Raw genomic sequence first — 57,671 nt, 5'->3', positions numbered from 1 at the left:
TCCTAGCGACGTGGAGTTCAAACGAGTTTCTCCTAATCTTTTGAAAGTCCGGATGGTGTCACTAGGGATTGGTGCCGTCGTAACTATTCTGCCGGCAGCGGCATTATCGGTGCTTTTGAGCCGGTGGATTTGGATCGCGGTCGCGGCGCTCGCGGCCTTGTTCGTATGGTTGTTTTGGCTAGTGCCGCGCCAGGTGCGGGCAATCGGGTACGCGGAAGGCCCGTCGGACCTGCTGATCCGCAAAGGAATCATGTTTCGGAACCTAACAATTATCCCCTACGGCCGGTTGCAGTACGTAGATGTTTCTGAGGGGCCGATCGCCCGATACTTCAAGATCGCGGAAGTGGAACTACACACCGCATCTGCCAGTACTGACGCGTCAATCCCAGGACTACCGTCGGGCGAGGCCGCACGGTTGCGCAACGAACTTGCTGCTCGCGGTGAAGCTGAGATGGCGGGGCTGTAAATGGCGAAGCGCAAAAAACGCGAATCAATAGTCGGCTCGGGGGTAGACGAAGCCGCGTGGCGTAAGCTTCACCCCATTACTCCGCTGGCGCAGTCTTGGGCGGTGTTCACGGCTCTGTTTGGGTTCTTGCTCTATCGGAACTACGACCTCTATGAGGACATCGCTAACTCCGGCTTCGTGCAGCACTCCAGCGTACTCAAGATTGTCATGGTGGTGCTTGGCGCGCTGCTGTTAATTGCGCTGATAGTGGGTGTGTACTGCTATTTCAGTTGGCGTCACATGGGGTATGCGGTTACAGAAAACGCGGTTTATTACCGTAACGGCATCTTGGCGCGCAACCAGCGGCACGCCCGCTTGTCGCGGATTCAAACCGTGAATATTACCCACTCATTGGTGGGGCGCCTGTTTGGGTTGGGCAAGATTGACATTGAGGTTGCAGGTGGGGCGGATTCAAACCTGTCTTTTGGCCTGCTGAAAACCCGTGATCTGGAAGCGGTTAGGCGCGAAATCTTACTGCGCCGAGCAGGCACTAAAAGTACAGACGCGTCCGCCACGCGCGCTGAGGGCGTCACCCAAAGTGCTGAGGGCGTCGACGCGCCAGCAGGCGTGACCAATAGTGCGACAGCTGGCCCTCAAGCGGAGAATAGGGTAGCCAATGGCCCTCAAGCGGAAAATGAGGCAGACGCGGTCGGAATTGATTCGTGGGAAGAAGATGGCAGCCCCATAATCGAGGTGCCGTGGCTGCGACTGCTCGGATCGTTGTTTGTGAACTTCGGGATGATATTCGTTCTGGTTATTGGAATCGCGTTGCTATCGAGTGCAGTCGTATTTTGGGCGGTGTTTGACTCGGCGGCTTCCGGGCTAGTTGGGATCGTCTTCGGCGGGATCGCTATGATTGGCGTGCCACTGCGAAGCTTCACGCAAAACTTCAACTTCCGCGCATTCGTAACTGCCGACGGTATCCGCATTCGCGCGGGTCTTACCTCCACCCGTGCGCAAACAATCGCTCCGGCACGCATACACGGTTTAGAAATTGAGCAACCGTTCTTGTGGCGAATCTTCGGCTGGTACAAAGTCAGTATCGTTCAAGCCGGATTCCAAGGTAGTAGCGAAGGAGGATCAGAAGATCGTGACGTGCTCCTTCCCGTGGGGTCCCTGTCTGACATGCTGCGTGCCGTATGGATGGTGTACCCGGACCTGGGGATAGATGACCCGATGGAACTGGTACGTTCGGGAATTGAAGACCGCGGGCCAAGCGCAATCTACGAAGTCTGCCCGCCCCGCGCGCGGATCTTCGACTGGATCGCATACGACCGCAACGCGATTGCGTTAACCGACCGGGTGGTGGCTCTGCGCCTGGGGCGGGTCACGCGCAAGCTCGTTATGTTTGCCTACCCGCGGATCCAATCGGTGAAGTTGTACACCGGGCCGTGGCGCACTAAGCGGCGGCTGCGGAGCCTGGACTTCCACCTGGTTTCACTAACCGGCAACACATCCCTGGCGCATGTTGACGAACGAGTTGCTGCAAACGTTGCCGCAACTGTGGCTACGCGGGCCCGCGTGGCCCGGCGGGTTGAGGAACCTGAGGCGTGGCGTAAACGCGTTGAATCTGGGCGCGATATTCCCGCTGAGAACCTATTTACCGACGGGCCCGAGGTTGTAGAGAAACAGATGAAGCTCGGGCAAGAAACGCAGGCGCGCCATGCCAGCTAGATTCCGCATTGGAGTGGTGGGGGCGGGCCGAGTTGGCCCCACACTCGGGTTGGCACTGCAGCGGGCAGGGCATTCAGTAGTGGCAGTAACCCGATCAAGATCTGAAGAGAGCAACGACCGGGTGGCGGCGCTGCTGCCCGACGCGCAGATAGCGGACGCAGACCAAGTGGTGGAGGCTAGTGACCTGGTGATTGTGGCGGTGCCCGACGATCAGATCGTACCCGTCGTGGATGGCCTGGCGAAACTTCAGGTCTGGCGCGCCAACCAGATTGTGGTGCACCCGTGTGGCGCCCACGGAGTGGCGGCACTATCGGGCGCGTCTGCCGCCGGGGCGATTCCAATTGCTCTGCATCCGGCCATGACTTTCACGGGAACCTCCCTGGATGTGGACCGCTTGGTGAACTGCCCCGTTGCTGTGACCGCACCCGCGGTTGGAATCGCGATCGGCCAGGCCCTCGTGATGGAAATGGGAGCGACCCCCTACGTGGTGGAAGAAGAAGACCGGGCGGTGTACCACGCGGCGCTAGCGCACGGGGCGAACTACCTGGTGACGATTGTGTCCCAAGCAGTAACAGCGCTTAGCAAAGCGGGAATAGATGAACCCGCCGAGTATATTCAACCACTGCTAAACGCAGCGTTAGAACGCGCTCTGTCGGAAGGGGCGGCTGGGCTGACGGGGCCGGTGGTGCGCGGTGACACGGGAACCATCAGCACGCACATGGACGCGCTGCGCAACGCGGGGTTGGAAAGCGTGGCACGCACCTACATGGACATGGCTGAAGCGACCGCGCAGCAAGCCAACGAAGTGGGGTTAATCGACGACGCCACTGCGGAAGCGATCCACGCCGAACTGCTCTACCGCCGGTAGGCCAGCCGAACCCCCGGTGGTAGTTCGACCACGAGACTGGGCGGGGTGGTAGTCCCGCCGCGCGCCCGTCGGTAAGCCCGCAGTGCGCCGCGCTGCTAACAGTTGAACTCATTATTTCGAGCTTGCAACCACCTCGTGCACGTTTGTGCGTTCTAGTTGAGAATACTTTCGAATTTGGTAACGTTGCTGTAACCTAAATTGGTGACTGGAGGTATAGCCTCGGGATGAGTACCCTGCGGGTAGTGCCTCAAACGCTTGACACAGCCGTCAACACACGGCTGGTTCTAAGCACAGCCGTAGCAAAACAACAGGAGGTTCAGAATGCGAGAGCAAAACACATTCCTCACGGCTCACTCCCGTGCCCAGGCGTTGAAAGAGATGACGGACGAAGAGGGCGTGGACATCCTCGTGATCGGTGGAGGTGTAACCGGGGCGGGAATCGCGCTCGACGCCGCTTCGCGCGGGCTACGCACAGCCGTTGTAGAAGCGGGGGACTGGGCCAGCGGCACCTCCGCGTGGTCCTCAAAACTAGTTCACGGCGGACTGCGATACCTGTACAACCTCGATTTCGCACTGGTTGCGGAAGCGCTGAAGGAACGTGGCCTGCTTCTTACTAAAACCGCACCTCACCTGGTGAAAGCCCAACCGTTCTTGTGGCCACTGAAAACCCCCGTGGTGGAACGCGCGTACTCCGCAGTAGGGGTCGGCATGTACGACGCGATGGCACAGTGGGCACATCGCGGCTCCGTGCCCGTGCAAAAGCACTACTCGCGCAGCGGCGCAATGAAACTGTTCCCCGGCATTAAGCCTTCAGCGCTGACTGGCGCGATCCGGTTCTACGACGCGCGCGTGGATGACGCCCGTTTGGTGGTTGACTTGGTTCGGACCGCGTCTGGCTTTGGGGCGCTCGCGGCTCCCCGCACCCAGGTGGTTGGGCTCACCAAGACAGCTAGTGGAGCTGTGAACGGCGCGCGAATCGTGGATCTAGAGTCGGGCAAGGAAATGCATGTGAATGCCCGCCACGTGATTAACGCAACCGGGGTGTGGACCGAAGAAACAGAGAAGCTTGGTGGCACCGACGGTGGCTTGAAGGTGCTGGCGTCGAAGGGGATTCACATTGTGGTGCCGCGCGAGCGCATTAACGCGCAGACCGGGATTTTCTTGCGCACCGAAAAGTCTGTGTTGTTCATTATTCCGTGGCAGCGTTACTGGGTGATTGGCACTACGGATACGCCGTATGAGCAGGATATTTCGCGCCCGGTGGCCACTAAAGCAGATGTGGACTACGTGTTGGACCATGCGAATGAGATTCTTGCAGACCCGTTGACGCGCGAGGACATTATTGGTGTTTACGCGGGGTTGCGGCCACTGTTGCAGCCTGGGGTGAAGGGGGATAAGACGCAGTCGACTAAGGTGTCTCGCGAGCACACGGTGACGGCTGCGGCCCCGAATTTGACGGTGATTGCGGGCGGTAAGCTCACCACGTACCGGCCGATGGCTCAGGACGCGGTTGATTTCGCGCTTGGAGAGGCAGAAGCGAAACGCCGGCCTTCGATTACCGAAAACGTGCCTTTGGTGGGTGCGGAAGGGTTCTTTGCCACGGCCCGGCGTGCACCTGCGATTGCAAGTAAATACGGGTGGACTGCCGCGCGTGTGGAGTCTTTGCTGGATCGTTATGGTGCTGAGATTGACCGGGTTTTGGATTTGCTTGAGGAGAATCCGGATTTGGCTCAGCCTTTGAAGGAAGCACCGCAGTTCTTGCGTGCTGAGGTTGTGGCCGCCGTCCGTTTTGAAGGTGCGTTGCATCTTGAGGACGTGCTGGTCCGCAGGGTGCGTCTGGACTTGGAGCAGCGTGACCGTGGGGTGGCTGCTGCGCCGGAGGTAGCGGATTTGATGCGTAAAGAGTTGGGTTGGGATGAGCAGACGGCGAAGCGGGAGCTGGATTCTTACCGTCAGCGCACCGCAGATCTGGCCAAGGCGGAAACATTGCCTACCGATGAGCAGGCAGCGTCTGTGGTAACTGCTAATCCAGAGATCGTGCCGCGCCGCACGCTCGCGTAAATACGAACTAGGCGTTGCCATAGGCCCCGGGGTATGTTGCAGCGCGCTGATTCTTCGGCCCAGCTGTGCTTCCGTTTGTTGGAGTGCGGCTGGGCCTGCGGGCTTATTAGACTGCGGCCCTTTCCGCGGCTATATCCTCTCTTGCTAAGAAAGTGCCCCACCTGTTTGATGGTTTTCGTTGTTAGCACGCGGGCGCGGTAAGATTTACCGCGAAGGAGGGGTCGTGGTAAACGAACCGAAGGTTGTTAAAACCCGTGAGGAACTCAAACGTGCGTTGACAAGCATGTCTGGGCAGCGGGGATTAGTTATGACAATGGGGGCTCTGCATGAGGGGCACTTGTCACTGGTGAAGGCAGCGGCGCAGCGCGCCGACCACGTGGTGGTGAGCATTTTTGTGAACCCCACACAGTTTGCGCCCGGCGAGGATTTTGAGGCTTACCCACGGGACCTCCAAAAAGACTTGAACGCCCTAGCGCAGGTGGGGGCGGACCTGGTGTTTGCCCCATCGGCAGAAGAAATGTATCCGCATGGCGAAGCACAGGTGCGGATCGATCCGGGGCCCACGGCTCGGGTGCTGGAAGGGAAAACGCGGCCCACGCATTTTGCGGGTGTGTGCCTGGTGGTTAACAAAGTGTTTAACCTGGTGCGCCCCGACGTGGCTGTGTTTGGGCAAAAAGACGCCCAGCAGCTGGCGATTGTGCGGCAAATGGTACGTGACCTAGACATGGGGATTGAGATTGTTGGGGCTCCGATTGTGCGCAGCAGCGACGGCCTTGCGCTCTCTTCGCGCAACGCGTACCTGTCGGAATCCGAGCGCGCACAGGCCCTCGGGTTGTCAAAAGCACTGCAAACGGGAGCGCAGGCAGCGCAAACCGGTGCGGACGCGGACGAGATCACACGCAAAACCATGGAGGCGTTGAACCAGCCGGGCATTGACGTGGATTACGTGGCGCTCGTTGACCCCACCACGTTCCAACCCATCACGCATGGCACGGGGGTGCTAGCGGTGGCAGCGAAAGTGGGGACTACGCGGCTGATTGACAATTTGATTCTTGAGGTGAAATGAATGGCAGAGGTTTATCGGACTCTGATGAGTGGCAAAATCCACCGGGCCACAGTAACGAGCGCGGACCTGCACTACGTGGGCTCAATAACTATTGACTCGGACCTGCTGGAGGCCGCCGGCATCGTTGAGGGCGAGAAGGTGGACGTTGTGTCCGTCACCTCGGGAGCGCGCTTGTCTACGTACGCGATTGCGGGCCAGCCCGGCAGCGGTGGAATCCAGGTGAATGGGGCGGCAGCTCACCTCATAAATAAAGGGGAAGTCGTTATAATAATTGCGTATGCGCAAGTCCCACAATCTCAGCTGGAAGGGTGGCGTGGCCGCGTCGTACTTGTAGACGAACAAAACCGGCAGATACATGTGGGGGACGACCCAGCCTCGGTCCCCGCCGGGTTAGAAAACGCCACCGGAGGCGAAGGTCCGCTGCAAAGTCCATTGCGGTAGAGCAGGCGGACACGAGTATTGCATTAGGTAACATTAGAGCGTGAGTAAAATGAAAGACTTTCTAGAAAACGCGCCTGAACAGGTGCGGGTGCGGGCAAACAAAAGGCAGGAAATGTTAGATGCGGGCGTGGATCCGTATCCGGTTGAACTCCCGGTGACAACCACGATCGCGCAGGTGCGTGAGACTTACGAGTCTTTGGGGGAAGAAGAGGAATCCCAGGACGTTGTGGGTTTGGTTGGCCGCGTGATGGCGGTGCGTGGTTCCGGTAAGTTGCAGTTCGTGGTGCTCCAGGATGGGGCGGGGAACCAGTTGCAGGCAATGCTTTCGGCGAAGGCTGTGGGCGCGGATTCTTTGAAGTCTTTCAAATCGCTGGTGGATTTGGGTGATCACCTGTTTGTGCGGGGCCGTCCGATCCGTTCTAAACGCGGGGAACTGTCGGTGTTCGCGGAGGCCACGGAAGACGACGCTGCATGGCGGATTGCGTCGAAGGCACTGCGGCCACTTCCGAAGGCGTTTGTAACTGAAGATGGTACGGCGATGACCCTGTCGGAGGATCAGCGGGTACGCCGGCGTTACTTAGATATGATTGTGCGCCCTGCAGCGCGGGATATGGTGCGGGTGCGTGCGAACGTGGTGTATTCGCTGCGGGAGTATTTCCACGACGCGGGGTTCATTGAGATTGAAACCCCGATGTTGCAGACGATTCATGGGGGTGCGGCAGCCCGGCCGTTCACGACGCACATGAATGCGTATGACACGGATTTGTTTTTGCGTATTGCCCCGGAGTTGTTTTTGAAACGCGCTGTTGTGGGCGGGGTTGACAAGGTTTTTGAGATTAACCGTAACTTCCGTAACGAGGGAGCGGATTCTTCGCATTCCCCGGAGTTCACGATGCTGGAGGCCTACGAGGCGTACGGTACGTACGATTCGATGGCGCGGCGCACGCGGGAGTTTATTCAGAAGGCAGCTCGGGATGCGATGGGTTCGGAGCAGGTGACGTTGCCGGACGGTTCCGTGTATGACCTGTCGGGTTCTTGGCGTGAAATTTCTATGTTTGAGGCAACTGCGCAGGCTTTGGGTCGGGAGTTCTCGGTGGATACGCCGCGCGAGGAACTGCTGCAGATTGCCGGTGAGTTCGGACTTGATATTCCGGATCACTATGTGAACGGGAAGATCGCGGAGGAGATTTTTGAGGCCGCGTTGGGTGATGACTTGTATGAGCCCACGTTTGTGCGTGATTACCCGGTGGATTCTTCGCCGCTGGTGCGGCAGCATCGTTCAAAGCCCGGTGTGGTGGAGAAGTGGGATCTGTATATTCGTGGGTTCGAGTTGGCAACCGCGTATTCGGAACTGGTGGACCCGGTGGTGCAGAGGGAGCGGTTGGTGGAGCAGTCGCTCGCGGCCGCGCAGGGTGATGAGGAAGCCATGAGTTTGGATGAGGATTTCTTGGAAGCCATGGAGCAGGGCATGCCCCCCACGGGTGGGATGGGCATGGGCCTGGACCGCCTGCTGATGGCGTTCACCGGCCAAGGTATCCGCGAGACCATCACGTTCCCACTGGTGAAGAAACTGTCGTAACCAGTTTGCTGTAGCTTGGTTTTTTGCGGCCGGTTTTTGGGATGGCTGTTTTAAGGCTGACCGGTGCCGGCTGCTGATGAGGCCGCTTCGCGTTTGTGCGAGCGGCCTCTTTCGCTGCCGGGTTGCCCGCCTGGCCTTTCCACTTGTGTGAGCACGCCACCGCTGTTCCTTTCCACTTGAATTCAAGTGGTCTTGTTCCCTGCTTTGCCCTACGCAGACCTTTATCTACTTGAGGTTCCCCCCGTGCTGTGACGGCGGTTACGCGTTAGTCTTGTAGAAATGTGATGCGTAACTAAAGGAGTGGTTTTAGTGGATTTGGGTTTGAGCGGGAAAGTGGCGTTCGTTGCGGCGTCTACGTCGGGTTTGGGGCGTGCGAGCGCGTTGAAGTTAGCGGCTGAGGGTGCGCGCGTGTTCGTAACGGGGCGTACTGAAGGGCGCGTGCAAACCGTGGTGGAGCAGGTGTTGAAGGCCGGTGGGGTGGCTGATGGCGCGGTTATGGACGTTGAGGATTTAGCGTCTGTGGAGCATGCGGCAGCTACGTGTGAGGCCGCGTTCGGGCCGATTGATGTGCTGGTGCTGAATGGCCCGGGGCCGCGGCCGGGGAAACCTACGACGGTGCGGCCTGTGGATGTGGACGAGGCAATGAATCGCCTGGTGAAGCCGCATATAGCGCTGATTAATCGCTGTTTACCGCATATGCAGAAGCAGGGTTGGGGGCGGATTATTGCGGTTGGTTCAGTGGCGGTGCAAACCCCTTCTGAGCAGTTGGTGTTGTCTTCGATGGGGCGGATGGCGCTGGCGGGGTATTTGAAAGCTTTGTCGCTTGAGGTTGGCGCTAGTGGCGTGACTGTGAACGTGGTGCATCCGGGGCGGATTTTGACGCCGCGGATAGATCAGTTGGATGCAGACGCGGCGCAGCGCGAGGGTGTTTCCCCTCAGGAAGTGCGGGAACGTTTTGAAAACAGTATTCCAGTGAAGCGTTTGGGGGATCCGGAGGAACTGGCTGCGGCCGTGGTGTTCTATGCCTCGAAAGCAGCTGGCTACATAACGGGCACTGGGTTGCGAGTGGATGGTGGAAGCACACCTGTGCTGTAGGGAGTTGGTTTAAACGGTTCTGTGTGCAATCGGCAGGCGGTGCACCTGACGTGTCTGGTGGAGTCGACGGTGGCCTAGCCTGTGGTCTGTAAAAGCGTGCGTGGTTTGCATGCTTGTGGGGCCTGCGCGCCTGCGGGGCGAGGGTAGCCGACTGTTCGATACGATAGAGGTATAGCAGTTTTTGTAAGGCTAGTTCGCTGTGTGCGTGGAAGGATATTGCGTTGGAGCCGTTAGTTATTGGGATTGATTCGTCTACGTCTGCCACGAAGGCTGTGGTGATTGATGCGGGTGGCCACGTGTTGGCTACGGGGCGGTCGCGCATTGAGTTTTTCACGCCTCATATGCATCAGTATGAGCATGATCCGCGTCAGTGGTGGTCTTCTACGCAGGAGGCGGTTGCGCAGGCGGTGGCGCAGTTGTCGGCGCAGGATCGGGCGCGGGTGAAGGCGATGGGGATTACGCATCAGCGAGAGACGTTTGTGGCGTTGGATGAGCGTGGGGAGGCGATTCGTCCGGCGATTTTGTGGTTGGATTCGCGTGCTGGTGAGCAGATCAACCGGTTGGGTTCGGATGCGGTGCATGAGCTGTCGGGGAAGCCGGCGGATACGACGTCGGCGTTGTATAAGATGGCGTGGTTGAAGGAGCATGAACCGCAGGTGTTTGAACGTGCACACCTGGTGGTGGATGTGCATGCGTATGTGGCGCATGGGTTGACGGGCCGGTGGGTGTCGTCGACGGGTAGTGCGGATACGTTGAATTTGTTTGATATTGCGGCGCAGACGTGGTCGCCAACCCTGTTGGATATGGCTGGTGTGCGGGCCGAGCAGATGCCTCAGTTGGCGAAGCCCGGTGAGGTTGTGGGGCCACTGTTACCCGAACTTGCTGCCCAGTGGGGCCTTGAGAACGTGGTGATGGTCGCGGGTCTGGGTGATGGGCAGGCGGCTGGTTTGGGGACTGCGGCGACGGAGCCGGGCGTGGCGTATGTGAATATTGGGACGTCGATTGTGGCGGGTGTGCATGCGGATGAGTACCGGTTCTCTAAGCAATATCGCGCGTTAGTGGCGGGGATACCGGGTTGGTTCGTGTTGGAGTCGGTGCAGAACTCCGGTTCGGTGCTTGGCAACTGGTTCCGCCGGGAGTTCAACGATCCTGCGTTGGAGGGCGCACCTGACCCCAAGTTGGAGGCCGCTGCCGCCCAGGTACCAGCGGGGTGTGAAGGCTTGTTGTCACTGCCGTATTGGAATGCGGTGCAGGCACCATATTGGGATCCGTTTGCGCGGGGCGCGGTTGTTGGTTATGGGTCTGGGCACACGCGGGCGCATGCGTACCGTTCTTTGTTAGAGGGCATGGCGTTTGAGTTGGCGTTAAATCTTGAGGGGCTAGCCCGTGGTGGGGCGACGTCGGTGCGTGAGCTGCGCGCCGTGGGTGGTGGCTCTCGGTCTGCGTTGTGGCGTCAGATTATTTGTGATGTTACTGGTGTTGAGATTGTGCGTTCAGAAGTTGAGGAGGCATCTGCGCAGGGGGCGGCGGCGCTCGCGTTCGTGGGGATTGGCTATTACGACGATGCGGCACATGCGGCTTCAGCGATGGCGCACTTAGGGGAGCGGACAACACCGGATGCGAAAACCCACGACCGGTACCGCAAATGGATGGGAGTGCACCGCAAGATCTTCCCAGCCCTGCAAGGCATATTCCACGACATCCAAGACGTAGCCGTGGAACTGGGGGAGTTATGAGTGTTAAATCAGGTGCATCATAGACTTGATTACAGACACGAATGCTGCCTAGTTTGCTACATTTGGTCAATCTAATCCACGGATCTTTTTCATTTCTTTCTTTTCTGTAGTGTGGTTTACACACGATGAAGTGAAAAAGAACCGGGAGGATTCGAATATGTCAAGCATGCTAGCCGTCGTTATGCATGGAGTAGGAGATATCCGACTTGAAGAACAGCCGATACCAGATATAGGCCCCAATGATGCGTTATTAAGAGTCGCAGCTTGCGGTGTTTGTGGTTCTGATCTTGATCGAATGTACAAGAAAGGTCCACATAAGCTTCCTCTGATTTGCGGACACGAGTTTTCAGCAATTGTTGAAAAAGTGGGGGAAGATGTTAACTCCGTGCGACCAGGTGACCACGTTACCGTGCCTCCCATGATTCCTTGCTTTGAATGTACGCCGTGCGCTAAGGGTGAGTATTCTTTGTGCGAGAATTATGACTACTATGGCTCCCGACGAAACGGTGCCTATGCAGAGTATGTAGCGGGTCCAGCAACTGCGCTTTTGAGAGTCCCCAAGAAGCTCGATGTTCGTGCCGCTGCAATGGTTGACCCTGCAGCAATTGCCCTGCACGCCATTATGAAAACCAATTTAACAGTAGGTACTAAAGTCGCGGTCTTTGGCGGCGGGGGGCCAATAGGATTGTTCGCGATTCAATGGGCCAAGTTAATGGGCGCCAGTACTATTACCGCTTTTGAAGTGACGGACGAGAAAGCAAAGTTAGCTAAATCTGCAGGAGCTACGGATGTAGTAACCGCGATAGGTTCTGTTACGGAGGCAGTTGAAGAGCGCTTTGATGTGGTTGTTGAAACGTCGGGTGCGAAAAATGTTCCTAGTGAAGCAATTTCAGTATTGGCCAGGAAAGGTGAGGTTGTTCTTGTCGGTATTCCCAATACCGATATTGTTATTGAAGATGAATCTTGGGCACATCTAATGCGTTTTGAGGGATCTGTCATAGGGTCGTGGAACTCATTTGCTGCGCCATTTCCAGGAAAAGCGTGGGCCACAACGGTTGAGAAAATGATTTCTGGTGACCTTAAGTGGGAGTTCATGGTGACGCATGAGCTCGGGCTTGATGGAGTTGCTGAAACTATTCGAAAGATGAGCTCGCGAGAGATTCACTCGGCAAAAGTGCTGATCGAACCATCTAAAACTACTAGATAAGTGAAATCTCTTAGCGCGCGGCGACACGCAGAAATAATAGAGGTATGTGAACGGACATTTGTAAGGAACCAGACTCAGTCCCACATAGCGGATGCTATGGAAGTGTCTAGATGGAAAGTCAGGAGGCTATTAGCTGAAGGATTGGAACTTGGATTCGTCATTTTTACAATCCAAGATCCGTTCACGCGCAATTCCGTTTTAGAAAAGAGGCTCGAAGAAGAATTTGGGCTTGAAGAATCCATAGTGGTAGCAGATCTAGGCGAGGCCAAAGCGACCGAGATATGTGTGTGTAAGCATGTTGCTGGCTTACTAGAAAGGAGTGGTTTATCCCGAGTTGATATCGGAGTTTCCTGGGGGCGCACTCTGAGTATAGTTGCAGACGAGTTGCATCACGGCTGGGCTACTAATTCACGGATCGTTCAACTAAATGGTGGTGTTGCCTTCATAAATACCAAGGTATCTCAGAACGATGTCCTGATGAGCTTTGCTATGAAGGCTCAGGCAACTGCTATCACACTTCCAGCACCTGCAATTGTAAGTTCGGAACAGCTCGCAGAGGCATTGTCTAGTGACAAGACTATTTCGCAAACACTAGAGAAAGCACGCGATGTTGACGTGGCAATCTTCTCGTTGGGAGCATTGCGAAACAATTCGGTCTTAGTAGAGTCCGGATGTTTGGATCATCAATATGTTAGTAGACTTCGAGGCCGAGGAGCAGTTGGTGATCTACTAGGTCATTTTGTGAACGGCGCTGGAGAAGTGGTGGATGATGCTCTTGAAAAACGCACAATAGGTCTTAAACTTCGAGAGCTGCTCTCAGTACCAATGCGCGTGGCTGTGGCTACGGCATCTGGGAAAGCCCTAATCGCACTAGCAGCATTGAGGGGCGGATATGTTACTCATTTAGTGACATCCGAGAATGTAGCGAAACAGATCCTAGCTGAAACTAAGCTACGGAAACCAACCTAGATTATAGACATGATTAACGATGAGGTTAAATATGAATGACTCGCTTTTATTAGGCATAGATGTAGGCACCGGTGGTGTACGTGTAGCGGTAATTACACCTGATGGTGAATTGGTGAGTAGCGCAGCTACTGAGGTGAGGACTTACACGCCGCGGCCGGCTCATGCGGAGCAAAACCCTGAGGATTGGTGGCGTGGGCTCAAGCTCTCATTAGAGAAGGTACTATGCGACATAGATCGTGAGCGCATCGTTGGTATTGCAGTAGACGCAACTTCGGCGACGTTAGTTGCTTGTGATAATAAAGGTAAGCCGCTTCGCCCGGCGCTACTATGGATGGACGTGCGGTCAGCTAAACAATCGGAAATGATAACGAACACAGGCGATCCCGCACTAAAGTATTCTGGGCAGCAAATAGTATCTGCAGAGTGGGGCGTACCTAAGTTGATGTGGCTTAAGCAGAACGAGCCACAAACCTACAATGATGCGGAGGTTTTTGTAGATTGTGTTGATTGGATGAACTACAAGCTGACTGGCTTGTGGAGAATGTCAATCTGCTCGGCTACATGTAAGTTCTTTTATGACTCAAACTGGTCCGGGTGGCCAACAAATCTTTATGCGGCGGGCGGCATCGTAGACGCGTTAGGTAAGCTTCCATCTACAGTTATGAAAATGGGTGAGGTGATAGGTGGGCTAAGTTCAATTGCCGCCAAACAACTTGGACTACCCGCTGGTATACCTGTCGCGATGGGTGGAATTGACGCGCATGTTGGCGCCGTGGGGGTAGGTGTGGTTGAACCTGGGTCATTAGCGTTGATAACTGGCTCGTCACATGTAATGCTAGGACAGTCAGATAGCGCTATCTATTCTAAAGGGCTCTGGGGATCATACTATGACGCTATAATTCCAGGTCAATACACGGTGGAAGCAGGACAGATTTCGAGCGGATCAATAAACCAGTGGTTTACTAGAAACTTCACTCTCTCCGCGCACAAGAAAGCACAGAATCAAGAAACAAATATATACCGTATCTTGGATGAAGTGGCAAGGAAAATACCGATTGGATCAGATGGCCTAGTCGTACTAGACCATTTTCAAGGTAATAGGTCGCCTTTTTCTAATCCATATTCGAGAGGTGCAATTACAGGATTAACTCTTGGACACGGTGAAGGGCACATATACCGAGCAGTTCTTGAAGGTGTTTGTTACGGTACCAAAACAATTTTCGACCGGATGCGTGAAAAAGGACTTGACCCGGTTAAAGTTATGGTCTCGGGTGGACCTACAAAGTCCGAGTTCTGGATGCAAATGCATGCGGATGTAACTGGCGTTCCAATGTCTATACCTTCTAATCCGGAAGGACCTTTACTAGGGAGTGCAATACTAGCTGCGGTTGGAGCATCTTTGTACGGAGATATCAGAGAAGCCGCGAGCTCCATGGTGAGTATCGACAGGACAATTGAACCCAGCATGGAGGCGCATGAAGAGTATAAGTTCTTTCACGAACGTTACATGGAGATTTACAAAGCTCTCGCCCCAGTGAGTGAAAGTATAGCTCGAAAGGTATCTGCCTGAAAGTTTCGTCTGCGAAATTAAACTTTGCTGTTGATGGGCGTTACGGAGGAACGAACCGTTAAATGCATGGGCAAAAGCGTGCGTGAATGGGTAGACACCTCCGTAGGCTCGAGTGCATCAAATGCGGCTTTTGCCATGCTTTCCGTCGGTTGGTGAATAGATGTCAGGCGTGGCCTAAGCCAACTGCACAAATCTATGTCGTCGCAGCTAACGATGGAAAGATCATCTGGAATTGCGAGGCTGAATTGCTCTGCATTGCTTAGTATTCCTATCGCAACAATATCGGATGCAACAAAGGCTGCGGTTGGGCGTGGAACTCGCCGTGTCAACTCGGGGAGAACGGCAGCCCCGAAAGTCTCGTTAAACGGACCGCGAAAAACTAACGACTCATTAACTGCAATATTGTGAAAATCCATCGCTTGCCTAAATCCCATCTCGCGAGCCTTCGCTGTTGGAAGTTCACTCTTGCCCCCAATAAAAGCAATTTCCCGGTGTCCTTGGGTAACTAGGTGATTCACTCCTTGATAAGCCCCGTTCTGGTTATCACATGTAACAAGAGAGCCCTTGTTCTTGTTGGGGCACACAATTTCCTCATCTACCATTACCCATGGTTTCGTAATTGAGCGAAAATTGTAAAGTCCTTCAAGCCTATTCGCACCAATGATCATAAATGCATCTATTTGCGGATTCTTGCTTAACGAGTCGATCATTTCGAGCTCAGTGGTAGATAATCCACCAGAAATCCCGACAGAAACGTTAATATTTCGTTTTCGTCCTTCGATTGCAATTGCGTCTATCAACATTGCGTAGAACGGATTCTTGAGCTCTGGAACCAGAACGGATATATGGCTTATTGGTACGCCTTTATTGGAAGTACCGTTCCATCCAACAGACGCCATCGCTTTCTGTATCTTCGTTTCTGTTTCGGGTGTCACGCGCAATTGTCCTCGAACATAGCGCGATACCGTCGACTTTGAAAGCCCCGCGGCTTTTGCCACGGCGGTTAGAGAAGGTGCCAAGAGGTTTCCATTCTGATGTCGGTAGATGTTTGATTATTTCTAAGAATTATTGTACATTATCAGTGACAGCAGTTGCGCAACGTTGCGCAAGAAAGGAGAAGTCAATGGCGAAAGTACTGCTTGCAGGAGAATCCTGGGTTAGCGATATTGTGGATCACAAGGGCTTTGATCCGTTCCCTCATACGCAAGTGCATGTGGGGTGTGAGAAGCTCCTGGAAGTGTTGCGCAACGGAGGGCACTCGGTTGATCATCTTAAATCTCATGACGTATCTGAATTCTTTCCTTACAGTGTGAGTGAGCTTGACCGATACGATGTTCTAATTCTGTCGGATATAGGTGCCAATAGTTTGCTTCTATCTCCAAAAGTGTTCGAGTTAGGGGAGCGAGTGCCCAATCGGCTTCACGTTATTTCTGAGTGGGTCCGGAGTGGGGGTGGGCTGATGATGGCTGGGGGGTACTTAAGCTTTCAAGGTTTTCAGGCCAAGGCAAACTACGCTGGTACGGAGGTCGAGGATGTTCTTCCAGTTAATATTTCCAAGTGGGATGATCGGGTGGAAGCGCCTCAAGGCATTCGGGGGCAAAACGCTGAAATAGACCACCCTATTATTGAAGGCCTTGACAATACGTGGCCGTATTTGTTGGGCTACCAAAAACTAGAAGCCAAGGACGATGCGATCGTTTTGGCGAGTGTAGATCGAGATCCACTTCTTCTCGCGTGGCAAGTGGGAAAGGGTAGGAGTGTCGCATTCGCCTCGGACATATCACCGCATTGGGCGCCAGTTGAGTTCATGAACTGGTCAGGGTACGGAACGCTCTTTAATAACACCATTAATTGGCTTGCCGGTGCAGAGGGGTGAGCTATTATGCATAAGCGAGAAGAATCTTTAAGGAATACACTAAACGAGCAAACAGACACTAAAACGGTTGTTGCATCGGCTACTGCTGGACTCTTTGTTTTATTCACAATCTTAGCGGGAATGCTGGGACCTGTTCAATCAGCTGTTAATGGTCAGCTAGGCAAGGTCATTGGTGATGGACACCTGGCTGCATGTATCTCTTTCTTTTCGGGCTTGGTAGTAATGTTCATCATTGTTCTACCTCAGAAGAAGCTTCGGACTGCATTATTCCATCTGCCCTCGCAACTAAAAGCAGGTGTGCTTCCGTGGCCCTATTTTTTTGCTGGTTGTTGCGGTGCTGTAATTGTGCTTTCTGAAGGTGTTTCAGTTGGCGCGTTAGGTGTAGCCACATTCCAAACTTCGTTGATATCGGGAATGGTGATTTCAGGTATCCTATGTGATCGATTTGGTATAGGTGTTGAATTCAAACAAGCTTTGAGTTTGCCAAGAATATGTGGTGCGGTACTTGCTATTGTCGCAACGATACTTGTGGTGTCACCAGTTTTCACTGCGCCACACGTACTTGTTCTTGCAATCTTACCGTTCACGGGCGGCCTACTAGCAGGCTGGCAGCCCGCAGGTAACTCTAAGATCGGCTTGCTCGCTGACTCAATGCTTGTGTCAATCACGTGGAACTTTATTGTGGGATTTACTGCACTAACAGTTGCCTTTCTAGTAAGGCTAAGCGTAGGTAATGCAACCTTCGCTTTGCCAACTAGATGGTGGATGTTCTTAGGTGGCCCATTGGGGCTTCTATCCATTGCGCTTATGGCATTACTTGTTAGGAAGCTTGGGCTATTGCTATTGGCTTTGGCTTCGACGGCAGGCCAGCTCATTGGATCAGTATTAATTGATCTTGCTGTACCACAGCTAGGACACACTGTCTATGGTCTAACAGTCGTGGGGACGGTTGTTGCTCTTATTGCTTCTGGTATTGCAATGATTCCATCAAAGAAGATTGGGAAAGGAACTAATTACGAAACAGCTGAGTAGTGGTCAGTTGCAGACAGTCAAGGGAGTGATCGATGCGGAAGAAATGGGATTAACTCTACCGCATGAGCATCTATTCAACGATCTGTCTTCGGTTGTCGACGATCCGTTTTATAAGCTCTCAAACGGATTGGTCGGGAAAAGTGTTTCCCCCGAGCTGATGTGGGGATTGCGGCAGGATCCTTATTGTTGTGCGGATAACCTTTCTGACAAGCCTGTTTCTGCTGTCGTTAAGGAAGTTTTGCAGTTCGCGCAACTTGGTGGCAAGACAATTGTTGATGCTACTGGCACTGAAGCTATAGGACGGAATCCCGAGCGTTTAGTAGCCGTGGCTACGGAGACGAATTTAAATATCGTGATGTCTACTGGGCCATATCTGGAAAAGTTCGAAGGTGGAAATATTGTAGATAGCGACCCAGATATACTTGCAGAACGCATGACACGAGAGATCCGTGTAGGGGTAGGCAACACTGGCGTAAAGGCAGGAATGATTGGTGAAATTGGCGTGTCACCCGAGTTTACGGATGCAGAACACACCTCTCTGCGTGGTGCAGCGTTAGCACAAGCGGATAACCCTACGATAGCTCTGAATATTCACATGCCAGGGTGGCAGCGGCGAGGAGATGAGGTTCTAGACATTGCAATAAATGAATGTGGTGCGATGCCTGAGAAAATCTCACTAGCCCATTCGGATCCATCTGGACAGGATGTTGAGTATCAACACAGGATGCTGGAACGTGGCGTATGGCTCGAATTCGACATGATCGGACTAGATATCACGTTCCCTAAAGAAGGTGTATCGCCTTCAGTTAACGAGACTGCTGAGGCAGTAGCTAATCTGATCAAAGCAGGTTTCGAGAAGCAAATTCTACTCTCGCACGATCTTTTCTTAAAGCAGATGTGGACACAGAACGGAGGTAATGGATTTGCATTTGTCCCCGGGGTGTTTATTGATTTACTTCGCACTTTAGGAATAACTGATGAACAGTGCCACACACTCTTGGTGGATAATCCTGCGAGAGTGCTAACAGCATGATTGAGCGACAATTCTTTGAGGCTTAGCAAATCGGGAGCCTTGGAGATTTGAGCAACAGGCCGACTGATGCCGAGTAGGAAATGCAAAGACAGCTGGCCTGTTGCTTACACATAAGCACTTAGATCTACTCCCACCCTCAGAAAACATAGTCAATATAAGGAGAGTACCTTGCCAGATGCGAAAGTTGTAGTGCTTGGATCTGCAAATCAGGATGTAATTGTAAGTACAGAAGTAATTCCTCAACCAGGTGAGACTGTACTAGGAAATGCCCAGTTTTACGCTGCGGGAGGGAAAGGGCTTAATCAAGCCTGTGCGGCCGCTTCCACTGGCGTGCCAGTAAGCTTTTTAGGTGCAGTGGGCGACGATGAAGCTGGGGAACTTCTCATTGATACCCTACATGAAGTGGGGGTAAACACAGATAATTTAGTCACATGCTCGGAAAGTGCTACTGGTGCGGCGCACATAGTTGTGGACACGAAGGGTAATAATCAGATCGTTGTAGTCCAAGCTGCTAACCTGCATGTGACACCAGACTATGTTGAAGAAAATGCGGCATATATTAACGACAGTGAAGTTTTAGTACTTCAAGGTGAAATTCCAGTTGAAACGAACATCCGTGCTATTGAAATTGCTGACAAGAATGCGAAGCGCGTGATTATGAATCTTGCGCCCGTAATAGATATACCAGAGAGAGTTCTAAAGCTCTGTAACCCACTTGTTGTTAACGAGCATGAAGCCGCATTTCTTTTGGGAACTGAGGCTCCAAGAGATGGTGGAGGAGGCCGACTTATTGCAGAACGACTTTTAGATTATGCACGAACGGCTATAGTAACATTAGGGTCTGAAGGGTGTGTTGTAGCTTCCGAGGAAGGGGTAGTAAGTATACCAGCAAGTCCTGCTACTAACGTAGTTGATACTACGGGTTCGGGTGATGCATTTGTCGGTGTCTTAGCTGCAGAGTTAGCGATGGGACGAGATTTAGTTACTTCAGCGAAGCAAGCAAACGAGATGGCGGGGCGAACTGTAGAACATCATGGTGCATCGGCTTCTTACGGGGTTATTGCTGACGCGTACATGACTGAAATTCCTTAGGGTAATGGGGAGCTCTTTCTTGCATAATTACTGGCTTATTTCGTTGCGCCGCGAAGATCTAAGCCATGCACATGGTGATCCGATTGATGCTAAAGAGCGGCAGGAGAAGATTAGCTTTTTGAACCCGAAATCATGAGTTATAGGGGCTGAGTACGTCTGGTACTCAGCCCCCGTTTTATTTAGCTGTTAAACAGGAGTGTCCTGTTTAGTTGCCTGGTTTTTAGTGTGCGCGGCGACGTGCAGCAGCTACACCTACACCACCAAGCGTCAGAGCGGTTAGGCCTAGCAGGGCGGCCGCGCTGGAGTCCGCACCAGTTGATGCAAGAGCTTTCGGAGCAGCGGTGGTTGCTTTCGCAACTTTCACAACTTTCTGCTCACCAGCAGTGTTAACCACTGCTTCAGCTTTCTTGCCTTCCTCAGCCTTGGGGGACTCCTGCTTACCCTCTTCAGTCTTCGGGGTCTCCTGCTTGCCTTCTTCCTTCATGGAAGCAATCAGGTCAGCCAGCTTCTCGTGATCAATGAGGTCATCAATCGTCTTGCCCGGCTTCAAAGCCTCTTTAAGGCCTTCCCAGTTAATGAAGTCATCGAGGGTCTTACCAGGCTTGTTCACGTCAATGAAGTCGTCGAGAGTCTTACCTGGCTTGGTGACATCAATGAAGTCATCCAGGGTCTTACCTGGCTTGGTGACATCAATGAAGTCATCCAGGGTCTTACCTGGCTTGGTGACATCAATGAAGTCATCCAGGGTTTTGCCCGGCTTGGTGACATCAATGAAATCATCGAGGGTCTTACCCGGCTTGGTGACATCAATGAAATCATCGAGGGTCTTACCCGGCTTCAAAATGTCTTTGATGCCTTCCCAGTTAATGAAATCATCAAGCGTCAAGCTTGGTTTCTCCGAGTCGCTCAGGATCGGCTTGTTACCAGCCGGGTCCTCATCCTTCAGCGCCGGAGGAATACCCATCGGATCTTCCTCTTCAGACTCACTGGTGATCGGCTTGTTGCCAGCCGGGTCCTCATCCTTTAGCGCCGGAGGAATACCCATCGGTTTCTCCGAGTCACTCAAGATCGGCTTGTTACCAGCCGGGTCCTCATCCTTCAGCGCTGGAGGAATACCCATAGGAGAATCACTTGAGTCTCCAGGCTTCTCAGAATCCGCTTGCGCTAGAAGCTTTTCAAGCGCGGACTTCGCTTCCGCCACCTTGCTTTCAGCGGCCTTCAGCTGCTTAGAGGCTTCGGACGCCTTAGACTCAGAAGCTTCTACAGCTGCATCAAGCTTATTAAGCTCCTTCGTCAACTTCTCAAGTTTCGACTCAAGCTCCGCCTTCTTCTGTGCAACTTCAGCATCAACGTTCGCGAGTTCCTCATTTACCTTAATGAACTCTGCAGGCTTTGCATCGTAAGCCTTCTTGGCTGCTTCCGCTGCGTCCTGAGCTTCCTTCGCCGGCCCGTAAGCCTTCTCGAAGTCAGCCTTAGCCTTGTTGTACTGCTCGGTGGCCTCAATAAATGCTTCCTGGCTAACGCGCAACGCGTCATTCTTAGCAGCATTCTCAGCTTCAGCGGCTTCTAGAACTTCATCGAGCTTATTGAGGCTCTTGCTGAGCTCATCAAGTTTCTGCTGCAACTCCGCTTTTCTTGAGGCAGCATCCGCATCGATGTTTGCAAGCTTCTCATTTACCTTAATGAACTCTACAGGCTTCGCGTCGTAAGCCTTCTGCGCTGCCTCCGCTGCATCCTGAGCATCCTTCGCTGGCCCGTAAGCCGCCGCGAACTTAGCTTCAGCTTCCTTGTAAAGCTTGGTCACCTCGGCTAAAGACTGTTGCGCATACTTCAGCTTCGCAGCTTTATTCTTGTTAGCAGTTTGGGCTTCCTCAGCCTTTGCTTCTAATTCTTTGAGTTCAGTCTGGAGACCACTTAGCTTTGCAGTAAGCTCAGATTTCGTCTGCTCAGCTTTATTATCTACACCGTTCAAATCAGTCTCGAGTGTAGTGATCTCACTGCTCTTAGCTTCTAGAGCACTTTGCGCAGCTTCGTCAGCATCTTGAGCGATTTTGGCCGGACCATACACTTTATCGAACTCAGCAGTTGCCACATCAAGCGCTGCTTTCTTAGGTTTCCACTTATCAGTTGCTGCTTTCAAAGCTAGTTGTTTCTCAGCCAATGCTTGCATCTTGGTCTGATCGTTTTGATCCTTGTTAAAAGCAACATAGGCCGCTTCGAACTCTGTATTAGCTTTTTTGTACTCTGGATCTACCTGGTTGAAGGTTTCAGTTGCGTGTACAAGAATCAACTGCTTCTGGAGTAGTGCGTTGTTCTTTTCTTTATGCTCTGTAGCAGCCTTTGTGGCCGCTTGCTGCAAGCGTTCTTTCTCGTTTGAAAGAGAGCCAAGCTTCGCATTCAACTCCACCTTCTTCTTAGCCGCGTCCGAGTCAACGTGACTAAGCTTGTCGTTCACGTCAATGAACGAAGCAGCCTTCGTTTCGTATGCTTTTTGAGCCTGATCTGCCGCGTCCTTAGCTTCCTTAGCTGCAGTCTCAGCAGTCGCAAGGGAAGCTTTCGACGAATTCAACTTCTCAGTCGCCGCAGCAAAAGCCTCCTGGCTTACCCGCAACGCGTCATTCTTTTCAGCGTGCTCAGCCTGAGCTTTCTTATTAGCCTCCGCCAGGTTGTTCAGCTCGTCAGTGAGCTTCTCAAGAGTCACCTTAAGCTCAGCCTTCTGCTTCGCAGCCGCTTCATCCACACCTTGGAACTCATCGTTAACCTCAATAAACGCCTTAGCCGCAACCGCTTTATCGCCCTGCGCCTTCTCCAAAGCATCCTGCGCCTTCTTAGCCGGCTCATAAGCCGCATCAAAAGCCGTCTTCGCCTTCTCGAACTTAGCAGTAGCCGCGACAAACTCCTCCTGGCTTACCCGCAACGACTCATTCTTCGTCTTATTATCAGCCTGAGCCTGCTTATTCGCAGCGGCCAACTTATTCAACTCCGCAGTCAGCTCATCCAACTTCGCTTCCAACTCAGCTTTACGCTTCGCAGCCTGCGCCTGCACACTCTGAAGCTCATCATTGGTCTTAATGAACTCCGCAGCCTTAGACTCACGCGCAGTCTTATCAGCCGCAGCCGCCTCAACCGCCTTCTTATTCGCAGCTTCCGCTTTCTCATACGCTGCCTGCGCGTTTTTCAACGCAGTTTTCGCCTTCTCAATCTGCTTCTGCAGCTGCGCCGATTCCCTCGCCTTATCCTGCGAATCCTGCGTCGCGCCAGCAAGACCCACCTCAGGGCCATTCACCATGCTGCCAGAAGCATCCGCGTCCAAAGTAGCCTCCGCAGCATGTGCAATAGCCGGGGTGGTTAAACCCGCAAGTAGCAAAGCAGCCACCGCACCCGACACCGGTTTACGAGCCTTCATTCTTTAACTCCTATTCAGTAAACATAACTATTCCACCTGCCAACACATAGATGGACGCCATGTGAACAAAAAGATAGCTAGAATTGTAAAGCAATTTAGGAGGTACGAATTAACGACTTAGGTCTGTAAACATTAAGGGGAGGTATGAAGGTAAACAAAACCGGGGTTCAACCTACCACTGAAATTGCAGGTAAACCCCGGTTCTAACGGTTTCGCATGCTAGCTCAGTAGCATGCCTTCGCCACGAAAATGTTACATATACCACTTCCGGTCAGGCTCTGTGGACTCAAACAACAACCGGCCCCGTCGGTACGACGCCACCACCGGCGCGTGGAACGCCAACGCCTCCCGCCACGACCTCGCGCCCAACACAATGAAGTTCGCATCATTACCTTCCGCGATCCCATAGCCCTCAAGGTTCAAAGTACGGGCCCCATTATGCGTAATGAACCGGTACGAACCATCAATCTGCGCCGCACCCATCATCTGCGTCACATACAACCCAAACAACGTCACGTCCCGCAACGAGCCCGTCCCCAGCGGATTCCACGGATCCACAATGTCATCTTGCCCAAATGACACATTCAAACCAGCCTCCGTAAGCTCCGGCACGCGCGTCACCCCACGCCGCTTCGGATACGAATCCAACCGGCCCTGCAAATGCGTATTCACCATCGGATTCGACACAAAATTAATCCCACTGAGCTGCAATAACCGCAACAACTTCACAAAATACGCGTTATTGTACGAATGCATCGCCGTCGCGTGTGACGCCGTTACCCGCGCGCCCACACCCGCCTCATACGCCCGGGTAGCCAACGTTTCCAAACCGCGCGACGCCTCATCGTCAATTTCGTCGCAATGCACATCCATCAACAAACCGAACTCCTGCGCCAACTCAAACGCAAAGTTCAACGACGAAACCGAATACTCCCGCGTGAACTCAAAATGCGGAATCGCGCCAATCGCATCCACCCCCATTTGAGCCGCCTCACGCATCAAAGCACGCCCATTGGGGAACGAATCAATTCCCTCCTGAGGGAACGCCACCAACTGCAACGTCACCTGGTCACGCAACTGTTCACGCAACTCCAGCAACGCCCGCAACGCCGTCAAATTCGGATCCGTCACATCCACGTGCGAACGCACAAACTGAACCCCAAACCGTACCTGCTGACGGATCGCCCGCAGCGCCCGCTCCTTCACATCCTCAGCCGTCAAACGCTGCTTACGTTTCGACCAAATCTCAATGCCTTCAAACAACGTGCCCGACTCGTTCGGATGCGGATCGCCCTCCGTCATCGTCGCATCCAAATGCACGTGCGACTCCACAATCGGGGGCAACACCAAACGGCCCCCACAATCGCGAACCTCCACACCTTCAGCAACGGTCGCACCTTCATCAACGGAAGTGTTGCCGCTGGGGGAGTCATCCGCCGCGGTAATGCGCGCAATCTTGCCGTCGCGCACCAAAATATTCGACAGGTGCGCGTCGTTTTCAATCCGAACGTTCTTAAGCAGTGTGGACATTACGACCCTTCCTTACCTTCTCCACCGCGTGGCCAACCGCGTACACCAACACCGCGGCAACTACCGCGTTAATAGACGCAATCCCAACCGGGACCGTCCACCCAACAACTGCGCCAACAACCACGCCAGCAACACAGGACCAAGCCACCGGACGCGCCGACCCCGCCGAATGCGTGTTTGCAACAAAACCGCGCCGATCCGCCTCTTCAACCCGGCGCACTACCTGCATGTACCGCTTATGGTTCGCAATAAAATCCGCAACCAGTATCGCCCCAATCGGGGGCAGGGTTGCGTTCAAAAAACTGAGCCAACCCACAAAGTTGTCGTACAACCACAGGGCGCTGAGTGTGCCCAACGCACCAGCAATCAGCACCATCGGACGGGTCGGGCGCTTCGTGATATTCGCATACCCCAAACCCGTGGTGTAAAGCGCGTTATTATTCGTCGTCCAAATATTGGCACCCAGCACAAACAACGCTGGAATCGCTAGCCCCTGGGCGATCATCACATAGAAAATGTCGTCTTTCCCCGTGAACGCCCCGCCCACAGCACCGAACGAGAACATCAAAGTGTTACCCAGCAAGAACGCCACCACCGTGGTCACCACCGCCGACTTTGCCGTAGCCGCGAAGCGGGTGAAGTTCGGGGTCGCACTCCCTCCGGAAACAAACGAACCCACAACCATGCCCACACCCGTGATAACCGGCATCCCCGTGGAATGCGAGAAAATATTCGCAAGGCCACCACCCGTGTTTGTCGCCGTCACCATCGAATAAGTTCCCAAAATCGCAATGAGGGGTACGGAAACGAAAGACACAATCTCAATGGCTTTAATCCCATAAAACGCCGACGCCGTCATGAAAGCACCGGCGATCAACACGATCGGCCACGGAGAAATCCCCAGCAGCTCACCGGTGGGAATCGCGAACATCGCTACCCCCACACCGAACCAACCCATCTGCGTAAACGCAATCAAAAAGGAGGGGACAAAAGAGCCGTAGCGGCCAAACGAGTGGCGCGCCAACTCATCCACACCCATCCCCGTTTTCGCACCCACGTAAGCCAACGACCCCGTGAACACCGCCAGGATCAACCCGCCCACAATAACTGCGGCAGCGAAACCACCCAGGTCTAAGCCGTTCCCCAGCTTCGCACCCACCGACATGGACGCAGAGAAAAACGTGAATCCGAGCATAACAAAACCGACGGCCCAAAAGGAACGTCGGCTAGAAATAGGAACAGCGGAAAAAGAGAAATCCTCATCTGTTTTTCGCACTGGCACATCCGGTGTTGGAGGCGACGAATGCGTCGATTGCTTTGTAACTGTTGGCGCAGAAGCCATTAACCGTTCCCCTCTCTTCTAGAGCCACCCGATTTTGGCTCAAATTGCCACTAGCTTATTGCTACAACCATGTTCGCCACAAGTTTCTCAAGCGTGAAGTTGCGCACGAATAGCTGCGCAAAACAGTTCGCACTGCAACCGCTTAACTGATTTTCACGGCACTTTCCATAGCCAATCGCCACCGAAGTCACTGCACCACTTTCCATCGCTACGCGTCACATCCGCTGAAGTGGTTTTCATGACACTGAACCGGGGTAAAAGCCGGTGCGTAAGGGCCTGCAAGGAACCTCACAGCACAAGCACGCGTTTTCCTTAATATGATGGGGATGATAGCGAAATGTCCGCAAAGCGCGGTTCGCCAAGGAGGATTCAATGAACGTTGCAGAGCAGTTAGTTGCTCAGCTAGTGGACGCGGGTGTGAAGAGGATCTACGGAATCGTCGGAGATTCTCTCAACCCGGTTGTGGACGCCGTACGTAAAACTGGTGGTTCCAAAAAAGGTGGAATCGACTGGATCCACGTGCGTCACGAAGAAGCCGCTGCGTTCGCCGCGAGCGCGGACGCGCAGCTAACGGGTGAACTAGCCGTCTGCGCTGGTTCATGCGGGCCGGGGAACCTACACCTTATTAACGGCCTATTCGACGCGTGGCGTTCAAGCGCCCCCGTGCTGGCTATCGCGTCGCATATCCCAAGCGTGCAAATCGGTAGCCACTACTTCCAAGAAACACATCCGGACCGGTTGTTTACCGAATGCTCCGACTACTGCGAAATGGTGTCGACCCCAGACCAGGCTCCCCGCGTGTTCGCAGACGCGATCCGCACAGCCCAGTCCCTCAAATCCGTTTCCGTAGTTACCCTGCCTGGCGACGTGTCGCATGAAGAAGCGACCGCCCCCACTCCGCGTTACATCCCAGCGCGCCGCCCCCGGATGGTGCCCGCAGAAGAAGACGTGGCGCAGCTAGCGAAAATGCTCAACAAGGCCAACAAGGTTGCCATTTTTGCTGGGATTGGGGTTACTGGGGCGCACAGTGAGGTACTTGAGCTAGCGGCGCGTCTAAATGCGCCCGTGGGCCACTCGCTGCGCGGTAAAGACGCAATCCAATACGACAACCCGTTTGACGTGGGAATGACTGGTCTGCTGGGCTACGGTGCGGCCGCCGAGGGAATGAAAGACGCGGACCTGCTGCTCATGCTTGGCACCGACTTCCCCTACGACCAGTTCCTCCCCAACGTTCCCACCGTGCAGGTGGACGTGCGTGGGCACGCGATCGGTCGGCGCACCCAAATAACTCTGCCGATCCAAGCGGACGTGGCCGAACTATGCCGGGCCGTGCTGCCCCTCGTGGAGCAAAAGAACGACCGGTTCCTTAAATCCACACTCAAACGTCACCGCAAACTCATGACTTCCACGGTGAACGCGTACACGAAGAACGTGGAGAACATGAAACCGATCCACCCCGAGTTCGTTGCGCACGTGCTGAATGAACTGGCGGACAAAGATGCGGTATTCACCGCGGACACCGGCATGTGCAACGTGTGGACCGCGCGTTACATCGACCCGCTGGGCACGCGGCGGCTAATCGGCTCGTTCCTACACGGGTCCATGGCGAACGCACTCCCGCAAGCGGTGGGGGCAGCGACCGCTTACCCGGGGCGGCAAGTGATCTCCGTGTCTGGCGACGGAGGCCTGTCCATGCTGCTTGGCGAGCTCATGACGGCCCGCTGCCACGACCTGCCCATCACCGTGGTTGTGTTCAACAACGCAACGCTCGGCATGGTGAAACTCGAGATGCTGGTAGACGGTCTGCCAGATTTTGGCACCGACGTGCACGACGTGAACTACGCCGACATCGCCAAAGCCGCTGGATTCTGGTCCAAACGCGTTGTCGACCCTAAAGAAGTGCGTTCCACCTTGCAAGAAGCCCTTTCGCACAACGGGCCGGCACTGGTGGAAGTCCTCACCGATCCGAACGCGCTTTCGCTGCCCCCCAAAATCACCGGTGAGCAGCTGATCGGCTTCGCCACCGCCATGTCAAAAATGGTGATGTCCGGCGGAATGGGGGAGGCCATTTCGATGGCTACCTCCAACATGAGGAACATCCCTCGGCCGTAGAATAATCCAAACCCCACCGGCAGCGCAGACCACTGCCGCGTGAGGGTTACCTAAGTCGCCACAGGGCGGGTGTGCTTCGACGCACCCGCCCTTTTTGGCGCGTTGAGGGGCTTGCTTTTGCCCGGGCCTTTCTAAATGTTGGCCCGGTTTTGCCGGGCTTTTCTGGATGCTTGTAACCTGGTTGTTCTTCGCAGCGCAACCCTGTGTTAGGCGCGGCCGTGTGAGAATTCCTACAAGAAGATCAGTAAGGGCGACAAATATATATAGAGAGATAAGGTAGAAATATGTCGAGGGATTGAAACTTTGGGTAACCTAAGTTAGGCTAGTGAACGTGATTATCAATAACAGTACAAAGCGCATCGCAGGCGCTCTTGCGACACTGCTGCTAGTCGCAGGCTTGGCTGGCTGCCAAGATAAAGCAACCAGTGCAGCAAAAAACGACGCATCAGCAAACGGGGATACGCAAACCGTAAAAGCCGTTGCGTCCACCACCCAGGTGTGCGACTACATCACGCAGTTAGCAACCGATAACTCCAAAGACGCACAACTATCGTTCAATCGCATGGGATCTGACGGTAAAAAAGAGCACTTCGGAGCGGAGGGGGAGAACGCTAAGAGTACGCTGGACCTCACGTGTCTACTTGCTCCTAACGCATCTGCCCACGAACACGAAATGACGCCCGAACAATCGAAAGCGCTCGCGGATGCAGACCTGTTCTTCGTCTCCGGCGTAGACCTGGAACACTTCCTCGACCAAGCCGTGCAATCCACCGGGTTTAAAGGCACGATGGTCATCACAGCTGGGGTAGCGGGCGCGGCGGACATCGACGACCTCAAAGGACAGCAAGAAAAAGAATCTAAACTGCCCTACAAAGTAGACCGCGGAATCGACAAAGTGGACGTGGCGAAGTGGCCGTTCCCGCCCGAAGAGGGGGAGAGTGAACCGGAGTTCCGGTTCGACCCGCACGTGTGGACTTCCCCGCACAACGCAATGGTGCAGGTAAAGAACATTGGGCACGCACTAGAGGTCGCATCCCCGAAGAATAAGGACCTGTTCAAAAAACACGTGGACAAATACCTAGAACGCCTGCAGGAACTTGACGAGTGGGCGAAAGAATCACTCGACAGCGTGCCGGAAAAACAGCGGGTACTGTTCACCTCCCATGACGCGTTCGGGTACTTCTCAAACGAGTTCAATGTGAAGTTTGAGGGGGCTGCCCTGTCGGACTTCAACTCCCAGCAAGATGCCACCGCAGATAAGATTAAAGAAACTGCAAAGCAAGTTAAGGACGCGGGTGCGGTAGCGGTTTTCGCGGAAAACTCCAACAACCCCAAGTCCGTGCAAAAAGTTGCGGAAGTAGCCGGAGTAAAAGCCGTGATTGGGGACGAAGCCCTGTACGGTGACTCCCTGGGGGAACCCGGATCCGATGGGGAAACCTACATCGGTTCCATCCTCCACAACGTGACCAACCTAGTTACCGCGTGGGACGGCAAAGTAGCGCAGGTGCCCGAAAGTCTCTCCCAATGGGCGCCGAAAAAATAAGAAGGTCGCCTAAAGCGGCTTAAGAGCTGCTCATAAAACAGGCAGTAAAAAGCGCCTCAAGAATAACTAAATATTGACTTGGCAACGCAATGCGTTCGTAACGCGTGCATTTGGAACTTGTAGCTGAACCACCGAACAGTACTGCTACTGAAAGTGGAACCGCCTTAAACCTCTCCACAGTCCAAATGTGCACTGGTACTGCGCATTACCGCATTTACGCCCCATTTTGCGCGAAGATCTAACTCGCCGTAGCGAGCTAACTTACGCGGAAACAGCTGTTTAGGGGAGAGGCAAAATGCGGACCACCAGAAGAACACAGATGCAAACGAGGGAGAGCGAACACTTGCACGACGCACAGCACACCAACAACGCCATCGAAATAACGGATGCGGCCTTTGCCTACACCCGAGCCCCCGTGGTCACGGGTGTTAACGCGCAGTTGCAACCCGGACAAGCGATGGCGCTGATTGGCCCAAACGGATCGGGGAAAACCACTTGGCTGCGCGCCGTCCTCGGGATGGTGCGTGTCGCGGAAGGTCACGTGCAGGTCCTGGGACACCAACCCGGCCACGCGCCCCGCGGTTCCATCGGATACGTCCCCCAAGTCAGTGACCTCGACCAAACCTTCCCCGTAACCGTACGCGACGTAGTGCAAATGGGCCTGTATCCAAAAATGAGGTTCTGGCAACACGTAAGCCAAAGCGGACGTGAACGCGTGCGCACCGCACTAAAAGAAGTGGACCTGCTGCATCGCGCCGACGACAAGTTCGGTAACCTATCGGGCGGCCAACAACAACGCGTGCTCGTCGCCCGTTGCCTGGCCTCAAGCCCACAATTACTACTGTTGGACGAACCTTTTAACGGACTTGACCAACCCAACCGCGACGCCCTACTGCGCATAATCACCAGCATAAAAGCCAGTGGGGTGGCGGTCGCGGTTTCCACCCACGACCTGGTGTTAGCGCGCGAAGTGTGCGAACTAATCTGCCTGCTCGGCAACGGACACCAAGTTGCATTCGGTAGCCGCGACGACATCTTCGGCTCCCAGCTACTCGCCCAAGCCTACGGCGGACACGACGAATACTACGCCCACCAGGAGGTGCAGTAATGGAAACTATGTCCAATCTTTATGAACAACTACGAATCCTCTGCACCTACATTCCCGGCCTGGATCTGCTGGCTAGCGAACCATTCTTGTTCCGCCCCCTACTGATGCTCGTGGTACTCGGAACCGTGGGTGGCATAATCGGGGTCGTAATCAACCTGCGGTGCGCCGAGTTTAACGCCGAAGCCATGGTCCACTCCGTGTTCCCCGGAATCGTTGCCGGCGCAGTGTACGGCGGAATCGACTCCATCATCCCCGTGGCGTCCGCAGTCGCTGTCCTCGCCGCCCTCGCGTTAACCTACTTCAGCCGACAGAACGTTGGGCGGACCAGTGAGGCAGGAACCGCGGTAGTGCTCACCTCATTCTTCTCATTCGGGATTGTCTTGTCGCTCAAGAAAGGGGACATGTCGGGCCAGCTGGAAGCACTCATGTTCGGCCGGCTCCTGGAAGTTACGGACTATCGCTTAACCCAAGCGCTCGTCGTGTGCCTCGCGGCGGGCATACTTGTGGTTTTCGCGTGGCGCGGTCAGATTTACTGCGCATTCGACCGAGTTGGGGCCGCAGCCAGCGGGATTTCACTGCTGCGTGCGGACCTAGTACTAAATGTCGCGATCGCAGCGGTCGTGGCAGCCGCATCGTCGGCCGTGGGAAGCCTGCTCGTCATCGGTTACCTGGTGGTTCCCGGCGCGGCCGCGCGCCTACTGGCCGGCCGCGTGCGCTCCATGCTGGCCGTATCCATCGCGGTGGGGATCGGCGGCGGCTACCTGGGCATGCTCATGATGCTGATCCCCGCGCCCCGCCCCGTCTCTCCACAAGCATCCGTCGCCCTGTCCGTAATCGCCCTGTACTTCGTTGCCCTCGCAGCTCGCACTGCGCTGCGAACTGGCCGCAAACAATCAGCTTCCGCTCGCACAGAATTCGTAAAGGCACACTAAATGACCTGGGATATCCTCTTTTTACCCGTAGTTGAAGTGATCCTCATGGGCGCCGCCACCGGTATCGTGGGTGCGCTCGCGGTGGCGCACTCGCGGATTTTCTTCTCCGAATCCCTCACTCACGCCACTTTTCCTGGGGCGATTATCGGGGTAGTGGTAGCAGCTTGGATTGCCCACTCCGTGTTCGCAACGCGCGCCAGTTACGGCACGCTGTCGATCATGTTGTTCGTCGGCGCAATCCTCATCTGTATCCCTACAATCTGGTTAATGCGCTACCTGGCGCGCGTACCCGGCCAGTCTTCGCAGGCCAGTGCCGGCATCATCCTCACGTTCGGGTTCGCGCTCGGCTATTTTCTGAACAAGTGGTTCGCCCCTTTGCCTCTGAAAATAGATTCGTTCCTAACCGGTTCCCTGCTGCACGTGAACACGGTGGACGTGGGCGCGTTGGCTGTGAACCTGCTGCTTCTGCTGGTGGTCGTGGGGTTTGGGGGCCGTTACCTGACGTTCTACAGTTTCGACCCCGTTGCCTACCGTGCAGCCGGTTTTCATGAGGCACTAGCTGAAGCAGTGATCCTAGCGGCCATCTGCTTGACGACCGTAACTGTAATCCCCGCGGTTGGTACAATCCTGCCGATCGCGCTGATCGCCGCGCCCGCCGCATGCCTGTACCCCCATGTGAGGTCTATGCGCACGCTGCTATGGACCACCCCGTTGCTCGGGATCGGTATCGGCCTCGTGGGCATGGCGGCCGCCGTGCACTGGAACCTGTCTGCTGGTGGCACCATCGCGTGCCTCGCGGGCATCGTGTACCTCGTGGTTACACTCGCGCGGGACCTCATGAAGAAACTGCACAAACCCACGCAAAAACACGTTTTTGCATAAATGGGCGGAAAACGCGAAGCGGGCTCTGACCACTAGTTAAAGTAGCTCAAAGCCCGCAAGCGCAGCCGCAGTTGTTTGGTTTAAAACCGTGCTGAAGCTATTTCTTCGGTGGCCGCACCGCGCCCTCAAACAGGTCATCGTGCAGACCGTACGCCCAGTGAATCAAACTCACCGGATGCACCAGGTTCGCCCCCGACCCCTTCGCAATATGCCACCGGCACGTCTCCGTTTCACACGCCGCAATCTTTGGATTCGTACGGCGAATCAGATCGAACAGGGGAGCGCCCACTTTCGCTGCAATCTCGTACTTATCCGACTTGAGGGCGTAAGTTCCAGCCATACCGCAGCACGGCTCACCGGACTCCACCACCTCAACGCCCGGAATCAACTCCATCAGAGGAACCGCCGGCATCCCCATGCCCTGGCTCTTCACCTGACACGGCTGGTGGTACGGAACCTTCATGTTCAACTCACGGAAGTCAGTGGGTAACTCACCTTTCAAATACAGGTCCCACAAGAACTCGCTGGTCTCCATGATGCGCGTACTCACATCATCCAACCGCGGGTCATCCACCCCCATGATCTCGCGCGCCTCATGCTTCAACATGCCCGTGCAAGAACCAGAAGAAGAAATGATCGTCAGATCCTTACCGGAACTAATCAGATCATCACACAGCTTCAACACTTTCTTCTGCGCGCCGTCAAACAAACCATTCGACTGTTCAGCCAGCCCACAGCACCCCTGCTTTGGTACCAGCACCTCGTAACCCAAGTGCTCCAAAACCTCAATGGAATGCTTCGACGTTTCCACCTCAAAATACCCACCGGCACAACCGTGGAAAAACACTAACGTACCGCGCGTAGCTGGCTTACTCGTGCGCTTACGTTTCTTCAACCACGAACGCAACGTCTGCCCGTGGGCCGTCGGCATGGGGGCGTTCTCATCAATCCCCATCACCTTGTCAATCACCTTACGCAGCGGCTTAATTCCCAACGCCGCGTTCGCAATCGGCGCCACCGGTGCCATCGCCTGCCCCATCAGTGTCGTCTGCGTAATCAAACGGTCCCGCAGCGGCGCCCCATGCTGCGCCTTCATCACCGCCCGGGCCTGCGCGTTAATCTCCGCGATCTTCACACCCTGAGGGCACACGGTGGTGCAAATCCCACAGCCCGAACACAAATCCAAAGACACGTCCACAGACTTGCCTTCGCGCAAACGCTCCGCCTGCGGACCCACGTACTTGGGCCCGGGGAACAGGGGAGTTACCCGCGCAACCGGGCACTGAGTCTCACAAATCGTGCACTTCACGCAGTTATCCAGCGAGGCGCGTGCCACGGACTCGCGGGCCATCTCAATCGGATTCATAACTACTTCTCCTCCTCAGTAGCGGCCGTACCAATCGCATCTGTCGCGCGGATCATGGAGCCCAGCGCAATGCCCTCACCGGACTTCTCCTGCCAACGCATCGCCCCGGCAATCATGCCACCCACAACATGCACGTTCGAATAAACTACGTTGCCATCCTCATCCAGCGGATGCATCGCCTCATCCACAGCCACGCCCGCAGAGAATAGTGCTTGCTGATCTCCCCAGTAATCACCGTGAATCAAATCCGGGATCTCCCGCGCCGTCACCGGCAAACCCAGGGCGCGTTCCGAAATCGTTCCATACGAATCCATCATCAAACCACCGGACTCAAAACCACCTGCAGCTAACACAACCGCGTCCGCGGCAACCTCCTTCGCAGCCCCCGCAACCTGAACGGTCACGTGCGTAACCCGGTCAGCTTCCGCAGACACGCCCGTCACCTCAGCCGACAGCATCAAGAACACGCGCTTGTCCTTCACCAGCTGTGTCAGCTGCTGATTCAGCCGCATCCCCGGAACCGACGGGGGTGGCAGCGGGATCTCAAACACGGGCGCACCCACCAGCTGTTCAAACTGCTGCCACACCCCAGAGCCATGCACCCCCAACACAGCGGGCACCCCCACGGACTCACCCTCATGCAAAAAGGCCTTCACTTTATCCGCCAGCCCCTGCAGGACCTGCGGATCCTCCAGGGCACGCGCATAATTCAGGGCGGAAGTGTCAATCTCGTTCTCCCGCACCTCGTAATCTACCCACACGGGACGGGCCTGAACTCGGCCACCCCCAGGCAGATCCGTCCGGTTTAAATTCCCCGCACACAACTGTGGGTAGAAATCCTTCAACTGCCGCAAACCCACAATCATGAACCGGGCGCCGTCCTTACACTCACCAGCGGCCATCGACGGAGGCACCAGGTTCGTGGGACGAACCCCACCGATCGCCGTGGGGTAGCACTTGTTTACATGCGGGTCACCAACCAGGTACTCCTCACCCAAAAGGCGCGCCAAGTACTCCACGCCTGCTTTCGTGGCGTCGGAACCAATCACCTCATACGGATGCGGCCCATGCAAACCCGGTTTCCAACCGTACGTGTCAATCGCGCCCAGCGGGTCATCCACCCGGCTGCCCTCCAGGTACCCCAGCACATCCACCGTGCCTTGGGACAACTGCAGGCCACCAATACCTTTAGATGCGAGCACTACCTCATGCCCAGCTTCGCGAAGACGCAAAGCGGCCGTCAAACCCGCAATCCCAGCACCAACAACAACTACTCGACTCATCGCACATCCTGCGCTTTCACAGTTTTCGGATCCACCTCGGGCACGTTCTCAATGTCTAAAATGCCCTGGTAAATCCAGTCGTCCAACGCGGTCTGGCGCACTTGACGCCCATACAGTATCGGCCACAACCCGATCCACCTATTCTTGAGGAACAGGCGCAGCAAACTCGTCACATCTTCCGCACTGCCGTGGCCGGCCTCCTGGGTAATGCCCGCAGCGCGGGTAGAGCAGAAACCACCTTGGCACGGCCCCATTCCCAGCCGCAGTTGCCGGCGCAGATCGTCAAACGTCGCGTCCGGCTGGCGTTCCAACAGTTCTTCGAACATGCGGCGGTTCATCATTTCGCATTCGCAAATGATCTGCGAATCAAACCGGTCGTGCTCCCGCTCCTCCAACCGGTGCGTCACCTGGTAGGTGTCACCCACCTCGGTGCCCGGCATCGCTTCTTTATCAGTTGTGCAGACCTTGTCGTCACCCAACTGATCAACCATCACGTCCACAATGTTCTTCGCCATCAACCGGTAGGTGGTGAGCTTACCGCCCGCGATTGTGAGCAGACCCGCGATGTCGTCGCGGTGCTTGTGGTCAATAATCGACATGCCGCGCGACATGTGGCGTGTGTCGTCCGCAGCCACGCGCGTGTCCTTCACCAAGGGCCGCGCCCCCGCCCAGGCGTGTACCGCCCGCGCGCTGCGGAACCCGGGGATCATCGCTTCGCCCGCGTCAAGCATTTGCTGCACTTCCGTGCGGGGGATCTCCAGGTGATCCGGGTCGTCAACAGCTACGTCCGTGGTGCCGATAATGCACACGGTGTGCACGGGCACGATGATGTCGCCATCAGCTGGGTAAATACAGCGGTTAACCACGGAGTTCACCAACCGGTGGTTCATCGCGATCATGATGCCGCGGCCTGGAACCACGTTCACGTCGTGCGCCCCCGCCATAGCGGCGATCTGCCCCGACCACGGGCCCCCAGCGTTAATGACGAACCGGCAGTCGATCCGCACGTCCTGCCCGGTTTTTGTTCCGTGTGCCTGCACGGCAACTACCTGGCCGTTTTCTACAATAATGTCTTCTACCCGGTGGTACGTCATCACCTGGCCACCGTATTTTTGTGCGGACCGCACCGCGCCCCACACCATGGCCCAACCGTCCACGGTCTTATCGTGCACCGCGAACGCCCGTTTCGTTTTCGGATCCAACCGGGGTTCGCGCCGCAACGCCTCTTCGATGGAAATCTCTTCGGCCCACACCCCGGTTTCTTTTGCTCCCTTTAGGAACTTGTCGCCAAACGCCGGGTCGTCGTACTGGGTAACTACGAACAGGCCCCCGGTGTCTTCCACTGCGTCCGGGTGGATGCGCGTGATGATCTCGTTTTCTTCTGCACATTCCGTGGCCGACCGGGGGTCGGAAACCACGTAGCGGCCACCGGAGTGCAACAACCCGTGGTAGCGCCCAGTGGTGCCCTGAGCCATGTCGGCGCGTTCAAGCAGTATCGCGCGGTAGCCACGCATCGCGAGGTCACGGAGTACGCCCGCACCGGTGGCGCCACCTCCGATGACCACGACATCGGTTTCAAGCTTCTTCATTACGACTCCTTGTAGTTCAGAAGCAGTGCATCTATGTGGGAGAGCGCATAGGACGATACTGAATGACAACATCGTCTGCACGAATGTTCACTTACATTTCCACCCTATTAGTTGGGTTTTTCTTTAGGAGCCAGGGGTAACAGATTCCCGCAGCGTTTCACTTGGAGTGCACGTACGTGCAGTTTCCTGAGGGGTCAATCCCGTGTTTGTGCAGATCATGGGCGTTAGGCCCGCGATGGGGTGGGGCAGGGGAGGGCATTTTGGTTTCTCACACTTTGAGTGAAAAATCTACCCAAATGCTTTATTTAGGCAACGCGTCGCTTATGTAAACGCGGGCACGCGCCCGCTCGACGCTATGCATACGCCTATACACAGCTGTGGCGCGGACCGCTTTGGCCCGCGCCATCACTTGTTTGCGCGTAACTTCCGTTTTATCAGCAGCTACGCCTGGCTAACTGATTGTCGGTGTTTTTTATTTTTCTGAGTCACGCACGTCGTCATCAACCCAGTCGAACGTGCGGGTAACGGCTTTCTTCCACAGCCGGTAGGTGCGCTCACGCGGCTCCTCATCCATATCCGGGGTCCAGCGTTTACCCTCATTCCAGTTGTCGATCACGTCCTGTTCCCCATCCCAGAACCCGACGGCAATCCCAGCTGCGTACGCCGCACCCAGGGCCGTGGTTTCCGCAACTTCTGGAGCCACCACGTCGGTACCTAGAATGTCGGCCTGGAACTGCATGAGGGTTTCGTTCGCGATCATGCCCCCGTCCACACGCAGCTCCGTTAGATCCACACCGGAATCCGCATTCATCGCATCCAGTACCTCACGCGTTTGGAATGCGGTAGCTTCCAGCACTGCGCGCGCCAAGTGGCCCGCATTGTTGAACCGGGTGAGCCCCACGATCGCGCCGCGCGCATCATCCTTCCAGTAGGGCGCGAACAAACCGGAGAATGCGGGCACAAAGTACACGCCCCCATTGTCCTTCACAGAGTTCGCCAACCCCTCAATTTCTGGGGCAGAACTAATCATCTTGAGGTTGTCGCGCAGCCACTGCACCAACGAACCGGTTACCGCGATCGACCCCTCAAGCGCGTACTTCGCAGGCTGATCACCCAGCTTGTAGCACACGGTGGTGAGTAAACCATTTTCGGACTGCACGGGTTCCTCACCGGTATTAATCAGCATGAAGCAGCCGGTGCCATACGTGTTCTTCGCCATGCCCTTTTCGAAACAAGCCTGCCCGAACGTGGCGGCCTGCTGGTCACCCAAAATGCCCGCAATCGGCGTGTCAATCAGCAAGCCGTTCTTGCGGCCGTAACCGTAGATTTCAGACGAAGACCGGATCTCCGGCAGCATCGACATCGGGATCCCCATGTCCTCACAAATATCTTCGCGCCACTTGAGGGTGTTAATGTCCATCAGCATGGTGCGCGACGCGTTCGTCACGTCCGTGATGTGCACACCTCCGTTCACACCACCCGTCATGTTCCAGAGTACCCACGAGTCCGTGTTTCCGAAGTACAGGTCGCCTGCTTCCGCGCGTTCACGAGCCCCCTCAACGTTGTCAAGAATCCACTTGATCTTGGGGCCTGAGAAATACGTGGTCAAGTTCAAACCGCAGCGTTCACGGTACTTATCCGGACCCTCATCACCCGCAAGCTCGCGAATAATCTTGGAAGTCCGAGCATCCTGCCACACGATCGCGTTATAAACCGGTTCCCCCGTGTTCTTATCCCACACCACCGCGGTTTCACGCTGGTTCGTGATCCCCACTGCCGCCAGCTGGTGGCGGTTAATCTGTGCTTTCGACAGAGCCTGCGCAACGGCCTCACGCACATTCGACCAGATCTCTACCGGGTTGTGCTCCACCCAACCGGCTTTCGGGAAAATCTGCTCATGCTCCAGCTGCCCAACCGAAACAATCTCACCCGAATGGTTGAAAACAATAGCCCTTGACGATGTCGTACCCTGATCGATGGCCAGAACGTATTTCTCCTGAGTATGCATCTACGTGCTCACTTCCATGTGTAGCGGACAAGTCGAATAGTCGTGGAGCTAAGCCACAAAACTAGTTCGAGTCTATCGCAAAAACCACAAATTGCGGTATCAATCACACCAAAACTGGGCGTAAACCCCGGAATGACGCCGAACAGTAGGACTCGTGGCACACTGTAAGCGTGAGTATTCGTGATACACAGGCCCACGAGGCGGCCTCAATGTACTACCTGCAGGGGCAGACAATGGAAAACATTGCCAAGCACCTGCAGATGTCGCGTTCGTCCGTTTCCAGACTGTTAGCGTACGCCCGCGAATCCGGCCTCGTGCAAATAACAGTAGCGGCATCCCCCGGAGAACGCGGCACGCTCGCGGGGGAACTCAACAACCTCTTCAACATCCGCTCTACCGTGGTGCGGGTCCGTACGCACGACACGGGGGTGAACCGCTTAGATAACGTGGCGCGCGTGGCGGCCGAACGCCTCATGAATATTTTGAAACCCGGCTGCACGCTGGGGATCGCGTGGGGGAACACGACGGCGGAAGTGACGCGGCACCTGCCGAATAAAGACATTCCCGGCACTACGGTAGTGCAGTTAAATGGTGCGGCTTCGGCGATGGGGACGGGCGTGCGCTACATTGATTCCACGATTTCCCACGCTGCAGAAGCAATTGGGGCGGACATGATCCACTTTCCGGTACCCGCGTTTTTTGATTATGAGGACACGAAGCGGGCTCTGTGGCGCGAACGGTCCGTCATGGCGGTGCTGGATCGGATTGAGAAAACGGATGTCGCCATGTTTGGGGTGGGGGCCTTCGGTGGGGAAGTGCCATCGCACGTGTATTCCGCAGGTTATTTAGATGAGGCGGAACTGCAGGCTGCGCGCCGTGCCGGTGTGGTGGGGGACGTGTGTACCGTGCTGATCCGCGAGGACGGCACGTATGCGGATATGGATATTAACCGGCGTGCCTCTGGCCCATCCCCGCAAACTTTGCGGCGCATTCCCCGGCGCCTGTGTGTCGTAGCGGGGGAAGCGAAGGCGATTCCTCTAATTGGAGCGCTAAAAGCGGGGGTAGTGACCGACCTGGTGGTCGACGACCACACTGCACGGCGAGTTCTGGAACGCGTCGCCACCAGGTAGGTACTTCAGTTACTACTGTTTCTGCCCACTCCTACTGTTTCTGCCCATTGTTCTTGAGGGCAGCTAGGCGCGCTTCAATTTCAGCTTGATCGCCCGCGGCTTCCAACTCATCGAACTGCGCGTCCAGTGAATCCGCAGCCACCTCCGCGCGGCCCTGCGCAAGCGCTTCTTCGCGCCGCACCTTTTCTTCGAACCGTGACAGTTCCGAAGATGGGTCGAGCACGTCGATTGACCCCACGGTTTCTTGCAGTTTCGCCTGCGCAGCCGCCGTTTTCTGGCGGGCAACCAGCTGGTCGCGTTTAGTTTTTAGGGTTTCTAACTTGTCGCGTGAGGCACTGAGCCCGGCTTTCAGTTTCTCTACCACTTCGCGCTGCGACTCAATGAGGGGCTCGGCTTCTTTGGCGCTGCGTTCAGCATCAATCTGCTTACCTAACGCTACTTTCGCGAGATTATCCCACTTTTCGCCGCCCGCCGTGTCACCATCTGCGCGGGCCTGATCTGCTTTCTTTGACGCCGCCGCTGCTTTAGCACCCCACTCCTTCGCGTTCGCATGGTCAGCTTCTAAGTCTTTTTCTGCTAACCGCAAGTTCCCAACGGTTTGGGCAACTGACTCTTCTGCCTGCGCGATCGAGTCCGTGTAGTCGCGCACCAGCTGGTCGAGCATTTTTTGCGGGTCTTCGGCTCGGTCGAGCAGGGCATTGATGTTAGCTTTCGCCAACTGGGTTATCCGCCCCAGGATTGTTTGTTTTTGGGCCATTGTGAACCTTTCGTAGAACCGGTTGTTAACTATTTTGTTGCCTCAAGTATATAGATTGAGGTGTTGGTTACTGCTGAAAATGAACTGTGGATCACCTGAAATCCGCTCTGTTTAGAAGCTTCCGAACGAGTGTTTAGAACCTGCCGGAAGAGTGTTTAGAAGCTGCCGGATGAGCCACCACCTCCGGAAAAACCACCGAACCCTCCGGAGAATCCGCCGAATGAACCCCCGGAGCCCCAGGAGCTCGAATCTGAACCCCACGAGTTGTTGGAACCACCCCAGCCGGTGCTGTGTCCACCTCCGAACAGGAGCCCCCCGAGCATAAGGGTACCCAAGTCGATTCCACCCGAGTTCGAAGTCGACAGGTTATCTTGCTGGCGTGCATCTAAAGTTTCGTTAATGCTCGCTTGCGCGGATTCTTGGGCTTGGCCTAGCAGGTGGAGGGCCCGCTCCGGATCCTCTTGTTCCATCGCTTGCGCTTGACCGCGCAGTTCTTGCGCGCGTTTCAAGGCGCTGCGGGCCGACAGCGACGCGTTCGCACGGTGGGTCCGCGTGTACCGGTCTGCCCGGTCAATCAGCTGATCCACGTGCAGTTTCCGGTCTTCTAACCGCTGGGCCGCGCGTTCGCGCTGCTGTTCCTCGCCCCGCAAACTGGCAAGCGCTGCATCGAGCGTGTCTTCAGCGCGCCGCAGGTTCGCGAGCGCAGCCAGTGGGTCCGCATTTCCAGCCTGCGCTTCTTGCCCTAGCTTAACCGCTTCTTGGGCCGCAGCTACGAGTGGTTCAAACGCCGTGTCGTTTGGCGCCAAGCGGTGCGTGTCCGCAATATCGGAACTGATCGACGCGATCGCCTGGGTTAGCCGCTCTTGGGCTTTATCCAGATCCTGGGACGCACCCATTACCTCATGGATTTCTTTCAAAGCCTGCGTGAGGGCCCGCTGCGCAATATTGATCTGCTGCACTGCTGCAGACCGGTCCGATTCCAACTGTTCCTGCGCATCATCCAGAGCCTGGTTGGCTGCCTCAAGCAAATTGCGTGCCTGGGTAGGATTATCCGAAATGGAAAGCAGAGCTTGCTGCGGGTAGGTGCGTTGCAGGCCTGCCAGTTCCGCGTCCGCCTGCTTGGTTTTCGCCGCCGCTTCGGTTACGGAGGTGCGGAGTTGCTTGAGGGTGTCCTCCGCGTTGGTTTCGACGTCGCGTAGCCGCTGGAACTCCTCCACGTGTTTTTCGAGCGCGGTTTGTGCTCGCTGGGCGAGCGACTGGATCTGCTCAGCGAGTTGTAGCCGCTCCTGGGCTGATCGCTGCGCGGAACCGTGGGTGCCTGCGGAGGAGCGGTCGACTTGTGAACCAGCCGATGGATCGGTGCCACCCTGGTCAAGTTCGCGTTGCAGCTTGAACCCGCGGTCCAAAAGCGCGTTCGCTTGGTCAACGGCCTGCGCGAACTTTTGCGTGTCGAGCTGTCCGAACTGGGCGCGGGCAAACGCCAAGTCGTCCGCCGCTGCCTGCATCGAGTTGTCTGCTTCCATGAGGGCGCGGCTGGCGTCTTGCGCGGCTTTCTGCGGATCCACCTGCCGGCCCAGCGCGCCGCGGGCACCCGTGGTGGCCGTGCCTTTCAGATTCTTGTTGGGCCTCGATATGAACCAGGCAACCGCGCCGCCGAACAGGGCGACGATCGCGATTGTGGCGGCCACACCCCAGATGGAATCTTCGGAATCATCCCCGCCACTATTGCCCGATCCACTGGCTTCACCGGGCGTGATTCCCTCGATTTTGTCGGCGAAAACCCCGGTCGCATCCGCCACGTCAGAGCCGGTAAGAGGGGTGGACCGCAGTTTGGTCGCCGCCTGTTTTGCCGCCTGGTTGATTCGTTTTGCATTCGCGTTGAGCGCGGATCCGAAACATACGGAGTATTGCCGCTGCTCGTAGGCGATTACGTACACTACGTCCGCGCCCCCAAGATTCGACTGCTGCGCCGCATCCGTGCACCAACCGTACGGGTCCGCGCCACCAAAATCTTTGATTACCACCAGGGACGCGTTTGTCCCATTGTCACGCACCGCACTTAGGCTTTCACGGGCACTATCAGTTGCCTTCTGGTCTAAAAACCCCGCGGGATCTGTAACGATTCCATCCAGTGATTGCGGCGGTTCCGCCTGGGCTGTTCCCGCGTTTAACCCGGCCGTTAGCCCTACGGTTAAGAGTGTGATCACTGCAGTTATAGCCACCCAGATCCACAGGCCGGGGCGGCGCGTGACGTGTACTAATCTCATGTGTCCTATTCTTTCGCATGCCTGCCGGTTTTGTCAGCACCTTCTGGCCAACTACGCGGGTTGCCTGCGTAGTTTCCGCGCGGTCAGGCATGGATTGTGTGCGGCGCAGGCATCCGGCCTCCATGTGCGAGGCGTGTCCTAACTCTGGACGCCACTATTCCTGCGGTTCGAAGGCCGGCATGATTGCCTCCAGCGTATTCGCCACGAGTTCGGTAATGGTTTCGCACGTATGCGCTTGAGGTTCTGCTCCGGCCTGCACGTGTTTTACCTGGTCGGTGAAGAGGATCTGGGCGCGGCCCAGGTTCTTGCGTGTGCTCGCGCTCGCGTGAAACGGAGTGTAAATATACGCGCAGTCGCACAGGACGTTGACCATACGGATGCCGATGCGGGCGTAGTTGAACCACTGCTCTGGTTCTACGTTTGCGTGGTTCGGATCCGCCCACGTGTTCACATCCGCGCGGGTGCGCACATAGTTGGCGCTCAACCGGATAGCGCGGCGCGCCCACGCGGCATTCACCAAGTGCTTCTCGACCTCAAGCAGGTTTTGCGGGCCCAGGGACTGTGGCGTGCCGGTGGTGTTCCCCGCCGGTTCTTGCGCCGCGGCTGGTTCTGGTGCGGTGCGTGGCGGCCGCTCTTCGTGTGCTTGCCCCACCTGAGTTTGTTCCACTTGCTCTTGCTGCACTCGTTCCAGTTGCTCGTGCTGTGCTTTCTCCAGTTGCTCGCGGGCTCGCGTGAGTAATGAACGCATTAACGCGGCCGTTTGCGACCCGGCGATGGGGGTGATTCGCGCAATGTCGAACCGTGCTTGTTCTAACCCGTAGTATGTTTCGGAAGCGAGGCGGGCTAGTCCGTCACTGGGGTCCGGGCTCACGTAGCGCCCCGTTGTGATCGCCACCCGGTGGGGGTTAGTGCGCTGCCACTGCGCGGGCGCGAGGCCACGTTGCCACTGCGCTAACCGCAGGTTCCGCAACGGTTCTTCCGCATGCTCTAACGCTTCGACCGTGGACGACAAGAGCGGGGAATGTGCAGTGTCCAAAGACAGAGTGGCCAATAACGCGCGAGCATGCTTAATCGCGTTCTCTAAATCCGCGCACGCCCGCCGGCCCAGCACCCAGCGTGACAACCACAGTTCTTGCCAAGCATCACGCAGCGCAGATTCAAACTCTTCCACGGTTGGTTGCGCGCGCGCAGGCGCTATCACCGCCGCTTCAGCGGATTCCCCAGTCCCAGTTTCGCTCTTGCGTTCTCTTTCAAAATCAGTGTTCGCCGCACCTAAGGGTTCATCCTCATTCGCGGCCTCGCGGGGCGCAGCCTCAACGGAATCGGCAGATTCCGCAGAAACAATAGAATCCGCATTCTCGGCAGACTCACTAATGTCGTCAGAAATAGTGGAGACCATAGACGCCGTTGAACTACTTGCAGAACCGGCAGTACCGCCAGAACTAATTGTCCCCGCCTCTGTATCTTCGTGCGCGTGCGACTGGGTCGAGTCGGCGTCTGAAGCGGCGGATGTGCGCGTCTTCACGGCGTACACCACGCCGGCCACTACCGCCACCCCTAGTGCCGCGCCTACAATCGCCACCGTGCCCACACAGCCCCCTTTTGCATCCTGGTATTCACCGCGCTGTTTCAACAGTTTAAGCAACCTTTGCCTGCAACCACTATCATAGAGGGTAATCCAGTAATCCCGTATGAGGGACCGCGCGAAACTAAGGAGGCACTGTGCCCACCGGTAAGGTGAAGTTTTTCGATGAAGACAAAGGGTTTGGCTTTATCGAAGGTGACAATGGAGAATCCGTGTTCTTACACGCATCCGCATTGAACGGTGGTTCGCCGCGCCCCAAAGCTGGTAGTCGCATAGAGTACTCGATTGTGGATGGGCGTAAAGGACCTCAAGCGATTACTGCTGAGGTACTACCTGAAGCACCTTCTATTCGAAAACTAAGGCGCCGGCGACCACAAGCAATGGTTGGGCTGGTAGAGGACTTAATTAAGCTATTGGACGGGTCCTCCCACCAACTGCGGCGCGGAAAATACCCAGACAATTCACGTAAAATCGCTGAACTTTTACGTGCTGTAGCAGATGATTTTGATGCCTAAAAACAATAAGCAGAACAACTCAAACCAAGTAGTGGAAAACGAGCACAACACGCCGCCCCCAGAGACTAAGAAAGCGGCGGTACCTGCCGAGCCTAAACGCGGAAGCAAAAGCGAAACTAAACGCGAAACCACGCGTGCAACCAAACGCGCCGGAGGGCCGCGGGTAGATAAAGTGCTCCAAAGTGCGTCAACGCAAGCGCGTGAACTCGCGTGCCAAAGCGTGCACCCGGAAGACATTGGGCAGCACATCGGTGACGTCGCCGAAGGGGAGAGGCTTCACACGCACTACTACGAATGCCTCAAAGAAGGTTACGTGGGGTGGCACTGGGCAGTGACCGTGGCGCGCGCCCCCCGGCAACGCCAAGTCACCATGTGTGAAGTGAACCTACTGCCCGGCAAAGGTGCGCTCCTGGCGCCAGACTGGGTCCCGTGGGAAGACCGTCTGGAACCATCCGACGTTACCCCATCCGACATTCTGCCCTACCAGAAAAACGACGAACGTTTAGAAGCGCGTGAAACCGAAGATGCCGCGCCGCTGAAACGGCCGCGTGAACTGTCGCAACAAGGGGAAGAAGAAACGGTGGAACGGTGGGAAACTAGGCGTCGCCGCCGTGCCCGCCGGGACGCGAAAGAACGGGCGGGCCGCTCGGGCGGACGGCGAAACCGCAAACGCTTTGAACACAATAACAAACCCCAGTTCGACGCCACCTGTGACTCCTGCGGGTTCCTACTCTCGATCGAAGGGAAGCTAGGGGACAAATACGGGGTGTGCTCAAATGAATGGTCCGCCGACGACGGGCGGGTCGTAGCGCTCAAACACGCGTGCGGTGCACATTCCGAAACGGGAATCAAAAACCAGCCGTCACAGTGGCCCATAACTCCCACGCACCTAGACGAAAACAACATTGAAGTACTGTCTTAACCTGCAGTAGGTACACTCTTTAACTCAGGTTAACGCTTCCGTCTGCCCGAGCGGCAAACTGTCCATAATGTGCCCACCCATTTCGAGAACAACCCGCGTGTTTGGCACACTAGGAGAGGTGGAAACTAAAGACACAGTGACACCCCCCAAAGTGGGCAAGATAGATTCCTTCTTCCAAATAACTGAACGCGGATCCACTTTCAGCCGCGAAATCCGCGGCGGATTCGTAACCTTCTTCGCGATGGCCTACATCCTGGTCATCAACCCGATCGTTCTCTCCACGGCACTGCCCAGCGACGGTTCCATCTCCATAACCGCGATCGCGGCCGGCACCTCCCTAATCGCCGGTCTCACCACGATCCTCATGGGCGTAGTGGCCAACTACCCACTCGCACTTGCCGCGGGGATGGGGCTGAACGCCATGGTGTCGTTCACGCTCGTAGTCGGTTCACACCTCACCTTCCAAGAAGCCATGGGGCTTATCTTCTGGGAAGGTGTGTTAATCACAATCCTGGTCCTCACGGGTTTCCGCGAGGCCATTTTTTCTGCCGTCCCGAACCAGTTGAAAACCTCCATCTCGGTAGGAATCGGCCTGTTCATCGCGTTCGTTGGCCTGCTGAACGCCGGCGTTATCCGCCCTGGTTCCGGCGTGCCCGTAGAACTCGGCGTCCACGGCTCGCTCGCAGGCTGGCCCGCACTCGTATTCGTAGTCGGCCTGTTCCTCACCATCATCCTGTACGTGCGCAAAGTTAAAGGCGCGATCCTAATCGGTATCGTCACGCCCACAACCCTGGCGGTACTAATCCAACTGGTGGCCAAACTCGGCCCCAAATCAGAAGACAACCCCACCGGCTGGGGCGTGTCCGTACCAGAAATCAAAGGCAACATCGTGTCCCTACCCGACTTCTCCTCGCTCGGGCAAGTGGACTTCTTCGGCGCATTCCACAAACTCGGGCCCCTAGCCGTGGTACTGCTCGTGTTCTCCCTGATGCTCGCGGACTTCTTCGACACGATGGGCACAATGGTGGCGATCGGCTCCGAAGCGGGCCTACTGGACAAAACCGGGACGCCACCGCGCACCCGCCAAATCCTCCTGATCGACTCCCTGTCCGCAATCGCCGGTGGGCTCGGTGGCGTATCCTCAAACACGTCTTTCGTGGAGTCATCAGCCGGGGTCGGGGAGGGCGCCCGCACCGGGTTCGCGAACGTCGTGACCGGTGGGTTGTTCCTCCTGTCCATATTCTTCGCCCCGCTCGTACAGCTGGTGCCCACGGAAGCAGCTTCCACCGCCCTCGTGTTCGTCGGGTTCCTCATGATGTCCCAGGTTGCGTCCATTAAATGGTCGGACCCGCGCATCGCAATCCCCGCGTTCATGACCATCGCGTTCATGCCGTTCGCCTACTCCATCTCGGTGGGGATCGGCGCTGGCTTCATCGCCTACATCATTGCGAACCTGGACAACAAAAAGAACCGCATCCACCCGCTCATGTGGGTGATCGGCATCCTGTTCGCCATCTACTTCATGCTCGGACCCATCCAAAGTCTGCTTGGCGTCTCATAGTCTTAAGAAAAGCGTATAGTACCCTTAAAAAAGAAGAATAAAATATTTCGTGGCCCAGCAAACGCTGGGCCACGAGTTTGCTCTGAGCTAAGACGATCCAACTGCCCTAGAAACATCAAACGCAATGTTGATAACCTGGCAACTACAGAGCCGCCAAATAACAGTGACACATGCACTACCGCCCCAAGAGCGTACGCATAGTGAACACATGCGCACAAGCGGTAACAGTTGAAGCTAAATATTGAAGGAGCCCGGGTGTCGTCCACTTTCGCATCATTAAAGTTCTTTAACTACCGGTTGTGGTTTGGTGCGAACATTGTGGCCTCGTCGGCAATGTGGATGCAGCGCGTAGCTCAAGACTGGGTTGTGCTAACCGTACTCACAAACGGGTCCGGTACCGCACTTGGCATCGTGACAGCCCTCCAGTTCATCCCCACCCTCCTGTTTAGCCCGTGGGCCGGCCTGATTGCCGACCGCATGAACCTGCGCCGCGTAGTGCAGCTGTGCCAATCCCTCAACGGCATAATGTCCCTAATACTTGGGATACTGATTCTTACTAACACTGCCCAACTGTGGCACGTGTACGTGCTGGCGTTCATATCGGGGATTATCGGGACTATCGATTCACCCGCCCGCCAAACATTCGTTTCCGAACTTGTGCCACTCAAATTCCTACCCAATGCTGTTGGGCTTAACTCGGCAGCGTTCAACGTGGCGCGGCTAATTGGCCCCGCCATCTCGGGCCTTGTGATCGAATGGGTTGGCCCCGGTTGGGTATTCGTAGTCAACTTCCTGCTGTTCTTTGGGCCCGTTATCGGAATTTTGCTCATGAGGCTGGGCGAACTTCACGAAATCGAACACGTGCCCCACGAGAAACACCAGATCCGCAAGGGATTTCGCTACGTCCGCAAACGCACGGACATCGTGGTGATCATGATTGTTGCCGGCATTGTGTCGGCGTTTGGGATGAACTTCCAGATGACCTCGGCCGTCATGGCCACGGACGTGTTCGGTAAAGGCGCGGGTGAATACGGGATTTTGGGTTCGTTCATGGCAGTGGGTGCGCTCATCGGGGCGTTACTGGCGGCCCGGCGTAAATACCCTCGGGTCCGGCTCGTCGTGATTGCCGCCGTCCTGTTCGGCATGTTCAACATTCTGCTGGGCATTGCCCCCACGTACGCGACTTTCGCGATCTTAGCGGTACCAACCGGGTTGGCGATGCTCACCATGGTCACGGCTGCGAACGCGGCGATTCAAGTGTCTACGGATCCGCAGATGCGTGGCCGCGTGATGAGCCTGTATTTGATGGTCTACCTTGGAGCCAACCCGATTGGCGCACCCATAATCGGGTGGATCGCGGACGTGGCGGGTGGCCGGTGGGCGCTCATTGCTGGCGGTCTGATTTCCATCACCGTTGCAGTTATCTGTGGCCTGTGGGCGGTACACTCTTGGGACGTGAGGGTGAAAGCACGGTTCAGCCGCCACCCCATCATCATGTACGGTCCGCGTGAACGCGCTGAAGACCGACGCCGCCGCCTAGAGGAAGAAAAAGAGCGGAAACAGAAGGAAGCGCAAGCGCAGCAGCAGGCGGAGTCGCAGCAGCAAGCTCAGGATAACGAGCAGCTACGAAGGGAAGAAGACGGGCAGCCACAAAGCGAAGAAAATGGGCAACGGCGAAGCGAAGACACTAAGGAACCGCTAGACGCGCAATCCGATCGCGTGGACGACCCCAATGACGCCCGTGGATGAATCTAGTGACGCCCTGGATAAGTGACGCCCTGGATAACCGTAACGACACCCTTGACGCTCCCGTGGATGACCCTACTGACGCGCACGCGTAGAGGACACGTTGTCTACTACCCAGTCAATGCACCTCAGTAGTGCCGTCACATCCGCGGGGTCTACCGCGGGGAACGTGCTGATGCGCAACTGGTTGCGCCCCAACTTCCGGTACGGCTCCACATCCACCACCCCGTTTGCCCGCAACACGCGGGCCACTTGAGCGGCGTCTACCCCCTCAAAATCAATGGTCGCCACCACCGGGGATCGCAGGGACTCATCCGCCACGAACGGAGTAGTGAACGGCCGGTTCTGCGCCCACGCATAAACCGCGTCAGTGCTGGTTTTAACTCGCTCAAAACACGCGTGAAGGCCACCGGCGTCTAGCATCCACTGCAGCTGCGCGTGCAGCATCACCAACGTCGCTAACGCAGGGGTATTCAAAGTCTGGTCTTTCTGCGCATTACGGACCGCAATATTCAAATTTAGGAACTGCGGCATCCACCGGTCAGTCAGCCGCTCCAACTGCGCGGCCCGTTCAATCGCCGCGGGCGACAGCGCCGCCACCCACAACCCACCATCGGACCCAAATGCCTTCTGCGGCGAAAAATAATACGCATCAGTTTGCCCCACATCCACCTCTACCGCGCCCGCCACCGACGTGGCATCAACCAGCACCAACGCACCCTCAGCACCCACCGGCCGCCGAACCGGTGCCAACACCCCCGTAGATGTCTCATGGTGCGGCCACGCATACACGTCCGCACCCTCAACCGGCTCCACCGTCGCTAACTGCCCCGCAGGCGCGTCAAAACGTGCCGGAGCGTCCAAGAACGGGGTGCGCCGAGCCTCATCGTAAAACTTGAACCCAAACTCACCGAACGTCGCAAACACGCTGCGGCGGTGAATCAAACTCGTGCACGCAACCGCCCAAAAAGCCGTGGCACCCCCGTTCCCAAGCACCACCTCATAATCAGCGGGAAGCGCAAACAAGTCACGCACCATCTCGCGAATCTGCGCAACCAGCGAACGCACCGGAGCCTGCCGATGCGACGTGCCCATCAGGCCACACGCCCCAATCTGCGCAATCGACTCCGCGCGAACCTTCGACGGGCCCGCCCCAAACCGGCCATCAGCCGGCAGAAGATGCGGGGGAATAACAGGGGAAGAAACTGCGTGCTCCATACCTTCCAATCTAAGCCAGCGCAGGGGAAAACCAGAATCTGTGCGGGTGTACACAACCCCCGCTGCCCACTGCCTCGCATTAAACGCCGCTGGCGTTACCTAAATCCGGTAAATATGGAAGCTGAAACGCAGTCCAATCATCGGGACGACAAAGGTCCCAATGTTGCACGTATCACGCCCGATGGACAGTTTTGCGCTGCGCGAAGTAAAACCTCGTGATAATACTGCAAGCATCTGGCAAACTGGAACAGTACCAGCAAGAAGGGGCTTCGAATGCGCGATCTAATCGACACGACCGAAATGTACTTAAAAACAATCTACGAAATGATTGAGGACGGCGTGACCCCAATGCGGGCCCGTATCGTGGAACGATTGGAACACTCCGGCCCCACCGTGTCGCAAACGATCGCCCGCATGGAACGCGACGGACTCGTAACAGTAGGGGAGGGGCGGGTCCTGGAATTCACCTCCGAAGGGCACGACCTCGCGCGCGAAGTGGTGCGCAAACACCGGCTCGCCGAACGCCTCCTACTAGACGTAATCGGACTACGCGTAGACCTCGTACACGAAGAAGCGTGCCGGTGGGAACACGTCATGTCGAAAGTGGTGGAAGAACGCCTCACCGGCCTGCTGCCGAATGCTGAATACGACCCGTACGGAAACCCTGTGCCCGGAGCTGGAAAGCTGAACGAAAAAGAAGTTTCCCTCGCATCCATTCGCGAAGCTGTGGGCGAAGGGGCGAGCGTATGCGGCCTAACTTTGTCGCGCCTCGGTGAACCCGCCCAAGCCGACGCGCAGGTGCTCGAAGAATACGCGAAACTTGGGGTAAAACCCGGGTGGGTGATGTGCGCGGAGTTTGCTCGCGGGCAAGTGCAACTGCACCCCAACGTGGATGGGCAGCAAAAAGATGAGTACGTCGCAGTCCCCGAGGTCCTGGAACCTCACGTGTTTGTGGAACGCAACTAGCAACGCGAGCGCTGGCCGCAAGAGTGTTTTTGACTGGGAAACAAGAGTGTTTTTGACCGGGTAAACGGGATCGCAACCGGGTGTGTGTGCGCGTTTCAAGTGGATCTATTCACATCCGTTATCAAGATGTGACAATTCCGTTATTTCTCGTATATTGTTATTCCTGTTGGGTTAATCAGGTCCCAACTCCTACTCGTTGAAGCCGAGGCTCCATCTGCTTCGAGTAGGAACCCGCAGAAAGGTGGAGCGCGGGGGACCCAAATGTGGGAAGCATCCCTTGGGGTGAAGCCAGTCTCTGGCGGAGAATCTCGATCTCTAACCCGACAGCTTACCTCGCAGGCTCGTTTCGAGGAGACTAAGACATAGTGGCAAAAAACGTGTATAAGGCCCGCCATCGGCGCGCATGCCGACCGGTAACGCCTTTGACGAATGCAAAACTTGGACAGCGTTCCGCAGCGGTCGTATCCGCAACCGGTATGGCCATCACAGCTGTAGGAACCGGTGTCGCTTACGCAACCCCTGACACGAACCTAGATCTAGGCAAAAAACCACTTGCGAACGTGACGATAGACCGCGCTGTTTCGCCGTCCGTTAACCCCGCTGTGGTTGCCCCCAAAGATGTTTCGTGGACAGTTTCAGATGAACTCGCCGTTGAAGTTCAAACCCCGCAGGTAACCACCGAAGCAGCTGAAGACGCGCTCGCTGGCCGCACCACGGCCGCAGACCGCGCGCAGCGCACGGACGCAGACGCAGGCGTAGCCGGTGCGGAGCACACGGCAGCTCCTGCCAGCACCGCGGGTGGCGCGGTTGGTATCGCCATGCAATACGTGGGTTCGCCCTACGTGTGGGCAGGGGAATCCCCCGCTGGTTTCGACTGCTCCGGCCTGGTGAAGTACGTGTTCGCACAACTGGGTTACAACCTGCCTCACTCATCCGGTGGAATCGGACAGATGGGCACCAAAGTTTCGGCAGCGGAAGCGAAACCCGGTGACATCGTTTACTACCCCTACGGCCACGTAGCGATCTACGCGGGTAACGGCATGGTCGTGGAAGCGCTCAATCCTGGTATGGGCGTGCAGTACGGCCCCGTGATGGGCGCCTACCACGAGTTCGTCCGACTGTAAGCACCCAATCGTAGCGAGAGATCTTTCTTAACCGCGGCAGTTGGGATAATTGAATCGTTGAGGGTCCGGTAGCAGCCGGACCCTCAAAACATTGTCAGCGCAACACGTGGCCGTACAACGCACGGAGGCCGGATGTTTGCGCGATCTAATCCGCCGGTTCAACTTCATCTTTGCTCGCGACGAGAATTTTCAGGGCAAAATAGAGTTAGGACTCTTTTAGGAGGCAGTAATGACCAGGCAACAAGTAATCTTGGTTGGCGTCGACGGTTCAAACCAGTCCAAGCGGGCGGTTGAGTGGGCCGTGTCGCTAGCGTTGCAAAACGGTGCAATGGTGCACGTGATCTGCACGTACGCGCTCGCGTCATACAGTTCCGCAGCGCTCGACGGTGGCTTCACCCCAACTGATGATGAAGCGTTGAAGAAGAACGCGCAGCAGGCCGTTGACGAAGCCGTGCAAATCGGCCGTGAACAAGGTGTCGACATGAGCGGTTCGATCGAACCGGGGGACCCCGCTGGCGTGCTCGTAGAAACGAGTCGAGAAGTCGACATGATTGTCGTTGGGTCAAAAGGAAACGGTGGGCTAGCCGACCGGTTACTCGGCACCGTTTCTTCCGCCTTGCCTGCGCACGCGCGCTGCCCCGTGGTAGTGGTGCCTCGCCACACATCCGGATCCCCATTCACCCCGGTTAAACGGATTGTCGTGGGCGTCGATGGGTCCGAAACGGCGTCGAACGCGCTCCGTGCAGCCGTGGATCAAGCACAGACGTGGGACTGTGAACTCACGGCCGTGGCTGCCATCCCGATGGCGTCCGGTACCGGCATGTTCGCGTGGTTACCTGCCACTGTAGACCGGGAGGCACTGACCGAGTCGATAACGGAAGGGTTAGACAGTGCGATTAACGAGGCTCTGGACGGCCGCAAGGTGGCGGTCTACCAACACGTGCTCGACGGCTCCCCAGCCGCACTGTTAACAGAATTCTCTACGGCTGTGGACCTGGTTGTCGTGGGGAACCGGGGCAAAGGTGGCTTCCAAGGTCTCCTACTTGGCTCCACCTCGCAAACAGTGCTGGCACACTCCACGTGCCCCGTTATGGTGGTGCCCTCCAGTAACGAACCCGACGAAGACGACGTGCCCTCGTGGGAACGCAAATAAACCAGGTCGGCCCATAAAATCCAACCGAATCGACAACACCAGTTCGGTTTACCGCGGGTAACACTGTTAAACTAGACCAGTTAGTTCCCCACTATCAAGACCATTGAGGTCATCGTGTCGATTGAGGCAGTTGAGGCATCGGGGTCATCAAGACCACCGGGGTTATCGAGTGGGGAAGTGGCCCTCGTAGCTCAGGGGATAGAGCACCGCTCTCCTAAAGCGGGTGTCGGACGTTCGAATCGTCTCGGGGGCACCACAACAACACACCGCAAATAATAAAGGACCCCTCCCACCGGAAGAGGGCAGGAGGGGCCTTTTGGTTTTAGAATCGACTTTGGGCCGAGACTATGCCTGGTTGCGGTCAGCGCAGTGTCTGCCCAGTTTCTTTATCGAAGTAGTACACGTCTGCCGGGTCAACGCTCGCGCGGTAAACACCCCCAGCAGCCGCAGAGTGCTTCTTCGGCAGCGCCATCGCAATCCGCTCCGGAGTGAAGGTGGGGACGTGTCCGGCCGCGCCATCACCTGGGGCGGGGGTGCCGTACACGAACGCTTGCGAACCGAGCAGCTCCACCAAGTCCACCGTTATCGTCAGAGCCTGCTCTGATTCTGATGCGGGACGCCACGCCTCCGGACGAATCCCCACCAACACGTGTTGCCGCGCCTTCTGTACCACGTCGCGCGGCACCTGCAGGCGCATCCCCGCGATCTGGATTGACCCGTCCGCCCCCAGGGGGCAGTCGAAAATAGTGATTGCCGGTGAGCCAATAAAACCCGCGACGAACGTGTTCACTGGGTTGGAGTACAGTTCCATCGGTGGCGCCACCTGTTGCAGCTGCCCATCGCGGATCACGGCCACGCGGTCACCCATCGTCATGGCTTCCGTCTGGTCGTGGGTCACGTACACAGTTGTGACCCCGAGCTCGCGTTGCAGCGCCGCGATCTCACCGCGCATCGTGACCCGCAGTTTCGCATCGAGGTTAGACAGCGGCTCGTCCATGCAGAACACCGCTGGCTTACGCACGATCGCCCGGCCCATGGCAACGCGTTGACGCTGCCCCCCAGACAGGGCCGCGGGTTTGCGGCCAAGCAGGTCGTCTAACTGCAGCAGTTTTGCCGCCCAGCTGATGCGTTCGTCAATCTGAGATTTCGGTACCTTCTTATTCTCGAGGGCAAACGCCATGTTCTGCGCCACCGTCATGTTCGGGTACAGGGCGTAAGACTGGAACACCATGGCCACGTCCCGTTCCCGGGGGCGCCGCCCGCTCATGTCTTTACCGTCTATCAGTACCCGTCCGGAAGTTACGGGTTCTAGGCCCGCGACCATGCGTAGGGACGTGGATTTTCCGCAGCCTGAGGGCCCAACGAAAACCACGCATTCACCGTCCTCAATGGTTAGGTCCAGCTGGTCAACAGCGGGTTTTGGGGCGCCAGAGAACTGCCTGGTCGCTTTGTCGAACGTAACACTTGCCACGAGGGAAGTCCTTTACATCTTTTAACTATGTTGATTAGTTGCAGTAACTGTTTGAAACCAGTTCTACGGGTGCTGCCACACTTGGCGTAGCAGCACCCGGCCTGGAGTTATTTCTTCAGTTTCGGTTTGATATCGCGGTCGATAATCGTCTGCTGTTCCTCATCGAGGGCCTTGAACGTGTCTGCCACGTCTGCGCCCTGCGCGATCTTATCTAGCGCAGCCCCGATCCGTGCGCCGCCACCGGGGACGAATGCGCGTCCCGCATCTTGCTTCTGCGTTTCAGGTAGCTGCTGCAAAGCCGTGTTGAAGTTCGGGTGTTCCTTCACGTAGTCCTTCGTTTCCGGTAGTTCAACCGCGGAGGTGCGCACCGGCATGTATCCGGTGGCCTGCGAGAACTTCACGGTGTTCTGCGCGTTTGTGATGAAGGCAATGAACTTCGCGGCTGCCTCTTGGTTCTTCGACTTCTTCGGAATTAACAGACCCGCCCCACCGGTGGAGGCACCGGGCACCCCTTCTGGTGCGGGGAGGAACGCGGTACCGATGTCTACGCGCCCATCTTTGGCTGCGTTCTGCAGTGACCCCGTGGATTCCAGCATGGCGGCGGCTTTACCGGAAGTGAACGTCACGGTCGCGTCTTTAGCAGCCGCGAAGTATCCGTCTTTGAACTGTTTTTGCAAGAACTCGCCGGCTTTAACAGATTCGGGGGAGGAGAGGTTCATCTCCCAATCTTTCGAGTAGGACCCACCCATGGACCACAGCATGCCTTGGAAGTACCAGTCCATGTAGGACGCGCCATCGGGAATCGACAGTGGGGTTACCCCGGAGAGTTCTTTCAGTTTCGGTGCGAAGTCGGTATCCCATTCTTCCCACGTCTTGGGGCCGCGGTCGGGTAGCCCAGCTTTCTTCCACAGTTCTTTGTTGTAGTAGAACAGGGGGGTGGAGCGAGAGAATGGTACGGCGTAGTGCGAGCCCTCAAACTTGTATTCGTCGTACAAACTTGGGACGTAATCAGCGGTGTCCGCATCGACCTTCTTCAGGAGGTCATCCAGTGGTGCGGCTTGACCTTGGAACGCGAAGTTGAACCATGTCACGTCCGATGCGATCGCCACGTCCGGCACCTGGGAGCCAGACAGGGCCGCGTTTAGTTTCTGCGCGACTTCTTCGTAGTCTTTACCCGCGTCGGTGAGCTTGACTTTAATATTCGGGTTCTCTTTTTCGAACGCCTTAATCAGCTCGGTTTCGGTTTCGCGGGAGTTCGCGGGGTGGTTTGACCAAAAATCGATTGTGACATCTCCGGAAGCGTCGTTTTGTTTAGTTCCGGAACCGCTTCCGCCGGCGCAGCCGCTGAGGACAAGTGCGCCAGCTGCGACGGTGGCGACGAGCATCTTTCTTAGTTTCATGATTTCCTTTTCTTTATCTTGCACAAACCTGGGAGAGTGCGGACAAGTTTTTAACCTTTCACGGCCCCGGAGGTGAGGCCTTTAATCATGTTCTTTTGCAGGAGTAAGAACACGACGAGTACGGGGATGACGGCGAGCACGGTCCCTGCCATCACGGGCCCCCAGTTGGTGAGGCCTTCGTTGTTTTGCAAGAACGTGAGGCCGATTTGCAGTGGGGCGGTGCGTTCGTCGTCACTCATGAGGAATGGCCACAAGTATTCGTTCCAGTCGTTCACAATCGTGATGAGCGCGAATGCGGACAGGGTGGGCCAGGACATGGGCAGTACCACGCGCGTGAGGAGCTTGAGTGGGCCCGCGCCGTCCATGCGGGCTGCCTCAATAATCTCGCTGGGGAGAGACAGGAAGTGGTTGCGCATTAGGAACGTGCCGAATGCGGTGCCGGCAAGTGGCAGGATGATGCCCGCGAACGTGTTTTTTAGCCCGAGGTCCGCGACGATCGCGTAGTTTGAGATCACGGTGATTTGGTTGGGAACCATGAGGGACGCGATGACGATGATGAACACGAGGTTGCGGCCGCGGAATCGCAGTAGGCTCAGCGCGTATGCGGACAGGACGCCGAGCACGATTTTTACGGTGGAGAGCACTACGGTAATGATCACGGAGTTCCGCAGGTATGAGGTGAAGGGGATTTGGGTGCGGACCGTGTGGTAGTTCTCGGTGGTGAACGGGTCGGGCCAATAGTTGGCGGGCACCGTGTAGATGTCCGGCTGGGTTTTGAATGAAGCAGCGAGAATCCAGTAGATCGGCACGAGAATTCCAAGCAGAGCCACGGCCATGGCTATGTAACCGATAACTTTGAAGGCTGTGGATTGGCTTTGGAAGTGTGTTTGTTCATCGGGTTGGGTGCCGGTTTCGCGGCGGAACCATTTCACGGCCGTTCACCTTTCTGCA

At 56.1% G+C, this 57,671-nt stretch carries 45 protein-coding genes, 1 tRNA gene and 1 riboswitch (2 of these 47 only partly in view); of the genes, 30 read left to right on the top strand and 16 right to left on the bottom strand.

Going from position 1 to position 57,671, the window contains the following annotated elements; all coding sequences use genetic code 11:
* The 12 genes from CJ187_RS05825 to CJ187_RS05770 all read left to right on the top strand — a co-directional run.
* Window positions 1-466 carry the 3' portion of a PH domain-containing protein gene (locus CJ187_RS05825; protein WP_102216694.1) on the top strand. Its footprint begins 26 nt before the window's first position, so the window shows 466 of its 492 coding nt (coding positions 27-492); its start codon lies off the left edge, out of view; the stop codon is at window positions 464-466.
* Window positions 467-2,179 (top strand): PH domain-containing protein, encoded by a 1,713-nt coding sequence (locus CJ187_RS05820; RefSeq protein ID WP_102216693.1) that lies wholly within the window; start codon window positions 467-469, stop codon window positions 2,177-2,179. It abuts the gene before it with no gap.
* Window positions 2,169-3,047 carry a Rossmann-like and DUF2520 domain-containing protein gene (locus tag CJ187_RS05815; protein WP_102216692.1) on the top strand — a complete coding sequence of 293 codons (879 nt, stop codon included), beginning with the start codon at window positions 2,169-2,171 and terminating at the stop codon, window positions 3,045-3,047. Before CJ187_RS05820 ends, CJ187_RS05815 begins: the two co-directional genes overlap by 11 nt.
* Window positions 3,048-3,368: 321 nt before the next feature.
* Window positions 3,369-5,108, top strand: coding sequence for a glycerol-3-phosphate dehydrogenase/oxidase (locus tag CJ187_RS05810; RefSeq protein WP_102216691.1), 1,740 nt, complete (start codon window positions 3,369-3,371; stop codon window positions 5,106-5,108).
* 223 nt (window positions 5,109-5,331) lie between these two features.
* Window positions 5,332-6,174 carry a pantoate--beta-alanine ligase gene (gene panC / locus CJ187_RS05805; RefSeq protein WP_102217049.1) on the top strand — a complete coding sequence of 281 codons (843 nt, stop codon included), beginning with the start codon at window positions 5,332-5,334 and terminating at the stop codon, window positions 6,172-6,174.
* Window positions 6,175-6,615 carry an aspartate 1-decarboxylase gene (panD, locus tag CJ187_RS05800; RefSeq protein WP_102216690.1) on the top strand — a complete coding sequence of 147 codons (441 nt, stop codon included), beginning with the start codon at window positions 6,175-6,177 and terminating at the stop codon, window positions 6,613-6,615.
* Window positions 6,616-6,664: 49 nt separating this feature from the next.
* Complete coding sequence (gene lysS / locus CJ187_RS05795; protein ID WP_102216689.1) at window positions 6,665-8,194, top strand: lysine--tRNA ligase; 1,530 nt, start codon at window positions 6,665-6,667, stop codon at window positions 8,192-8,194.
* A 309-nt stretch (window positions 8,195-8,503) separates the two neighbouring features.
* The gene (locus CJ187_RS05790; protein ID WP_102217048.1) at window positions 8,504-9,289 is read left to right on the top strand and encodes an SDR family oxidoreductase; all 786 of its coding nucleotides are present in this window, start codon (window positions 8,504-8,506) and stop codon (window positions 9,287-9,289) included.
* Between the two features lie 221 nt (window positions 9,290-9,510).
* Window positions 9,511-11,025, top strand: coding sequence for a xylulokinase (locus tag CJ187_RS05785; RefSeq protein ID WP_233187366.1), 1,515 nt, complete (start codon window positions 9,511-9,513; stop codon window positions 11,023-11,025).
* A 157-nt stretch (window positions 11,026-11,182) separates the two neighbouring features.
* Window positions 11,183-12,232 (top strand): galactitol-1-phosphate 5-dehydrogenase, encoded by a 1,050-nt coding sequence (locus CJ187_RS05780; RefSeq protein ID WP_102216687.1) that lies wholly within the window; start codon window positions 11,183-11,185, stop codon window positions 12,230-12,232.
* Between the two features lie 96 nt (window positions 12,233-12,328).
* A complete protein-coding gene (locus tag CJ187_RS05775; RefSeq protein ID WP_102216686.1) occupies window positions 12,329-13,201 on the top strand; it encodes a sugar-binding transcriptional regulator in 873 nt (290 codons plus the stop codon).
* Window positions 13,202-13,232: 31 nt separating this feature from the next.
* The gene (locus CJ187_RS05770) at window positions 13,233-14,771 is read left to right on the top strand and encodes an FGGY-family carbohydrate kinase (RefSeq protein ID WP_102216685.1); all 1,539 of its coding nucleotides are present in this window, start codon (window positions 13,233-13,235) and stop codon (window positions 14,769-14,771) included.
* A 17-nt stretch (window positions 14,772-14,788) separates the two neighbouring features.
* Here CJ187_RS05770 and CJ187_RS05765 read toward each other — a convergent pair whose 3' ends face one another.
* Window positions 14,789-15,790 (bottom strand): LacI family DNA-binding transcriptional regulator, encoded by a 1,002-nt coding sequence (locus CJ187_RS05765; protein ID WP_102216684.1) that lies wholly within the window; start codon window positions 15,788-15,790, stop codon window positions 14,789-14,791.
* 104 nt (window positions 15,791-15,894) lie between these two features.
* On the opposite strand from CJ187_RS05765, the gene CJ187_RS05760 reads away from it, so the two are divergent.
* From CJ187_RS05760 to CJ187_RS05745, 4 genes are all read left to right on the top strand, one after another.
* Window positions 15,895-16,647, top strand: coding sequence for a glutamine amidotransferase (locus CJ187_RS05760; protein WP_102216683.1), 753 nt, complete (start codon window positions 15,895-15,897; stop codon window positions 16,645-16,647).
* A gap of 6 nt (window positions 16,648-16,653) precedes the next feature.
* Window positions 16,654-17,679, top strand: a complete 1,026-nt coding sequence (locus CJ187_RS05755; RefSeq protein ID WP_102216682.1) for a DMT family transporter — start codon at window positions 16,654-16,656, stop codon at window positions 17,677-17,679.
* Window positions 17,645-18,712, top strand: coding sequence for a phosphotriesterase family protein (locus CJ187_RS05750; RefSeq protein WP_284667165.1), 1,068 nt, complete (start codon window positions 17,645-17,647; stop codon window positions 18,710-18,712). The genes CJ187_RS05755 and CJ187_RS05750 overlap by 35 nt, the downstream gene beginning before the upstream one ends.
* 168 nt (window positions 18,713-18,880) lie before the next feature.
* On the top strand, window positions 18,881-19,804 hold the full coding sequence (locus CJ187_RS05745) for a ribokinase (RefSeq protein ID WP_102216680.1): 924 nt from the start codon (window positions 18,881-18,883) through the stop codon (window positions 19,802-19,804).
* 220 nt (window positions 19,805-20,024) lie between these two features.
* Here the strand turns inward: CJ187_RS05745 and CJ187_RS05740 are convergent, their stop codons facing one another.
* The 3 genes from CJ187_RS05740 to codB form a co-directional block, all read right to left on the bottom strand.
* Entirely contained in the window at window positions 20,025-23,210 is a 3,186-nt protein-coding gene (locus CJ187_RS05740; RefSeq protein WP_284667162.1) for a hypothetical protein, read from the bottom strand.
* A gap of 252 nt (window positions 23,211-23,462) precedes the next feature.
* A complete protein-coding gene (codA, locus tag CJ187_RS05735; RefSeq protein WP_102216678.1) occupies window positions 23,463-24,740 on the bottom strand; it encodes a cytosine deaminase in 1,278 nt (425 codons plus the stop codon).
* Window positions 24,724-26,082, bottom strand: coding sequence for a cytosine permease (gene codB / locus CJ187_RS05730; RefSeq protein WP_102216677.1), 1,359 nt, complete (start codon window positions 26,080-26,082; stop codon window positions 24,724-24,726). The genes codA and codB overlap by 17 nt, the downstream gene beginning before the upstream one ends.
* 372 nt (window positions 26,083-26,454) lie before the next feature.
* Here codB and CJ187_RS05725 point away from each other — a divergent pair, with 372 nt between their 5' ends.
* The 5 genes from CJ187_RS05725 (at window position 26,455) to CJ187_RS05705 (ending at window position 32,659) form a co-directional block, all read left to right on the top strand.
* The gene (locus tag CJ187_RS05725) at window positions 26,455-28,194 is read left to right on the top strand and encodes a pyruvate dehydrogenase (RefSeq protein WP_102216676.1); all 1,740 of its coding nucleotides are present in this window, start codon (window positions 26,455-26,457) and stop codon (window positions 28,192-28,194) included.
* Between the two features lie 334 nt (window positions 28,195-28,528).
* Window positions 28,529-29,737, top strand: coding sequence for a metal ABC transporter substrate-binding protein (locus tag CJ187_RS05720; protein ID WP_199171119.1), 1,209 nt, complete (start codon window positions 28,529-28,531; stop codon window positions 29,735-29,737).
* Between the two features lie 319 nt (window positions 29,738-30,056).
* Window positions 30,057-30,845 carry a metal ABC transporter ATP-binding protein gene (locus CJ187_RS05715; protein WP_102216675.1) on the top strand — a complete coding sequence of 263 codons (789 nt, stop codon included), beginning with the start codon at window positions 30,057-30,059 and terminating at the stop codon, window positions 30,843-30,845.
* Window positions 30,845-31,777 carry a metal ABC transporter permease gene (locus tag CJ187_RS05710; protein WP_102216674.1) on the top strand — a complete coding sequence of 311 codons (933 nt, stop codon included), beginning with the start codon at window positions 30,845-30,847 and terminating at the stop codon, window positions 31,775-31,777. The genes CJ187_RS05715 and CJ187_RS05710 overlap by 1 nt, the downstream gene beginning before the upstream one ends.
* Window positions 31,778-32,659: a metal ABC transporter permease gene (locus CJ187_RS05705; protein ID WP_102216673.1), complete on the top strand. Its 882-nt coding sequence runs from the start codon at window positions 31,778-31,780 to the stop codon at window positions 32,657-32,659.
* 97 nt (window positions 32,660-32,756) lie between these two features.
* Here the strand turns inward: CJ187_RS05705 and CJ187_RS05700 are convergent, their stop codons facing one another.
* From CJ187_RS05700 to glpK, 4 genes are all read right to left on the bottom strand, one after another.
* Window positions 32,757-34,025, bottom strand: coding sequence for an anaerobic glycerol-3-phosphate dehydrogenase subunit C (locus CJ187_RS05700; RefSeq protein WP_102216672.1), 1,269 nt, complete (start codon window positions 34,023-34,025; stop codon window positions 32,757-32,759).
* A gap of 2 nt (window positions 34,026-34,027) precedes the next feature.
* Window positions 34,028-35,308 carry a glycerol-3-phosphate dehydrogenase subunit GlpB gene (glpB, locus tag CJ187_RS05695; protein WP_102216671.1) on the bottom strand — a complete coding sequence of 427 codons (1,281 nt, stop codon included), beginning with the start codon at window positions 35,306-35,308 and terminating at the stop codon, window positions 34,028-34,030.
* Window positions 35,305-36,897 carry an anaerobic glycerol-3-phosphate dehydrogenase subunit GlpA gene (gene glpA / locus CJ187_RS05690; RefSeq protein WP_102216670.1) on the bottom strand — a complete coding sequence of 531 codons (1,593 nt, stop codon included), beginning with the start codon at window positions 36,895-36,897 and terminating at the stop codon, window positions 35,305-35,307. Before glpA ends, glpB begins: the two co-directional genes overlap by 4 nt.
* 472 nt (window positions 36,898-37,369) lie before the next feature.
* Complete coding sequence (gene glpK / locus CJ187_RS05685; RefSeq protein WP_102216669.1) at window positions 37,370-38,905, bottom strand: glycerol kinase GlpK; 1,536 nt, start codon at window positions 38,903-38,905, stop codon at window positions 37,370-37,372.
* Window positions 38,906-39,114: 209 nt separating this feature from the next.
* On the opposite strand from glpK, the gene CJ187_RS05680 reads away from it, so the two are divergent.
* Window positions 39,115-40,035 carry a sugar-binding domain-containing protein gene (locus CJ187_RS05680; protein WP_199171118.1) on the top strand — a complete coding sequence of 307 codons (921 nt, stop codon included), beginning with the start codon at window positions 39,115-39,117 and terminating at the stop codon, window positions 40,033-40,035.
* Between the two features lie 31 nt (window positions 40,036-40,066).
* On the opposite strand, the gene CJ187_RS05675 is transcribed toward CJ187_RS05680, so the two are convergent.
* The 3 genes from CJ187_RS05675 to CJ187_RS05665 form a co-directional block, all read right to left on the bottom strand.
* The gene (locus tag CJ187_RS05675; protein WP_102216667.1) at window positions 40,067-40,792 is read right to left on the bottom strand and encodes a PspA/IM30 family protein; all 726 of its coding nucleotides are present in this window, start codon (window positions 40,790-40,792) and stop codon (window positions 40,067-40,069) included.
* Window positions 40,793-40,947: 155 nt separating this feature from the next.
* The gene (locus CJ187_RS05670; RefSeq protein ID WP_102216666.1) at window positions 40,948-43,059 is read right to left on the bottom strand and encodes a TPM domain-containing protein; all 2,112 of its coding nucleotides are present in this window, start codon (window positions 43,057-43,059) and stop codon (window positions 40,948-40,950) included.
* Between the two features lie 154 nt (window positions 43,060-43,213).
* Window positions 43,214-44,650: a hypothetical protein gene (locus CJ187_RS05665; protein WP_146003097.1), complete on the bottom strand. Its 1,437-nt coding sequence runs from the start codon at window positions 44,648-44,650 to the stop codon at window positions 43,214-43,216.
* A gap of 131 nt (window positions 44,651-44,781) precedes the next feature.
* Between CJ187_RS05665 and CJ187_RS05660 the strand changes: the two genes are divergently transcribed.
* The 4 genes from CJ187_RS05660 (at window position 44,782) to CJ187_RS05645 (ending at window position 49,391) form a co-directional block, all read left to right on the top strand.
* The gene (locus CJ187_RS05660) at window positions 44,782-45,159 is read left to right on the top strand and encodes a cold-shock protein (protein ID WP_102216664.1); all 378 of its coding nucleotides are present in this window, start codon (window positions 44,782-44,784) and stop codon (window positions 45,157-45,159) included.
* Window positions 45,152-46,081: a DUF3027 domain-containing protein gene (locus CJ187_RS05655; protein ID WP_102217046.1), complete on the top strand. Its 930-nt coding sequence runs from the start codon at window positions 45,152-45,154 to the stop codon at window positions 46,079-46,081. Before CJ187_RS05660 ends, CJ187_RS05655 begins: the two co-directional genes overlap by 8 nt.
* A gap of 118 nt (window positions 46,082-46,199) precedes the next feature.
* On the top strand, window positions 46,200-47,642 hold the full coding sequence (locus CJ187_RS05650; protein WP_233187365.1) for an NCS2 family permease: 1,443 nt from the start codon (window positions 46,200-46,202) through the stop codon (window positions 47,640-47,642).
* A gap of 255 nt (window positions 47,643-47,897) precedes the next feature.
* On the top strand, window positions 47,898-49,391 hold the full coding sequence (locus CJ187_RS05645; protein WP_102216662.1) for an MFS transporter: 1,494 nt from the start codon (window positions 47,898-47,900) through the stop codon (window positions 49,389-49,391).
* A gap of 72 nt (window positions 49,392-49,463) precedes the next feature.
* Here CJ187_RS05645 and serC read toward each other — a convergent pair whose 3' ends face one another.
* Entirely contained in the window at window positions 49,464-50,606 is a 1,143-nt protein-coding gene (gene serC, locus CJ187_RS05640; RefSeq protein WP_102216661.1) for a phosphoserine transaminase, read from the bottom strand.
* Window positions 50,607-50,879: 273 nt separating this feature from the next.
* Between serC and CJ187_RS05635 the strand changes: the two genes are divergently transcribed.
* From CJ187_RS05635 to CJ187_RS05620, 4 genes are all read left to right on the top strand, one after another.
* Entirely contained in the window at window positions 50,880-51,572 is a 693-nt protein-coding gene (locus tag CJ187_RS05635; protein ID WP_102216660.1) for a metal-dependent transcriptional regulator, read from the top strand.
* Window positions 51,573-51,791: 219 nt separating this feature from the next.
* A riboswitch (cyclic di-AMP (ydaO/yuaA leader) is annotated at window positions 51,792-51,930 on the top strand.
* Between the two features lie 7 nt (window positions 51,931-51,937).
* Window positions 51,938-52,696, top strand: coding sequence for a C40 family peptidase (locus CJ187_RS05630; RefSeq protein WP_102216659.1), 759 nt, complete (start codon window positions 51,938-51,940; stop codon window positions 52,694-52,696).
* Window positions 52,697-52,925: 229 nt separating this feature from the next.
* Window positions 52,926-53,849, top strand: a complete 924-nt coding sequence (locus tag CJ187_RS05625; protein WP_102216658.1) for a universal stress protein — start codon at window positions 52,926-52,928, stop codon at window positions 53,847-53,849.
* A 180-nt stretch (window positions 53,850-54,029) separates the two neighbouring features.
* Window positions 54,030-54,105 (top strand) — tRNA-Arg (locus CJ187_RS05620).
* A 105-nt stretch (window positions 54,106-54,210) separates the two neighbouring features.
* Here the strand turns inward: CJ187_RS05620 and CJ187_RS05615 are convergent.
* The 4 genes from CJ187_RS05615 to CJ187_RS05600 form a co-directional block, all read right to left on the bottom strand.
* Window positions 54,211-55,320 carry an ABC transporter ATP-binding protein gene (locus CJ187_RS05615; RefSeq protein ID WP_102216657.1) on the bottom strand — a complete coding sequence of 370 codons (1,110 nt, stop codon included), beginning with the start codon at window positions 55,318-55,320 and terminating at the stop codon, window positions 54,211-54,213.
* A 107-nt stretch (window positions 55,321-55,427) separates the two neighbouring features.
* Entirely contained in the window at window positions 55,428-56,720 is a 1,293-nt protein-coding gene (locus CJ187_RS05610) for an ABC transporter substrate-binding protein (protein WP_102217045.1), read from the bottom strand.
* A gap of 50 nt (window positions 56,721-56,770) precedes the next feature.
* On the bottom strand, window positions 56,771-57,652 hold the full coding sequence (locus tag CJ187_RS05605; RefSeq protein ID WP_233187364.1) for a carbohydrate ABC transporter permease: 882 nt from the start codon (window positions 57,650-57,652) through the stop codon (window positions 56,771-56,773).
* A protein-coding gene (locus CJ187_RS05600) for a carbohydrate ABC transporter permease (protein WP_102216656.1) crosses the window boundary here: on the bottom strand, window positions 57,649-57,671 show its final stretch. 964 nt of this gene lie beyond the right edge of the window; 23 of the gene's 987 nt are visible here — the last part of the coding sequence; its start codon lies off the right edge, out of view; the stop codon is at window positions 57,649-57,651. Before CJ187_RS05600 ends, CJ187_RS05605 begins: the two co-directional genes overlap by 4 nt.

The organism is Gleimia hominis, assembly GCF_002871945.2.
Classification (GTDB): domain Bacteria; phylum Actinomycetota; class Actinomycetes; order Actinomycetales; family Actinomycetaceae; genus Gleimia; species Gleimia hominis_A.
This window is presented reverse-complemented; position numbering and strand designations above follow the sequence as displayed.

What these genes read in the sequence shown, in the direction of transcription:
- CJ187_RS05820 (WP_102216693.1), top strand. Translation starts at nt 467, where the DNA reads ATGGCGAAGCGCAAAAAACGCGAATCAATAGTCGGCTCGGGGGTAGAC.
- CJ187_RS05815 (WP_102216692.1), top strand. Translation starts at nt 2,169, where the DNA reads ATGCCAGCTAGATTCCGCATTGGAGTGGTGGGGGCGGGCCGAGTTGGC.
- CJ187_RS05810 (WP_102216691.1), top strand. Translation starts at nt 3,369, where the DNA reads ATGCGAGAGCAAAACACATTCCTCACGGCTCACTCCCGTGCCCAGGCG.
- panD (WP_102216690.1), top strand. Translation starts at nt 6,175, where the DNA reads ATGGCAGAGGTTTATCGGACTCTGATGAGTGGCAAAATCCACCGGGCC.
- lysS (WP_102216689.1), top strand. Translation starts at nt 6,665, where the DNA reads ATGAAAGACTTTCTAGAAAACGCGCCTGAACAGGTGCGGGTGCGGGCA.
- CJ187_RS05780 (WP_102216687.1), top strand. Translation starts at nt 11,183, where the DNA reads ATGTCAAGCATGCTAGCCGTCGTTATGCATGGAGTAGGAGATATCCGA.
- CJ187_RS05775 (WP_102216686.1), top strand. Translation starts at nt 12,329, where the DNA reads ATGGAAGTGTCTAGATGGAAAGTCAGGAGGCTATTAGCTGAAGGATTG.
- CJ187_RS05770 (WP_102216685.1), top strand. Translation starts at nt 13,233, where the DNA reads ATGAATGACTCGCTTTTATTAGGCATAGATGTAGGCACCGGTGGTGTA.
- CJ187_RS05760 (WP_102216683.1), top strand. Translation starts at nt 15,895, where the DNA reads ATGGCGAAAGTACTGCTTGCAGGAGAATCCTGGGTTAGCGATATTGTG.
- CJ187_RS05755 (WP_102216682.1), top strand. Translation starts at nt 16,654, where the DNA reads ATGCATAAGCGAGAAGAATCTTTAAGGAATACACTAAACGAGCAAACA.
- CJ187_RS05740 (WP_284667162.1), bottom strand. Translation starts at nt 23,210, where the DNA reads ATGAAGGCTCGTAAACCGGTGTCGGGTGCGGTGGCTGCTTTGCTACTT.
- codA (WP_102216678.1), bottom strand. Translation starts at nt 24,740, where the DNA reads ATGTCCACACTGCTTAAGAACGTTCGGATTGAAAACGACGCGCACCTG.
- codB (WP_102216677.1), bottom strand. Translation starts at nt 26,082, where the DNA reads ATGGCTTCTGCGCCAACAGTTACAAAGCAATCGACGCATTCGTCGCCT.
- CJ187_RS05725 (WP_102216676.1), top strand. Translation starts at nt 26,455, where the DNA reads ATGAACGTTGCAGAGCAGTTAGTTGCTCAGCTAGTGGACGCGGGTGTG.
- CJ187_RS05715 (WP_102216675.1), top strand. Translation starts at nt 30,057, where the DNA reads ATGCAAACGAGGGAGAGCGAACACTTGCACGACGCACAGCACACCAAC.
- CJ187_RS05710 (WP_102216674.1), top strand. Translation starts at nt 30,845, where the DNA reads ATGGAAACTATGTCCAATCTTTATGAACAACTACGAATCCTCTGCACC.
- CJ187_RS05705 (WP_102216673.1), top strand. Translation starts at nt 31,778, where the DNA reads ATGACCTGGGATATCCTCTTTTTACCCGTAGTTGAAGTGATCCTCATG.
- CJ187_RS05700 (WP_102216672.1), bottom strand. Translation starts at nt 34,025, where the DNA reads ATGAATCCGATTGAGATGGCCCGCGAGTCCGTGGCACGCGCCTCGCTG.
- glpB (WP_102216671.1), bottom strand. Translation starts at nt 35,308, where the DNA reads ATGAGTCGAGTAGTTGTTGTTGGTGCTGGGATTGCGGGTTTGACGGCC.
- glpA (WP_102216670.1), bottom strand. Translation starts at nt 36,897, where the DNA reads ATGAAGAAGCTTGAAACCGATGTCGTGGTCATCGGAGGTGGCGCCACC.
- glpK (WP_102216669.1), bottom strand. Translation starts at nt 38,905, where the DNA reads ATGCATACTCAGGAGAAATACGTTCTGGCCATCGATCAGGGTACGACA.
- CJ187_RS05680 (WP_199171118.1), top strand. Translation starts at nt 39,115, where the DNA reads ATGTACTACCTGCAGGGGCAGACAATGGAAAACATTGCCAAGCACCTG.
- CJ187_RS05675 (WP_102216667.1), bottom strand. Translation starts at nt 40,792, where the DNA reads ATGGCCCAAAAACAAACAATCCTGGGGCGGATAACCCAGTTGGCGAAA.
- CJ187_RS05670 (WP_102216666.1), bottom strand. Translation starts at nt 43,059, where the DNA reads ATGAGATTAGTACACGTCACGCGCCGCCCCGGCCTGTGGATCTGGGTG.
- CJ187_RS05655 (WP_102217046.1), top strand. Translation starts at nt 45,152, where the DNA reads ATGCCTAAAAACAATAAGCAGAACAACTCAAACCAAGTAGTGGAAAAC.
- serC (WP_102216661.1), bottom strand. Translation starts at nt 50,606, where the DNA reads ATGGAGCACGCAGTTTCTTCCCCTGTTATTCCCCCGCATCTTCTGCCG.
- CJ187_RS05635 (WP_102216660.1), top strand. Translation starts at nt 50,880, where the DNA reads ATGCGCGATCTAATCGACACGACCGAAATGTACTTAAAAACAATCTAC.
- CJ187_RS05625 (WP_102216658.1), top strand. Translation starts at nt 52,926, where the DNA reads ATGACCAGGCAACAAGTAATCTTGGTTGGCGTCGACGGTTCAAACCAG.
- CJ187_RS05610 (WP_102217045.1), bottom strand. Translation starts at nt 56,720, where the DNA reads ATGAAACTAAGAAAGATGCTCGTCGCCACCGTCGCAGCTGGCGCACTT.